This window comes from Variovorax sp. 22077 (assembly GCF_052044195.1).
Classification (GTDB): Bacteria; Pseudomonadota; Gammaproteobacteria; order Burkholderiales; family Burkholderiaceae_C; genus Variovorax; species Variovorax atrisoli.
Window position 1 is genome coordinate 111,609 of sequence record NZ_JBQEQC010000010.1, and the last position, 57,671, is coordinate 169,279.

General features: G+C 65.1%; 41 protein-coding genes and 3 pseudogenes (2 of these 44 cut by a window edge). 21 read left to right on the forward strand and 23 right to left on the reverse strand.

Translation table 11 applies throughout. The features are described 5' to 3' along the window. Positions 1-523, reverse strand: the 5' portion of a protein-coding gene (locus ACTJLF_RS16325) for a DMT family transporter (RefSeq protein WP_440883478.1). It extends 341 nt beyond the left edge of the window; the window shows 523 of its 864 coding nt (coding positions 1-523); its start codon is at positions 521-523; its stop codon lies off the left edge, out of view. Beyond that, positions 520-2,622 carry an aminodeoxychorismate synthase component I gene (gene pabB, locus ACTJLF_RS16330; RefSeq protein ID WP_440883479.1) on the reverse strand — a complete coding sequence of 701 codons (2,103 nt, stop codon included), beginning with the start codon at positions 2,620-2,622 and terminating at the stop codon, positions 520-522. The genes ACTJLF_RS16325 and pabB overlap by 4 nt, the downstream gene beginning before the upstream one ends. Positions 2,623-3,281: 659 nt before the next feature. Here pabB and ACTJLF_RS16335 point away from each other — a divergent pair. Further along, positions 3,282-4,010, forward strand: coding sequence for a tRNA-uridine aminocarboxypropyltransferase (locus ACTJLF_RS16335; protein WP_440883480.1), 729 nt, complete (start codon positions 3,282-3,284; stop codon positions 4,008-4,010). Between the two features lie 168 nt (positions 4,011-4,178). Here the strand turns inward: ACTJLF_RS16335 and ACTJLF_RS16340 are convergent, their stop codons facing one another. From ACTJLF_RS16340 to ACTJLF_RS16395, 12 genes are all read right to left on the reverse strand, one after another. Next, positions 4,179-7,298: an error-prone DNA polymerase gene (locus tag ACTJLF_RS16340; RefSeq protein ID WP_440883481.1), complete on the reverse strand. Its 3,120-nt coding sequence runs from the start codon at positions 7,296-7,298 to the stop codon at positions 4,179-4,181. Positions 7,299-7,322: 24 nt separating this feature from the next. Beyond that, complete coding sequence (locus ACTJLF_RS16345; protein WP_440883482.1) at positions 7,323-8,660, reverse strand: Y-family DNA polymerase; 1,338 nt, start codon at positions 8,658-8,660, stop codon at positions 7,323-7,325. After that, positions 8,602-9,468, reverse strand: a complete 867-nt coding sequence (imuA, locus tag ACTJLF_RS16350) for a translesion DNA synthesis-associated protein ImuA (protein WP_440883483.1) — start codon at positions 9,466-9,468, stop codon at positions 8,602-8,604. The genes ACTJLF_RS16345 and imuA overlap by 59 nt, the downstream gene beginning before the upstream one ends. A 115-nt stretch (positions 9,469-9,583) precedes the next feature. Next, a complete protein-coding gene (locus ACTJLF_RS16355; protein ID WP_440883484.1) occupies positions 9,584-10,309 on the reverse strand; it encodes a DUF4336 domain-containing protein in 726 nt (241 codons plus the stop codon). Between the two features lie 493 nt (positions 10,310-10,802). Next, positions 10,803-12,053 carry a hypothetical protein gene (locus ACTJLF_RS16360; RefSeq protein ID WP_440883485.1) on the reverse strand — a complete coding sequence of 417 codons (1,251 nt, stop codon included), beginning with the start codon at positions 12,051-12,053 and terminating at the stop codon, positions 10,803-10,805. 2 nt (positions 12,054-12,055) lie between these two features. Then, positions 12,056-15,748, reverse strand: a complete 3,693-nt coding sequence (locus tag ACTJLF_RS16365) for an SbcC/MukB-like Walker B domain-containing protein (protein ID WP_440883486.1) — start codon at positions 15,746-15,748, stop codon at positions 12,056-12,058. Further along, positions 15,745-16,434 carry a DUF4194 domain-containing protein gene (locus ACTJLF_RS16370; RefSeq protein WP_440883487.1) on the reverse strand — a complete coding sequence of 230 codons (690 nt, stop codon included), beginning with the start codon at positions 16,432-16,434 and terminating at the stop codon, positions 15,745-15,747. Before ACTJLF_RS16370 ends, ACTJLF_RS16365 begins: the two co-directional genes overlap by 4 nt. 7 nt (positions 16,435-16,441) lie before the next feature. After that, positions 16,442-17,893, reverse strand: coding sequence for a Wadjet anti-phage system protein JetA family protein (locus ACTJLF_RS16375; RefSeq protein WP_440883488.1), 1,452 nt, complete (start codon positions 17,891-17,893; stop codon positions 16,442-16,444). A gap of 17 nt (positions 17,894-17,910) precedes the next feature. Then, entirely contained in the window at positions 17,911-18,834 is a 924-nt protein-coding gene (locus ACTJLF_RS16380) for an HNH endonuclease (protein WP_440883489.1), read from the reverse strand. 196 nt (positions 18,835-19,030) lie between these two features. Then, the gene (locus ACTJLF_RS16385) at positions 19,031-20,050 is read right to left on the reverse strand and encodes a hypothetical protein (RefSeq protein ID WP_440883490.1); all 1,020 of its coding nucleotides are present in this window, start codon (positions 20,048-20,050) and stop codon (positions 19,031-19,033) included. Further along, on the reverse strand, positions 20,040-21,707 hold the full coding sequence (locus ACTJLF_RS16390) for an N-6 DNA methylase (RefSeq protein WP_440883491.1): 1,668 nt from the start codon (positions 21,705-21,707) through the stop codon (positions 20,040-20,042). Before ACTJLF_RS16390 ends, ACTJLF_RS16385 begins: the two co-directional genes overlap by 11 nt. 218 nt (positions 21,708-21,925) lie before the next feature. Continuing rightward, positions 21,926-22,174: a hypothetical protein gene (locus tag ACTJLF_RS16395; RefSeq protein ID WP_440883492.1), complete on the reverse strand. Its 249-nt coding sequence runs from the start codon at positions 22,172-22,174 to the stop codon at positions 21,926-21,928. A gap of 217 nt (positions 22,175-22,391) precedes the next feature. Between ACTJLF_RS16395 and ACTJLF_RS16400 the strand changes: the two genes are divergently transcribed. From ACTJLF_RS16400 to brxL, 10 genes are all read left to right on the forward strand, one after another. Continuing rightward, entirely contained in the window at positions 22,392-24,212 is a 1,821-nt protein-coding gene (locus ACTJLF_RS16400; RefSeq protein ID WP_440883555.1) for a 3'-5' exonuclease, read from the forward strand. A 201-nt stretch (positions 24,213-24,413) separates the two neighbouring features. Continuing rightward, positions 24,414-24,623, forward strand: a complete 210-nt coding sequence (locus tag ACTJLF_RS16405; RefSeq protein ID WP_440883493.1) for a hypothetical protein — start codon at positions 24,414-24,416, stop codon at positions 24,621-24,623. Then, entirely contained in the window at positions 24,620-25,420 is an 801-nt protein-coding gene (locus ACTJLF_RS16410; protein ID WP_440883494.1) for a hypothetical protein, read from the forward strand. Before ACTJLF_RS16405 ends, ACTJLF_RS16410 begins: the two co-directional genes overlap by 4 nt. Further along, positions 25,410-25,973 (forward strand): BREX protein BrxB domain-containing protein, encoded by a 564-nt coding sequence (locus ACTJLF_RS16415; protein WP_440883495.1) that lies wholly within the window; start codon positions 25,410-25,412, stop codon positions 25,971-25,973. Before ACTJLF_RS16410 ends, ACTJLF_RS16415 begins: the two co-directional genes overlap by 11 nt. A gap of 38 nt (positions 25,974-26,011) precedes the next feature. Next, positions 26,012-29,473, forward strand: coding sequence for a BREX system P-loop protein BrxC (brxC, locus tag ACTJLF_RS16420; protein ID WP_440883496.1), 3,462 nt, complete (start codon positions 26,012-26,014; stop codon positions 29,471-29,473). Between the two features lie 82 nt (positions 29,474-29,555). Then, the gene (locus ACTJLF_RS16425; protein ID WP_440883497.1) at positions 29,556-32,966 is read left to right on the forward strand and encodes an Eco57I restriction-modification methylase domain-containing protein; all 3,411 of its coding nucleotides are present in this window, start codon (positions 29,556-29,558) and stop codon (positions 32,964-32,966) included. Further along, complete coding sequence (locus tag ACTJLF_RS16430; RefSeq protein ID WP_440883498.1) at positions 32,966-34,696, forward strand: ATP-dependent nuclease; 1,731 nt, start codon at positions 32,966-32,968, stop codon at positions 34,694-34,696. Before ACTJLF_RS16425 ends, ACTJLF_RS16430 begins: the two co-directional genes overlap by 1 nt. Further along, positions 34,693-36,600 (forward strand): ATP-dependent helicase, encoded by a 1,908-nt coding sequence (locus tag ACTJLF_RS16435; protein ID WP_440883499.1) that lies wholly within the window; start codon positions 34,693-34,695, stop codon positions 36,598-36,600. Before ACTJLF_RS16430 ends, ACTJLF_RS16435 begins: the two co-directional genes overlap by 4 nt. 26 nt (positions 36,601-36,626) lie before the next feature. Next, the gene (gene pglZ, locus ACTJLF_RS16440) at positions 36,627-38,954 is read left to right on the forward strand and encodes a BREX-1 system phosphatase PglZ type B (protein WP_440883500.1); all 2,328 of its coding nucleotides are present in this window, start codon (positions 36,627-36,629) and stop codon (positions 38,952-38,954) included. Positions 38,955-38,956: 2 nt separating this feature from the next. Next, complete coding sequence (gene brxL, locus ACTJLF_RS16445) at positions 38,957-41,002, forward strand: protease Lon-related BREX system protein BrxL (protein WP_440883501.1); 2,046 nt, start codon at positions 38,957-38,959, stop codon at positions 41,000-41,002. A gap of 742 nt (positions 41,003-41,744) precedes the next feature. On the opposite strand, the gene ACTJLF_RS16450 is transcribed toward brxL, so the two are convergent. Both ACTJLF_RS16450 and ACTJLF_RS16455 read right to left on the reverse strand, forming a co-directional pair. Continuing rightward, positions 41,745-42,830: a hypothetical protein gene (locus ACTJLF_RS16450; protein ID WP_440883502.1), complete on the reverse strand. Its 1,086-nt coding sequence runs from the start codon at positions 42,828-42,830 to the stop codon at positions 41,745-41,747. Positions 42,831-44,060: 1,230 nt separating this feature from the next. Then, positions 44,061-44,699 (reverse strand): site-specific integrase, encoded by a 639-nt coding sequence (locus ACTJLF_RS16455; RefSeq protein WP_440883503.1) that lies wholly within the window; start codon positions 44,697-44,699, stop codon positions 44,061-44,063. 19 nt (positions 44,700-44,718) lie between these two features. Between ACTJLF_RS16455 and ACTJLF_RS16460 the strand changes: the two are divergent. Next, positions 44,719-45,075 (forward strand): annotated as a pseudogene (locus ACTJLF_RS16460) (transposase); the annotation flags it as partial. Between the two features lie 179 nt (positions 45,076-45,254). Here the strand turns inward: ACTJLF_RS16460 and ACTJLF_RS16465 are convergent. Next, positions 45,255-45,647, reverse strand: coding sequence for a helix-turn-helix domain-containing protein (locus ACTJLF_RS16465; RefSeq protein WP_440883504.1), 393 nt, complete (start codon positions 45,645-45,647; stop codon positions 45,255-45,257). 124 nt (positions 45,648-45,771) lie between these two features. On the opposite strand from ACTJLF_RS16465, the gene ACTJLF_RS16470 reads away from it, so the two are divergent. Together ACTJLF_RS16470 and ACTJLF_RS16475 are read left to right on the forward strand one after the other, a co-directional pair. Continuing rightward, positions 45,772-46,344 carry a helix-turn-helix domain-containing protein gene (locus ACTJLF_RS16470; RefSeq protein ID WP_440883556.1) on the forward strand — a complete coding sequence of 191 codons (573 nt, stop codon included), beginning with the start codon at positions 45,772-45,774 and terminating at the stop codon, positions 46,342-46,344. 200 nt (positions 46,345-46,544) lie between these two features. Beyond that, positions 46,545-46,739, forward strand: a complete 195-nt coding sequence (locus ACTJLF_RS16475) for a YqaE/Pmp3 family membrane protein (RefSeq protein ID WP_093206199.1) — start codon at positions 46,545-46,547, stop codon at positions 46,737-46,739. Positions 46,740-46,996: 257 nt separating this feature from the next. Here ACTJLF_RS16475 and ACTJLF_RS16480 read toward each other — a convergent pair whose 3' ends face one another. After that, positions 46,997-47,269: a helix-turn-helix domain-containing protein gene (locus ACTJLF_RS16480; RefSeq protein ID WP_440883505.1), complete on the reverse strand. Its 273-nt coding sequence runs from the start codon at positions 47,267-47,269 to the stop codon at positions 46,997-46,999. A gap of 271 nt (positions 47,270-47,540) precedes the next feature. Here ACTJLF_RS16480 and ACTJLF_RS16485 point away from each other — a divergent pair, with 271 nt between their 5' ends. The 4 genes and pseudogenes from ACTJLF_RS16485 to ACTJLF_RS16500 all read left to right on the forward strand — a co-directional run. Further along, positions 47,541-48,098 (forward strand): helix-turn-helix domain-containing protein, encoded by a 558-nt coding sequence (locus tag ACTJLF_RS16485; protein ID WP_440883506.1) that lies wholly within the window; start codon positions 47,541-47,543, stop codon positions 48,096-48,098. A 28-nt stretch (positions 48,099-48,126) separates the two neighbouring features. Then, positions 48,127-48,387, forward strand: a complete 261-nt coding sequence (locus ACTJLF_RS16490) for a hypothetical protein (RefSeq protein WP_440883507.1) — start codon at positions 48,127-48,129, stop codon at positions 48,385-48,387. Positions 48,388-48,460: 73 nt separating this feature from the next. After that, positions 48,461-48,787: pseudogene (locus tag ACTJLF_RS16495) on the forward strand (efflux RND transporter periplasmic adaptor subunit); the annotation flags it as partial. Beyond that, a pseudogene (locus ACTJLF_RS16500) lies at positions 48,780-49,432 on the forward strand (TolC family protein); the annotation flags it as partial. The pseudogenes ACTJLF_RS16495 and ACTJLF_RS16500, both read left to right, overlap by 8 nt. A gap of 287 nt (positions 49,433-49,719) precedes the next feature. On the opposite strand, the gene ACTJLF_RS16505 reads toward ACTJLF_RS16500, so the two are convergent. From ACTJLF_RS16505 to ACTJLF_RS16515, 3 genes are all read right to left on the reverse strand, one after another. Further along, positions 49,720-50,274 (reverse strand): Bug family tripartite tricarboxylate transporter substrate binding protein, encoded by a 555-nt coding sequence (locus ACTJLF_RS16505; RefSeq protein WP_440883508.1) that lies wholly within the window; start codon positions 50,272-50,274, stop codon positions 49,720-49,722. Further along, positions 50,228-50,530, reverse strand: a complete 303-nt coding sequence (locus ACTJLF_RS16510; RefSeq protein WP_440883509.1) for a hypothetical protein — start codon at positions 50,528-50,530, stop codon at positions 50,228-50,230. The genes ACTJLF_RS16505 and ACTJLF_RS16510 overlap by 47 nt, the downstream gene beginning before the upstream one ends. A gap of 245 nt (positions 50,531-50,775) precedes the next feature. Next, on the reverse strand, positions 50,776-52,875 hold the full coding sequence (locus ACTJLF_RS16515) for a sensor histidine kinase (RefSeq protein ID WP_440883510.1): 2,100 nt from the start codon (positions 52,873-52,875) through the stop codon (positions 50,776-50,778). Positions 52,876-52,960: 85 nt separating this feature from the next. Here ACTJLF_RS16515 and ACTJLF_RS16520 point away from each other — a divergent pair, with 85 nt between their 5' ends. From ACTJLF_RS16520 to ACTJLF_RS16530, 3 genes are all read left to right on the forward strand, one after another. Next, the gene (locus ACTJLF_RS16520) at positions 52,961-53,680 is read left to right on the forward strand and encodes a response regulator (protein ID WP_309937665.1); all 720 of its coding nucleotides are present in this window, start codon (positions 52,961-52,963) and stop codon (positions 53,678-53,680) included. Between the two features lie 90 nt (positions 53,681-53,770). Next, positions 53,771-54,751 carry a response regulator transcription factor gene (locus ACTJLF_RS16525; RefSeq protein WP_354412842.1) on the forward strand — a complete coding sequence of 327 codons (981 nt, stop codon included), beginning with the start codon at positions 53,771-53,773 and terminating at the stop codon, positions 54,749-54,751. Between the two features lie 61 nt (positions 54,752-54,812). Further along, positions 54,813-55,199 carry a VOC family protein gene (locus tag ACTJLF_RS16530; protein ID WP_019658201.1) on the forward strand — a complete coding sequence of 129 codons (387 nt, stop codon included), beginning with the start codon at positions 54,813-54,815 and terminating at the stop codon, positions 55,197-55,199. 51 nt (positions 55,200-55,250) lie between these two features. Here the strand turns inward: ACTJLF_RS16530 and ACTJLF_RS16535 are convergent, their stop codons facing one another. Continuing rightward, positions 55,251-56,579 (reverse strand): four-carbon acid sugar kinase family protein, encoded by a 1,329-nt coding sequence (locus tag ACTJLF_RS16535; protein WP_019658200.1) that lies wholly within the window; start codon positions 56,577-56,579, stop codon positions 55,251-55,253. Continuing rightward, positions 56,576-57,671, reverse strand: the 3' portion of a protein-coding gene (locus ACTJLF_RS16540; protein ID WP_186475897.1) for a ribulose-bisphosphate carboxylase large subunit family protein. The gene runs 173 nt beyond the window's last position; the window shows 1,096 of its 1,269 coding nt (coding positions 174-1,269); the start codon falls outside the window, past its right edge; it ends in the stop codon at positions 56,576-56,578. The genes ACTJLF_RS16535 and ACTJLF_RS16540 overlap by 4 nt, the downstream gene beginning before the upstream one ends.

A 57,671-nucleotide genomic window follows, 5' to 3' on the forward strand; every position in this document is an offset into this window, starting at 1 on the left:
CCAGCGGGATGCGGCGCGTCACCAGATCGCGCGCGGCCAGCGAAGCGGCGCACAGCAACGCACAGAGGTGCCCGGCGGCCGAAATGTCCGGTCGCGCCGTCGGCCGGATCACCAGCAGGACGCCGGCGAAGCCGATGCCGACCACGAGCAGGCGCGCGCCTTGCCAGGGCTCCCAGCGCAGCGCCATCGCCGCCAGCGCAATCATCAGCGGCGCGGTCATCATCAGGGTGCTGACGGTGGCCAACGAGGCCAGCGACAGCGCCAGCACAGAGGTGAAGGCGGTGCAGACCTCCAGGCCGCAGCGCGCGAGCACCTTGGGTTCAAGCGCGCCGCGCCAGTTGCCTCGCGCTCCCCACGCGAGCGGCAGGATGAACAGGCAGGCAAAGGCGCCACGCACGGCCAGAACCTGTCCCGGCGGCAGGTCCCGTGCGCACAGCTTGACGAGGGCATCGTTGAGCGCGTAGCAGCCCATGGCCGCCAGCATGAGGGCGATGCCCCTGCGATGGGCACGCGCCGAACTCATGGCGCGGGCGAGGAGGGGGGCGGCATGCCTGGCCCCGCGCCCAACCGGGCGCCGCATTGCCTGAGCACGTCCCACAGGGCCTGGGCCTTGAGGACGATCTCCGCGACTTCGTCGTCGGGGTCGGACATTGCGACGATGGCGCCCCCCGCGCCGATGGAGACCCGGCCGTTGGCTGCCACCAGGGTGCGGATCACGATGTTGAGCTGCGTCGTGCCGTTGAGTGACAGATAGCCGATGCTGCCGGAGTAGATGCCGCGGGCAGCACCTTCGATCTCGTCCAGGATCTTCATCGTGCGCACCTTGGGCGCTCCGGTCATGGAGCCGCCGGGAAACGCGGCCCGCACACAGTCCACCGCGCTGAGGTCGGCGCGCAACCGGCCCCGGATGGTGCTGACGAGCTGATGCACGGTGGCGTAGGCTTCCACGGCGAACAGGCTCGGGACATGGACGCTGTCGATCTCGCAGACCCGATTGAGGTCGTTGCGCAGCAGGTCGACGATCATCAGGTTCTCCGCGCGGGTCTTCTCGTCGGCGGTCATCGCCTCGGCGATCGCAAGGTCCTCCTCGGGCGTTGCGCCGCGCGCGGCGGTCCCCTTGATCGGTTTGGACTCCACCGCGCGGTCGCCGGAGATGCGCAGGAAGAGTTCGGGGGAGGCGCACAGCACAGCGCAGCCGCCGATGCGCAGATAGGCGGCATAAGGTGCCGGGTTGTGCCGGCGCAGGACCCGGTAGATGTCCAGCGCACCGATGCGCCCCTCGCCCACCAGCTGATTCGTGAGGCAGACCTCGTAGGTCTCACCCTGCAGGATCTCATGCTGGCATCGAAGGATGAGGTCCCGGTAGGTCTGCAGGTCCAGGCGCCATGCCAGCGGCTGCAGGTCGCGGGCTGCGTCGTTGCTGGAGAGGGCGGCTTTCGGTACGCTGGCGAGGCACTCGCGCATGGCCTGCATCCAGCGGCGGTTCTCATCGCCCGGCGTGGCCTCGTCCAGGCAGGCGATCCAGACCTGTTGCTCCGCATGGTCGAACGCGAGAAAGCGATCGGCGAGGATCCATGCGGCGTCCGGTGTGTCCGCGTCGTGCGCGCGAGAGCCGTCCAGCTCCCGCTTGAGCTCGTAGCCGAAGTAACCCACGAAGCCGCCGGTGAAATCGAACGGAAGCCCGGGGGATTGGAGCGGCACGTCGGGGATGTGCGTGCGCAGGTAGTCGAAGATGCTTTCGTCGCGTACCTGGAGGACACCACCGTGGCGCACCTGCAGCTCGCGCGGCGCCGTGCAGTAGGTCAGCACCTGCGCGCGCGGTCCGCTGGCGTCGCCCATGAACGAAAAACGTGCCCGGCCGGCTTCGGCAAGGCTGCTGTCGAGCCAGAACGCGCAGTCGCTGTGCCCGAAGGCGCTCACGAACACGTCCTCCGCGTCGGCCGCCGTATCGATGCACTCGGCGTGCAGCGAGAGTGCATGGGGCCCTTCGAACCGGAGGGAGGCGCCGGGGCCGTCGCGCAGCTCTCGCCGCCTCGCCTGCGCGTACCACTCCTGCGTCAACTCCCGGAAGTTGCGCAGCAGCCTCGCGCCGAACTCCGTGCAGATCGACTCCGGATGAAACTGCACGCCCCACCAGGGGCGTGCGACGTGGCGCAAGGCCATCAGCGTGCCGTCAGACGTCCAGGCCAGCGGTTCCAGGGACGGGGGCAGCTGGGTGACCGCCAGGGAGTGGTACCGCACCGCCTCGAACCGGTCGGGAATGCCACGAAAGAGGTTGCGCTGCGAATGGGAGATGCGGTCCAGGCGTCCGTGCATGGGCCGCATCGCGAGGTCGACCTTCGCGCCGCAATGGTGGGCGATCGCCTGATGGCCCAGGCAAACGCCGAGGACGGGCTTGTGGGAGTGCTGCAGCGCGTCCGCCGAGATTCCCAGGTCTGCGGCGTGTTGCGGTCGCCCGGGTCCCGGCGAGATCACGATGTTGTCGAAAGCCAGGCGTTCCGCTTCCGCCCAGGGCTTCTCGTCGTTGCGCAGGACGATCGGAGGCTGTCCGTTGCAGGCGGCCAGATACTGGTAGAGGTTGTAGGTGAACGAATCGTGGTTGTCGATCAAGAGGGTGCGCATAAGAGGCTCCTGAAGGGGTGGGAGGCCTCTGCATCGTTGGGGAATCGCACGACTGGCACAACTGCGCAATCTGCCAGTTTCCAAGAAGGGCGCCGAGGCATCCGTGCCGAACAGGCGCCGAGGCAACCCCGCGTTCATTGGGTGCGCGATGCCTATGACCTGGTGTCCGGCCCCGTCAGGACGTGGACGAAGGGCGGGTTCGACACCCGGTACTTCGTCGGCGCGGAACTCTTGTTCGGCAAAAACCTGGTGCAGGAAGCCAAGGCACTCGTGGACGGTCGCCCATTCTTGAATCACCCGGTCGCAGTCCTCATGTTCGTACCCGGGAACTTCAGCTCATTGCCTCTCGCAGAAGTCAGCCGTCCGCACCTAGCTCACCATCGCAGGCCATGGACGCCATGCAGGCCTGTGGCACCAGCCGATCCTTGCGCCATCCTGGCGCTGCCATGTGTTGGAGAACGTTTGGGGAGCACTGGCCGTGAAGCATGTAGCGCCGCTAGCTCCGGCCGCTCATTCCATCTGCCTTCAACCAGACTGGCGTGGCATCGGGCCCGAGGCGGTCTTGCGTCTTGGTCCAGAACTGCCGGTCGTCGCGCCCAAGCTCAGAGACATCCATTTCCACGCATCGTCTGGCCGTGCACGCCGCATAAGATCTCGCCATGTCCGCCGCATCATTCGTACGCCCTCGGTGCACCGCGTGCGCGCGCCCGCTCAGCGCCTGCATCTGCTGCTGGGTTGCGCCTACGGCGCACGCTGTGGAGGTACTGGTGCTGCAGCACCCGCTGGAGGTACACCAAGCCAAAGGCAGTGCCCGCCTGCTCCACCTCAGCTTGGCGCACTGCCGCTTGGTCGTCGGTGAGGCCTTTGCGACGCCGGTCTGGCCGGCGGACGGCAAGCACACGGTGCTGCTGTACCCGGACAGCCTGCAAGAAACCGCCACGCATCCGCGCGCCCCATCCCCACTCGCGCCATCGCCCGCATGGTTGCAAACCCCATCGCGCCTGCGCCTGATCGTCCTCGACGGTACTTGGCGCAAAAGCCGCAAGATGCTCTGCCAAAGCCCGCCGCTGCAACAGTTGCCACGCCTGGCTCTGCGCAATGTTCCGCCTTCGCGCTACCGTGTCCGCAAAGCCCATGGGGCTGACCAACTGTCCACGCTGGAAGCGACCTGTTTGGCCTTGTGCCAGCTGGAAGGCGATGCGGCGCGGTTCCAGCCCTTGTTGAATGCCTTCGACGGATTTGTCGAGCACTTGGGGCGGGCGGGCGGGCAGCGGAACGCACAAGCCGCTGCGATCTCACCTCCAACGAAGGTCACGGGGCTTGTGGAAGAGAACGCTCGCATGGCCGGTGCCTGCCTGCATTCCGCCGAAGAGCGACTGGTCCAATGAGTCAAGGTGCTCGCGGTTTCAAGCGTTGGTCTGTTTGTCTGCTGACTGGAGTGCCCCCCTGCGGCGGGACTGCTGATTTCCATGCGATCCTGACCCCCAGGGGGTGCGGATGGAAACCTGGACTGGGTTTGGACCGCAAATCCAGCTTCTTTCGGCACCACCGATTGATCATCGGAAATCCCTGCTGCTCGTCGATCCCGCCAGTCGCCCCAACAATGGCGTGAGATCCTCGAGCCTCGATGCGATCAGGTTCTTCACGATGCCTTCGCGCTGCCAGGTGCCGTGCACGACCATGAGCCGCGCTCCCAGCAGCTCTTGCCGCTGCACCTCCCGCAGGCTCTTCCACACGATCACCTGCACGACGCCGGTCTCGTCCTCCAACGACACGAAGATCGTGCCCTTCGCGGTTTCCGGCTGCTGGCGCAGTGTCACGATCCCGCAGTGACTGACCTGCTCGCCGTTCTCGATCTCCTCCAGGTCCTGCGCTGTCATCAGTCCGCGCAGCGTGAGCCGCTCGCGCAGCAAAGCCATCGGGTGGCGGCGCAACGTCAGTCCGGTCGATGCATAGTCGAACACGATCTCCTCGCCTTCCGGCGCTTCGTCGAGTGCCAGGAAGTCTTCGTTGACAGGGGCTTCGCGCAGCAGTCCCGGCGCCGCACGCAATCCTGCCGCGTCCCAGACCTGCTGGCGCCGGTGACCCGACAGACTCATCAACGCATCGGCTGCCGCCAGCAGCTTCATCTCGTGCAGTTCGAGCGCAGCGCGCAGCGCCAGGTCCTCAGCGCCGTCGAAGACACGCAGTGCACGCGCCTCGACGATCCGATCCGCCGACGCCGACTTCAGCCCGCCGATCATGCGCAATCCCAGGCGCACCGCGGGTTGGTGGTCCAGGTCTTCCAGCGTGCAGTCGACGTCGCTGTACATCACGTCCACGGGCCGCACGTCGACGCCATGCCGCCGCGCGTCCTGCACGAGCTGTGACGGCGAATAGAACCCCAGTGGCTGCGAATTGAGCATGGCCGCCAGGAATTCCGCCGGGTGGTGGCACTTGATCCAGCAGCTCGCGTAGACCAGCAAGGCGAAGGACGCCGCATGGCTCTCGGGGAATCCGTACTCGCTGAAGCCCTTGATCTGCTCGAAGATCGCCTTGGCGAAGCTTTCCTCGTAGCCACGCGCCGTCATGCCATCGACGATGCGCGAGTGATAGTGCTCCAGGCCGCCCTTTCGCCTCCAGGCCGCCATCGAACGCCGCAGCCCGTCGGCCTCGCCGGGCGTGAAGCCCGCGGCCAGGATCGAGATCTGCATCACCTGCTCCTGGAACACCGGCACGCCCAGCGTGCGTCCCAGCGCCTCCTTCAGCGCTTCGCTCGGGTAGGCCACCGGCTCCTTGCCCTGGCGCCGGTTCAGGTATGGATGCACCATGCCGCCCTGGATCGGACCGGGCCGCACGATGGCCACCTCGATGACCAGATCGTAGAAGCAGCGCGGCTTCAGACGCGGCAGCATGCTCATCTGCGCACGGCTCTCGATCTGGAAGACGCCGACCGTGTCGGCCTTGCAGATCATGTCGTAGGTGGTGCTGTCCTCGGCGGGGATATCCTGCATGCCGAAAACGCAGCCCCTGCGCAGGCCGATGAAGTCCAGCGCCTTGCGGATGGCCGTGAGCATCCCCAGTGCCAGGCAGTCCACCTTCAGGAGGCCCAACGCGTCGAGATCGTCCTTGTCCCATTCGATCACCGTGCGCTCGGGCATCGACGCATTCTCGATCGGCACCATGCGACACAGCGGCCCCTTGGTCAACACGAAGCCGCCCGTGTGCTGGCTCAGGTGGCGAGGAAAGCCGATCAGCTGACCCGACAGATGCATGAGCTGCTGGACCTGCAGCGAGTCCATCGACAAGCCGACCTCCTGCAGCCGCTCCGGCCGAACCTCGCGCCCGTCCCACCACTGATGCCCTTTGGCGATCGCATCGACCGTCTCCAGTGACATGCCCAGTGCCTTGCCCACGTCCCGGATCGCGCTCTTGGGCCGGTAGCTGATCACCACCCCGGTGATGGCGGCGCGATCCCGCCCGTACTTCGCGTAGAGATACTGGAGCACCTCCTCGCGCCGTTCGTGCTCGAAATCGATGTCGATGTCCGGTGGCTCGTTGCGTTCCTTGGAGATGAAACGCTCGAACAGCACGCTCATGCGCGCGGGGTCGACCTCGGTGACGCCCGTGCAGTAGCAGACCACGCTGTTCGCCGCACTGCCGCGGCCCTGGCAGAGGATATGCCGAGAGCGCGCGAACATCACGATGTCGGCGACGGTCAGGAAGTAGTGCTCGTACCTGAGCTCGGCGATCAGCGCGAGTTCATGCTCGATTTGCGTCTGAACCTTGGCCGGAATGCCGTCAGGCCATCGTCGCCCCGCTCCTTCGTAGGTGATGCGTCGCAGGTAGCCGGCCGGCGTCTCGCCCTCGGGCACGACTTCGTCGGGGTACTGGTAGCGCAGCTCCTCGAGGCTGAAGCGGCAGCGCGCCGCGACCTTGAGGGTCTGCGCGAGCAGGTCGGGCGCGTAGGTCTGTGCAAGCCGAAGCCGGGTGCGCAGATGGCGCTCCGCGTTGGGCTGCAGGTCGAGGCCGCATTCGGTCAGCGGCTTGCCCAGTCGCGTGGCCGTCATCACGTCCTGCAGCGGTTTGCGTGAGCGCACATGGAAGTGCACGTCGCCGGCGGCGACCAGCGGGATCCCGGTCTCCTTGCTGGCTTCGCTCAGCCGGTGCAGCCACATCTCGTCGTCGAGCAGGCGCAGCTTCTCCACCGCGAACCAGCAACGGCCCCTGAACTCGCGGTACAGCCAGCGGCCGAGCCATTCGAGCTGCGCAGGTGTGGCCCCGCGTTTCGCAGACGCCAGCACGACACAGCCCTCCAGTTCGGCGCCGCCGATCTCTCCGAGCGGCAGCCGGTACGTTCCCTTTTCGGAGACGCGCCGCAGCTTGGTGATGAACTCGGACAGGTTGCCATAGCCTTCGAGGTGGCAGGCCAGCACGGTCAGCGTAAACGCTGGAGCGTTTGCCTCTGAGGCGTCGGCATCGACCTGGAACTGGCTGCCGATCAGGAGCTTCAACTGGTGTTCCTTGGCGGCGACGTGTGCGCGCACGACGCCGGCCAAGCTGCACTCATCGGTGATCGCCAGTGCGGTGTAGCCCAGCTGCTTCGCGCGCTCGACCAGCTCTTCTGGCTGGCTCGCCCCGCGCAGGAAGCTGAAGTTGCTCACGCAGCGCAGCTCGGCGTAGTCGGGCAGCCCCATCAGGTCGGATCCCTCTGCCGCCGCTCAAGCAAAGGTGCCGTGCAGGAACCAGGCGGTCTCTTCCTCAGCCAGGCGCATCTGGAAGATCCACAGCACGCCCGCGTGCTCACTGACGGCGACCCAGTAGTCACGGGCGATCTGGCGCGTCGTCTCCCGCTGGCTGTCATCCACCTTGGTCGTGCGATCCCACCAGCCGCCCTCGACACGGTGCGGACCCACGAGGAGCTGCAGCACGCCCTGGTACAGCGGCCGGTTGTTCTCGGTCGCCAGCCGCAGCGGTTTCGGCAGGATGAAGGTGGGCTGCGGCACGTCGACCGCGCGAGACTTCGCACGCGGTGCCGGCTCCGGTGCGGGGCGCCAGCGGCACATCCATTCCATGCGGTGGTCTTCGAGGATGACGGGACGCAGCACGCGGTCCGGACCGAGGCGCGCGGCGATGCGCTCCAGCACGAGCGCCAGGCTCTCGCCGGACTGCCGGGCCTCAGGCAGCATCGAGAAGCTCTTCTCCTCCAGCGCCTGCACCTCGGTGGCCAGCAACTCCAGGTCGCCCACGGGGGCGAGCAGCTCGACCTTGCCGAGGTGCTCGGCCAGCAGCCGGATCAAATGCTCCGTGTCGCGCGTGGCCTGGGCCGTGCGCACCGTCAGTTCACCACCGTCGCCGGCGGACTTCGCGCGCATCGCGTCGTGGCACCAACGCAGCGTGAAGGCGGTGACGCCCGAGCGCCGCGCCATCAGCCAGCCGGCCATCTGCAGCATCAGGCGTCGAGCGCCGAAGAGCAGGGCCGGTGCATGTTCGACGCGCGCCATGAGCTCTAGCCTGGCATGGAACGTTTCCGGCAGCTGGGCCCACGGGTAGGTCTCCGGGCGCAGACCGTAGGCCTGGTCCAGGGTGGCGAGCAGTTGCGCGTCGAAGCGGCGGCTCAGACCACCTCGGGGCAGCGCGCGGACTTGGCCCAGGGTCCGACAGCCCAGGCGGGCCAACGTGGCCTGGTGAGCGGCGACCGGGGTCAGGGTTTCCAGTGGCAGGGCATCGAGCAGCTGGGCGAGCGGCTTGGCGAAGCCGTTCGACAGGCCCGATCGTGCGAGGGCCAGTGCGGCCAGGCTGGTCGGGGCCCAGCCCAGCTGCCGCACCCCGAGGCTCGCGCAGTCGTCGCGCACCCGCTCCACCAGGCGGCGCTTGCCGCCGAAGAGCCGCACGCTCTGCTCCAGCTCCATCACGACAGCGGGGCATGCCAGCAACGCCTCGAGGACGGCCACGCGTGGCGTGAACTGCAGGCACCACGTCGCCAGTCCGTCGAGCGCGTCAGTGCGCGGCTGCGGATCGTCCGGAAGGCGGTCGGGGAGAAGGGCTGCCCATAGCATGGGAAAACTCTGGGGAAATGTCCTGCGCGAGACCCTGGCGCTTTCGCGCGGCGATCAGTCGACTGGGGTGGCGAAGGCGCGGGGTTAGGATGGCCTCCAGCCCTCCGGGCACCGAGGGCAAGGTCAGCCCACCCGCGTGTGGCGGTCCCTTGCGCTTGAGCAGGTGGATGTGCAGCTCCCAGTCAACGCCCAGGCGCACCTGCAGGCGCAGCGGCGCGGCCGAGGCCTCGTGCTCGGCGGCCGCAGGCCGGCAGAGAATCACCGGGGCGTCACAGCGCTGTGCGCACACCTGCAGCCGCCGGATCTGTTCCTGGCGCGCCTGCGGCAACCAGCTCACGAGCATGCCGGCGGCGTTGGCCTTGATGAGCTGTTCGGTCGCCCAGAGACGCTCGACGGGCCTGTCGGCCTGGATCCAGACCAGATGCCGCTCGTCAAGGCCCAGATGCTTCAGGCCTGGCAGGTGCGGCGGCTTCGGCGACCCGACGATCACGATCTGCTTGCCCTGTCCCACCAGCGTGCGCATCGCGGGGGCGAGCAGTCGCCATTCGAGCACCGAGGCCTGGACCTGCAGGACTTCCGTCAGCGACTGGCACGGCCAGCCGTTGCCCGGAAGTTCCGCGTCCAACGCATCGAAGCCGGTGCTGATGGTCGTGGTGACCGACGTGCCGAGAGCGTCGCCGCGCCAGATGGCCGACTCGACGGCGTGCGGAAGCGGGATGGGCCTGAGCGCCGCACCGGTTGTCCGGGAGGAGGGCGCAGGGGCCCCTGGCATGTTGTCGCCATCGGCCCATGACAGGGAGATGGCCATTCGCGGCTCCGATTACTGTATGGACATACAGTATCCAGGAAGCCTCAACGGTTGAGCAAGAAGGTTTACAAATTTTCTCGGCCATTGCCCTGGCAGGCGGGCGGGGCCAACGGGCTCAGCCCGCCACGTCGGCAGCGATACGCGTCAGCGTCTCGCGCGGTGCGGCTGTGATCACATCCCCGTGGCTCACGACAATGCGCGTGAGCTGAGGCTCCTGCGCCCACGCGCGCAAGGCGGCGGCGGTGGCCGCCGGGTCCTTGACGAACAGCTTCTCGCCGAGCCAGGGCATCTGCGGCTCCTTGACCCCGAAGCCCAACAGGCGCGCCATCACCTGCGCGCCCAGCCCGTTGGGATGCTGCACGTTGGCGATGATGTCGTTGACCACGAGCGTGGTGCCGCCGGCGCGGCGCACCCACAGCGCAGCTTCCTTGTCCTCCATGCCCGGCACGGCCTGGAAATCGACCGTCGGGTCATCGAACACGTTGGTGGTGGCATCCACCGGCACGGCCTGGCTGACGGCCTCCTGTGCGCCGGGCGCGCACACCACGCGCGCGGCCGGGTAGCGCCGCTTCCAGGGGCGCAAGTCCAGCCTGTGCGCCACGCCGGGCACGACCAGGAAAGCCACGTCGCCCAGGGCCTCCAACTGCGCCATTGCAGCGTCGCGCATCGGGATGGCACTCCATACCAGCAGGCGTGCGCCTTCCAGCACCACCACCGTCATGCGCCGCGGGAAATGGCCCAGCGGCATCGAGATCTCCCCGGCCACCGTCCAGACCCCGTCCCCGAGGTGCTCCAAGGGGCCGTGCGCATCGACCTTCCATTCGTCGTGAAGTCGGGACATCGCAAACCTCCAGATTGAATGCGCACGCACCATCGCGCGGGCAGCGAACGCACGATGCCAGCCGTCGTCGCGAATGTTTGCAGGACGCTGCCGATCTCGTCCAGCGGTGGACCCGAGGGTGGCTCCATCACGTGCCGCTCTCGCACGCCCCGGCATCGGCCTGCCTTCCCGGCGGCAAAGGTGGCCCTCAGCCCGGCAGCGACCCGAGCCAGCAAAAGCAGTGCTTCGGCGGGCATCGGTTGTTGATAATTCTGGATATCGTCGACGTGGGCCATCATCACCCCCCCGGTGGCTCAGTTCTGCTTCGGCGTGGGCAGCCAGATCGCTTCGGCCAGTTGCTCGAACGCATTCGCGACAGCGCCCTTGCATTTGCGCTCGCCGTGACGCGAGAGTTAGCCATCCAGGAATGCGCTGGCTGCACAGTCTGAGGCCGTTTCGACAGGCGGGCCCTGTACTTGCGTGGCGGTGAACACCGCGGCGCAGCAAGGGCTGATCATCGGGCCAGCCCATCGACGTGGTCGAGATCGACAGCCTCTTGATCGATGAAGCGCCCATGGCTGCGCAGCAGTGGAAGCAACGCATCGTCTGCATAGGCGCAGCCTGTGCGCCCTGGATCCGTTTGTTGAGCCTTTGCAGCCAACTCTGGCAGGTGTCCTGCACCGGCTGCCAGCAAGCTTGCCAACTGCATGTAGCCTGGACGCCAGGCGCTGGCGTCAGGAAACACTTCGCGCAGGCTGGCAAGGATCTGCATGCCCGCGTGATCCAGGTCCCCGAAAAAGTACACAGGCGGTACCGGCACGCCACTGCGCTCGTCCACCAGCGGCTCGAACAGCCAGCTTTCGATGGCTGGCAATGACGCGGCGGACGCCGGAGTGCGCAAGTACAGGCGGCAACCGGCGCGGGAGCGCAACCTGCGGGCGCTGCCTCGGAAACCCGCTGCATAGACCAGCAGGCTGCCCATCCATGCGGAGGTACGTACATCGGCCATGTGCTCGAACGTGACCAGATTCTCAACGAACAGCACGTCATTGAAGGCGCTGGCCCTGCCATCATGAGTGGCTGAAGACGGCGGTGCCAACAACAACTGGATGGGCGCCTCGGTGAACTGGCCCGGCACGCAGCCTAGGAGCCTCAGCAGTTCCTCGCGATGGTCCAGCAATTTGGATCGACCCTGGAAGGCGCGCGCGGAGGCTTCGCGCACGGCGATCGGTCGACCCGATCTGCACAATGCCGTCAAGGTCGAGAGGCTACGGGTGGCCTCTTCCAGCGGGAGTCCCTCCATCGGGACCAGTGGGCTGCGGGCCAGGTGGTCAAGCACGGCTGCCGGATCGACGGGTGCTTCCTCCGGATGCGCGGCCCAGTGCGCCGCCAGGTGCGTCCGCCATTGCTGTCGCCAGCGCTGGGCTTGCGGGGTGTAACCGGCCCAGGCCGCCAGGGCGTCGAAATCGCACAGTTCCAACCGGGGCTTACGGTCGCTGAAGCTGGCGAATGCCCGAGGTGCCTCGAGCAGCAAGGCCACCCAGCCCGTGGCGCACAGGTCATCGAGCTGCATGCGCAGCAACTGGATCTCGTCGGCATCCACGGCATCGTGCAGCTCGGGGGCGGCCTTGCGATCCAGCGGCAGGCGCACCGGTCCCTGCGCTGTGCTGCGCTCGGCCTTGGCAAGCAGCAGCCGGGCCAAGTGCAGCAGGAATGGATGCCGCGACGGCACGGCGGATATCGATCGCGATGCAGGCGTGTCCATGATCAAGGCGGCGGACTGCCATCGGCCGGCGGGCGTTGGGTTCGCATTGCCTGTTGCTCTGTCTGCCATTGGGCGCGTGCGGCCTCGCGGGCCTGCTCGGCGTGTGCGCTCCACAGCCGGGCCAGGGCCGGGCGGTTGAGCGTCTTCTCCTGCGCTTCGCTGATGAACAGCTCCTGGAAGCCTTGCCCGCTCGGCCTGCGTGCCATCACCTTCGAGAACGTGAACTCCTTGTCGAATTCAGGCTTGACCGCGCCCGACTTGGAGGTGGGCATTGCCACGACAAGCTGCAGTCCGAGCGTCTGCGACAGGAACTGCAGCACGTTGCGCGAGCGCGTTTCGTCCATTTTGGAGAAGGCCTCATCGCTGAGCATCAGCCGCAGCGCCGGCGCTTCGCGACGGTCGCGGCCGAAATGCCCGAGCGCATGGGCCAGGACGGCCGAGCGCACGACATAGAACGGCGTTTCCAGCTCGCCCCCAGATCCTGTACCCCAGGTGGACAGCCGGGTCGTGCCCACCGGGCTGGTACGCAGGATGTCGTAGCGTCGGTAGTTGCGGTAGTCGGCAAGTTCGCGCAGCGCACGTTCGCTGGCACCTTGGTCGTTGGCCAGCAGCAGGCGGTGGATCTCTTCTGCGGTGGCACGTTGTTCGTCGGTGAGCCGGGGCGAAGTGAAGATGGAGCCGCGATCATGCTCCAGCCCTTCGACCGCACCTTCCACAGCCTCGAAGAACTCCTGCACCTTCTGCATGCGTGGTACCCAGTCCCATTCCAGCCTGAAGGTGTCGCTACCGAAGCGGATGTCCTGTAGATGGCGGTTGAGTCGCTGCAGCGTCAGTGCGCCCTGTTTGACGTCGTCGCGCACCTTGAAACAGAAGCTGCTCGTGAAGACATGGTTGAACTGGCCTTCTGCATCGCGCAGCGCGCGTGCGTTATCCGCCAGGCCAATGGCGCGTTGGCGCTGTGCCTGTTCGGCAATAGCGGCGCGGGTGTGCTCGACCAGGGGAAGCAGCTCTTGCATGCGGTCTACGCTGCGCGGCGGGTCGGTCCAGGCGAAGCGCTCGCTGTCGTCACGCGCCCCGGACAGGTAGGCGCCTACGGCCTGGGCCAGTTCGCGCAAGGTGCGGGGCAAGCCTTCACGCAGGCTCTGTATGCGATGGCGCAGCGCGTCCAGACTGGTCTGCGGCTCGGCCGACAGCGCCAGGGACTCGTCCAGCAGCTGGGTCTCGGTGGCCAGGGTAGGCACGGCGCCCGCAAAACGCGACGCCCAGACCGTGGCGTTGGTGCAGGCGATGTCGAGATCGGGCAGGCGCTCGATCAGGGCCTTCTCGCGGCGGCGCAGTTCCGCGAGCTCCTTGTCCGTGGCGCCGACCTGCTTCAGCTCGTCGTCGCGCTGTCCGGTGACGCTGCCTATACGAGCCTTCAGATCCTTCTGCTCGGCCAGCAACGCGTCGATGGCCGAGAGGTCCAGCGTCTTGAGCGCCTGCTCGGCGTAGGCATGCTGGGCCTGGCTCTCCAGCACTGCGAGTACCAGCGGTGCCAGTGGCGTGAACACCGGGCCGTTGAACATGCGGGTGATCGCCAGCAGCGACTGGCGCAAGGCTTCCAGGGCACGAGTCTCAGACACCAGCCGCTTCAATTCATCCTCGCACCACTGCCGGCGCCTGTGGCGCGCGGCTTCGCCGAAGGCCAGTTCGCTGTCGGGTGCGCGACAGGCGAACATGCCGTAGCCCCGGCTGCCGAGGCCTTCCTCCATCAGGCCCTGCGGGGTGCGCGCCAGCTCCTCCTCGCTATCCACCTTGCGTACGCGGCCGTACTGCGCCATCAGGAAGGCTTGGGCCACCGGGTGCCGGCAGACCAGTTCATGCATCACGGCACGGGCTTCCAGCTGGCGGCCCTCGGTGTCTTCCATCGCCTTGCGGCCTTGCACGACCTTGGGCGAGCGCACGCGGTAGTGCTGCTTGACCAGCCGAGCACACCGCGCTTCCATCCCGGCCTCGACGATGATGGCGAAGCGATCACCACCCATATAGCCTTCGATGGCGCTCTGCCAGCGTGTGCCGGGACGGGGCTCCACCAGTTGCGCCAGCAGGTGGGGACGGGCCGAGGGAATCTCGCGCTCGATCAGTGCCACCGCGTCATGTGCATCCTTCGGGCCCTGGGTTCGGCCGGATTGCAGGCGGCGAAGTTCTGCGTCGCGCTGCTCGGTGTCGTCTTTCAACTGGTTCAGCCGCACGCCTACGTCGGTCAAGGCTTGCAGTACCGCTCCTTGCACCGAGCCCTCGCCGTCATGGATACCCTGGCGCAAGGTGGTCAACTGCGCGTCGAAAGCCTCCAGCTCGAAGGCGGGCAACTCCGCATCGAGCACGCCATCGCGTGCGTAGGCCTGCGCCATTGCGGGCCACGGCTTGAGAACTTGCGCCGCTGGAGGGCGCAGAGCCTGCACTGCAGCAGCCAGAGCCGGCACAGCAGACAGGTCCAGCGCCAGCAGTTGTTCGAGCTGCGCGGCCATCCCGCCGATGCCGTGCGCGGCCTCCTGGACCCGGCTCCAGTGCAGGCGGAACTGGTCAGCTTGCAGGCGGATCTGGTTCTCTAATGCATGCTTTTCGCGTGCAACGTCGCTATCGTCCAGCCGCTTGTCCACTCCCCGCAGTTGTTCGCGCAATTGAGCTTCCTGCGCTTCGAGGGAGGCGAGCTTCTCTTGCAGCTGCGTCTGCTTCCTGTCCTGCACGGCGATCTGGCGCTGCACCGATGCCAATTCATCCTGTGCTTCGCTGCGCGTGCGCAGTGCATGGGCGATGGTGGTGGTGACAAAGCGCCGCGCCTCGCCCAGCACCTGGTCCGCGCTGGCCTGGGCGGTGTCCAGCCGCTCCAGATTCAGCGCCAGGCGCTCGGCTTCCAGTTTCAGGCTGGCGATGGCGCGCATGAGCTCGCGCATCTTGTCGAGGTCTTTGCTGAAGTCGTGCGGCTCCAGGATCTCGTCGCGCACCAGGTCGTTGACGTTGCCCAATTCCTTGTAGGCCATGGCCTTGACGAGCGACTTGGCCGCCCGCGTGGCGTCGTGCTCGCCCACCGCCGTCTTGCCCATCAGCGCGCCGTACAGATGCTGCAGGTAACCGCCCTTGTCGGGGAAGCGTTGCACCACCGTGGCAGCCTTGTCGGCATTGGCGTGCAGGCGGTGCTGGAGCTGTACGTACAGCTCCTTGAGAGGCAGGGGCGATGCGGTGGTCACTTCGCCAGCTCGACGTGCCAGATGGTCCAGCGAAAGGACTCGGCGCACGATGAAGAACTGCGGCGCGCCCTGCAGAACGGCGCGCCGGCCATCCTCGAAGGCCTCGACGCCCACCAGCGCGGTGAAGGGCTCGGCCTGCTCGCCCGACTGCTCGGAGGCTTCGAACACAATGCCGGCGTAGCTGGTCGAGCGGGTGCGCAGGAACACGCCGTCCGCCTGTTGTCCCAGGGCATAAGCCGCCAACGTGCGCGGCTCCTTGCCGCCACGGCGGCTCTGCGTGGATTCGTCCTGGCCGATGTTGAACTGCACCACATGCTGGTGCGCAGCCGTCAGCACGGTCTGGATGGCGTCGAGCAGCGTGGACTTGCCCGACCCCGATTCTCCCGTCAGCAGCACGGCGTCGGCGAAGGGCCATTCACGATCCTCCAGCGAGCCCCAGTGCCAGGTGAGCAGCTTGGAGATCTTCACGATTCGACCCCGCTCGATGGTTCGACGGCGGGCGCAGGCGTAGTCTGGCGTCCCACCATTCGCAAGGCCTCGTCCAGGGCCTCGTCGCTGACGAAGCTCATCACCGGCCGCAGCACGGCCAAGCCCATCTGCATGTCGCCGGCGTCATCGCCTTCGACGAAATGCAGCACGCGATGCTTGCGCAGCTCGCGCAACAGGCTCATCCGTTCGCTGGCCGCATTGGGCAGCTTGTGCGCCAGAAGCGAGACCACCGCCTGTGACAGTTCCTCCAGGCTGATGGCCAGGCGTTCGTCCACCAGTGGACGGCGTCCGGTTAGCGCCTCTGTGTAGAGAAAGCGCAGGGCGATCACGGCTGCCACGAAATCACGCGACAGGCGGGCGCGCAGACGGCGCACACCGTCTTCCTCGTCCTCGCCACCGCCTTCGCCAGGGGGGTACAGCCGCAGCAGGAGAGCATCGCTGTCGTGGACCAGCACGAAGCCGATGCACGCGAACCATTCGCGCAGCAGTTGCTCGCACTGGATGGCATCGTCGTACAGCGCGGCTTCGGGCCGGGAATGCTCTCGCCACACCACACCGCTGGCAAGCAGTCGCCCCGCCAGTTCGGCAAAGCGTGCGGGCTTTATGTCGGCGGTACCTTCGGTTGCCAACCGTTGTTCAACGTATTGAGCCAAGGATTGCAGCATGGTGTGTTCAGTGCTCCCTGCGGGCCTGGCCGGATGTCACGTCCATCCCTTCCATCGGTTCGACGCGCAGCTCGTAGTCATCTGCCAGGAAGTAGGGCGTGCTGACCTGGCCCGACGTCTTTCGAGCCTGTAATAGGCGTCTCCCCTCGGTCGAACGCGCGGCGCCCACGGCGTGCAGCAGGCGGACCGCGTCCTCTGCGGTGTCCACCGGCAGGGCCGTCAGCGTGATCGGTCCACCCTGCAGGTGGGGTAACAGGCCTTGCAGCACCTGTTGATCGCTGAAGGCGAATGCCTCGGCTTCGGCTCGGCGCAGCAGCGCATTCAGGCGGCTGGCCTCGTCCACGACCAGCGGAGCCTGCGCCACGCTCTCCGATTCGCGGTCACGCACCGTCCAGCGCAGCACGCCGCCTGGCAGGCGGATCTCGGTGGTGGCCAGGCGGCGGGTCAGGGTGTCGAGCAGCCTTTCGCGGGCGGACTCCGGCTGCTCCTTCAGCCAGGCCATGGTGCGGCCCAGGGGGGATTCGGCACCATAGTCCAGGGACAGCGCTTGTCGCAGCAGGCTGGTGAAGCGGCGCACGTAGTTGCTCATCTCCGAGCGCAGCATCGGCAGCTTCAGGCCGCAGGCGGCCTCTACCATGCTCTCGATGCGGTCCGCGAGCCATAGCATGGGGCTACGGCCCTGTGTTGTCTGCTCCAGCCAGGGCGCGCGCTGCAGCAGGTGGGCGTCCACCAAGGTGCGTTGCTCATCGTCGAGTGCGCGCACATCTTCCAATGCCTCGTTGATATGACCGCGATGGCGTTCGGCCGAGTCGGCAACCAGGCGCACGGCGTATTCGCGTGCAAATCGCTTCTCGATGAAATCATTGAACTCGTTCCAGGCCACCTTCTGCGCCAAGGCCTCGCGCGTCAGGCTCTGGATCAGGTGACGGAAGTATTCGATGTCGTCCTGCAGATCCTGCACCACGCGGCTGGCGAACTCGTGTGCATCCAGCAGCTCATCGACGTCTCGGGTGGCAATGAAGGCCGCCAGCGCCTTTCGGGCCGAGCGCATGTTGCGCTGGCGGGTCTTGGCGCGGGAATCATCAAGATTGGCAAAGGTCTCGCTGAAGGCTTTGCCCGCGCGGCTGAGCTTGAGCGTGGGTTTGAGATCGATGGGGTCGCGGTAGTCCTCCAGCCAGCCATGTTCCTTGAGCTTGCGCAGCAAGTCGCTGGCGTAGGTGCGCTCTTCTTCGGCCCGCGCTGTCGCCCCGACCTCGAAGGCCAGGCAACGCAACGCGGGATCGTTCAGCGCATGCCGGATCACCTCCAGCACCAGCTCGCGTGTCAGCACCTCCGCGTAGTCGGCATTCGCACCATGGACCCGTTCGTGCAAGGCACGCAGGACGGCGGCGCACAGTTCGCGGTTGTCGTGCGTGAGAGGCCGGAAGAAGTGCTCGCGCGGTGGGCTGAAGAATGGCATGGCTTGTGTATCGACCGCTAGCCCAAAAACCGATTCTCGTTGTGCCAGCGAAGGTAGGCCTCGCCGGGCCGGTGATCCGGATGCTCTGGCAGTCGAGGCAGCGGCTGTCCGTGCAGACGGTAGTAAGCCTTGCCGTTGAACCACTCTTCGCGAATGCGGGGGCTGACCTCAATGCGGTGATCCGGCGTGACAGTCACCAGCCCGATGTCGAACAGCTTGTGAAAGTCAGAGCGCAACAACAGTCCGTTGGCGGGATCGTGCGGACCGCTTTCCGAATAGGGCTGGATGTGCGCCGCCTCCAGCACGGGCAAGGTGGATTCACCTGTCAGCGCGCAGCGGCGCTGGTAGGCATCGGTGACCAGCACGCGGAAAGCGCCTTGGCCGAGCCTGGGGCGCACCGGTAGGGGGGCGCCATATCGCTCCGGCCGAGCAGGCTCGCCGGCCCGTGGTGACGCGTTGAGCGGCGCCGTCAGCCTCGACTGCACGCTGGCCCAGAGTTGAGCCCCTGGTGGCTCGGCCGTATCGTAGTACCTTCCGCGGACGATGGCAGTGGCGAAGTCGATCGGGTCGGAAATCCAGCTGTCGCGCGGCCAGAAGAACGGTTGTGCAAGTACTGTGCAGCCGATCTCTGGATCCCTCACCGTGGGGTCTGTCAACAGGCCACGGACCAACTTCTCAAAACCGGCACGATGCGCAGCGCCGTTCTTTGGCCCAAAGGCCTCCCAGGCGATGGACAGTGGCAGCGATGTGGACTTCACGAAATAGCCGCCGCCGGCGATGTGGTGATAGGGGCGTTTGAGCTTGAATAGAAATGGCGTGCCCGGCTCCAGCGCCGCATAGGTGGCGGCGCCTCGCGGTTGCCAGAAGTTGACCTCATCGGGAGCCGATTGGCTCAGGAAGTTGAACCAGGCGTTGTCCGTTACCCCTGCCCAGAACCTCATACTTCGTTCCTGGTTTCGCGTTCGACGTCCCGTTGAACCGCATGCGGTGGTGTCGCAGTTGGCTTGCGTGCTCGGAGGCCGGGCAACGCAGCTGCATGGATTCTGTCAGGCCGAGCAACTCACCATCTTTGGTGGAGATCGCTGGTGAGAATAGCATCCAACCAGCCTCGTCAGCCAAGAGGAGGGGGACCGGGCCCTATCGCAACGCAGGCGAAGCGCGCCGCGTTCGTGCTTCCTTGTGCATGTTGACCGGGGTGGCGCCGAGGACCCGCGTGACCATCGCCGCGAGGAAGCGGGCAGGCGCCAACTCTTGCGGGATCTGCTCGGTGAGGATCTTCACCTTGGGCAGTTGCGCGATGTCCTGGTCGACGATGGCATCGAGGGCGGGGGCTGGCGCGTTTTCCTCCTCGACCTCGCGCCCAGGTTCCGGCAGGGCCGTCACGGCAGGCTCCTCGCCGGTCTCGGGGATCGCTTCGTCGTGGCCGTATTCCATCAGGACGAGGCAGGTGGCATGGTAGGCGTCGTCCTCGCGACCGAGCTTGGCGAGCAGGTCGAACAGCCACTCGGCGGTCGCCGGTTCCTTCTGGAGAATGTCGGAGCGCAGGCCGAAGACGAAGCCCAGCGCAGCGAGGGGGTGCCGCAGCCGCAGGTTCTTCGCGTCGCCATAGGATTCCTCGATGCGGTTGGGCGCATTCTTGCCATAGGAAGAGTCCATGCGCTTGGTCGAGATCAGCAGTTCCGGACCCGTCACCCAGTCCGACATCACGACATCCACCTGCTTGAGGTAGTTCTTGCCGAGGATGATCCCGCTGGAGGAGGTCGCGCCGGTGATCGCACCGTCCCTCTCGATACGCTCCCTGACGGCCTGGCGGGTCGTGGCAGGCAATGCCTTCAGCAGGTTGGCAATGGGCGCCGGCAGGATGCGCGGGTGAACCGGCCGCGGCCACACCTGGTCGGTGTTGAAGCCCGCGCGTCGCAACTCGTAGCTGAGCCAGACGTCCAGCGCCAGCGCCGGCACGCCGGACTGCGTCCCGGCCTTCAGGTAAAGGGGAACGCCCAGCAGCTGGGCCAGGGTGCCGAAATCGGGCTCGAAGCGCAACTGTCCGTCCGCGCTTCGGATCCAGGGATTGCTGTGGACGTTGTCGGGGGCAGCGCGTGCAACGATCCGATCAAAGATGACCCAGGCTTTGGCCTTGGCGCTCGGTTCAGTGGCCACTGGCCCCCCTCAAGGTTCGACGACGCGCGAATTCTGCCCGTGCCTGCCGGATATGGGCGAGCTGTTTGGTCGACAGGTCACCGAGGTCCGCCAGGAGCGCCTGATCCACAAGCGCGACCGCGTCGAGCAGCCGGCCATCCGCGAGCAGGCTGGCGACTTGCTGCTTGATGCTGCGGAGTGCATCTGCCCGCGCCAAGATCAACCCCGGCGACGGCATGGCCCAGACATCGGCTTCCTTCGGCTCGATCTTCAGGATGCCGCCCCCATAGGCGCGCCCCACCATCTCCGCATGCAGCAGCGTGACCGAATTCAGGCTGGCCAGCGGCAGGAGCTCGCAGCCGAGTTCCCGGTGCTTGGCGTCGAAGTAGACGCCGTGCACCGAATTGAGGTGTCGGGCCTTCGCATCATTGGCCGTGAGCCTGGGCGTGTCTGCGTTCATGCAGGTCAGCAGCAGGTCCGCCGCAGGGACCAGCGGCACCTGGTACCAGGTCTTGCGCACGCGGCATTTGTAGGCGGTATCGACACCGGTGCGATGGCCGTCGGCGATGTACGCGGCGGCCGCGGCCGAAGGCGGGTTGCCCGGATAGAAGAGAAGGGTGGCCTGTCCGTCTCGCCCCAGCTTCGCGAGCATGTCCTCGGAAAGCGAGAGGCCTCGCAGGTGCGAGCTCCCGGGGGGCGAGAGGCGCAGCAGTTCCTTGCTGCGCAGGCCGAGCTCCTTGGCGCGCTGGGGCGAGAGCGTGAAGTACCTGTTGTTGCCCGTGACGATGCCCAGGGTGGTGTCCCCCCATGTCTCCAGGTGGGTGAAATGGCCTTCTTTCAGCAGCTGGTGCAGCGGCTCGACGGCCTCGGGGTCGGCGAGGCTGGCCGTCCACTTGGCAGCCGGGTCCGTGGGTGTCCAGGTCTGTCCGACGCCCAGCGAGGCGAGCTCTGCCGCGTTCCTCGCTTGCCGGATGGTGGCATGGTGGGCCGGGCCCTCCTGGTACCCATCGGCCAGCAGCAGCACGACATCCGCCTCGGCTTCGGGAAACACCTGTTCGGCAAAAAGCACGAGCTGTACCTCGCGAAAGCGCTCGAAGAGAAAGCGGCGCACGGGCGCCGCGTAGTTCACCGAGAGCAGCTCGGCCGGGAGCACCAGCCCGAGGCGCCCGCCTTTCCCCAGGAAGAGGGCGGAGTGGATGGTGAAAGCGGCCCAGCTGGAGGCGAGGCCGGTGAGCGACACACCGCCGCGGAGTGCCGCTTCGCGCGAGCGCGCGCGGGACTCGCCCGAGAAATCCTGGTAGCGGATGTACGGTGGGTTGCCGATGACCGTGTCGTAGACCGGCTCGGGCTCGATCGCGAAGAAGTCGCTGTGCCTCACGTTGGCCTTGCCACCCGCTTCAAGCACACGCTGGCGGGCGACCTTCGCACTGTGGGCATGGATCTCGACACCGTCCACGACGGGTGGCGCGTCGGAGTCCGGTGCGAGTTCGCGAAGGCGAGCCACGGCCGCCACGAGGAAGGCGGCGTCACCGGCCGACGGCTCCATCACGAGGTCGTCGGCCCTTCGTATGGCCCAGTGGGCGATGAACCGGGTGATCTCGTCGGGGGTGAAGAACGCCCCTCGCTCCTTGCGCAGGGCAGGGGTGTCGTCGGGATGGATGGAGTGCGCGAGAGTCACCGGAGGCATTCTATTTTGGAGAGGGCGTGTACCCGACTGGCATGTCTGTCAGGTCGCGGCTTGGGGGCTTGGAGGTGGATCGGCGGCGAATGCGGTCATGAGGCCCGACCATGGTTCGTCCGATCAGATCCCATCCGGTGGCAGTTCACACCATGCAGGCGCATGCATGCCATAGCGTCCGTGCGCCGCGGAGGGCGCGCGGGACCGCGGGCGACGGGCTAACGCGTCTTGTTCGACTGAGACACCACGCTGCCGGCAAGCGTCTTGGTCACCTTCGACGCGTGAGGGTTGTCCAGTGCGCGCGAGGCTCGGTCTTCCGTCGGGGTACCGGTCTGCGCGGGGCGGCCGCTTTGCCGCAGCGCCGAACCGGCAAGTGAGCGCTGGATGCCGCTGGCCGAAGCGCTTCCGAGTGTCCTGCCCGCGACGGAAGCGACGGCTGGGGATGTTTGCTTGGTGTTCTTGGACATGCCTGTTCCTTTTCCTCCACGCAGACGGGATCGCAGGGCGCGGTGGAGGCTGGCGCCTGGATACTGCAATTTTATACATAACTGTGTATTTGAACAGTCCTCGGATCTCAGGGCTTCCCACATCGGTTGATAGACACTGCAATTGACCGTATCCGCTTGTTACTGTAGGTTGCGTTTCACCTCTTTGTTCGAGCCGTCCGAAGCGATGGCACCTTCCATGGCTGTCCTGATTCCTGCGTTGAGCACCTGCGTCTCCCGGATGACCTCGGGCGAGCGGCGCCTGGCGGAACGCCTGCAGCAGAAGCTCGATGAAGACTACCTGCTGTGGTACGACGTCCCGATCGGCCCCAGGCAGTGCCACCCCGACTTCGTGGTGCTGCATCCCAGCCGGGGTCTGCTGATCCTGGAGACCAAGGACTGGCGCCTGGACACCATCCAGCAGGCCAGTCGCGGCGACTGGTCGATCGCGCCCGACGGTGTTCCAAAGAATGTTCCCAACCCGATCGAGCAAGCCCGCCATCAGGCGCTGCAGGTCGTCGACGCGCTCAAGCGCGACCCTCAGCTGATTCAGCACGAGGGCAAGTGGAAAGGCATGCTCACCTTTCCATGGAGCTACGGCGTCGTCTTCACCCGGATCACGCGAAAGCAGTTCGAGGCTGCGGGGCTCGGCGGTGCGATCGAACCCCACCGCGTGGTCTGCTCCGACGAGATGCTGGAGGACGTCGAGCCGGAGGCACTACAGAGCCGGCTCTGGGACATGTTCCCGGTGCTGATGCGCGGCACGCTGTCGCTGCCGCAGATCGACCGGGTGCGGTGGAACCTGTTTCCCGAGGTGCGGGTGCCGCAGCAGGGAGCGCTTTTCGACGATGCCGACGAGCAGGCGACGATTCCCGACCTCCTGCGCGTGATGGACCTGCAGCAGGAGCAGCTCGCGCGCAGCCTCGGGGACGGTCACCGGGTCATCCACGGTGTCGCGGGGTCGGGCAAGACCATGATCCTGGGATACCGCGCCGAGTACCTGGCCAAGGCCGCGGCCGATGTGCACAAGCCCGTGCTCGTGCTTTGCTACAACGAGCCGCTGGCGGTCAAGCTGCAGGCGACGATGCAGGCCAAGGGACTGGCCGAGCGCGTCCAGGTGCGGCATTTCCATAAATGGTGCCGCGACCAACTCGTGGCGTTCGGCCAGCCGCTGCCGCCCAACGACCTTCCGGTGGGCGCCAAGATGGAACAGATGGTGCACAACGTCATCGACGGCGTGGGCCGCAAGATGATTCCGTCGGGCCAGTACCTCGCGGTGCTGGTCGACGAAGGCCATGACTTCGCGCCCGAGTGGCTCAAGCTGGTCACCCAGATGGTCGACCCTGCGACCAACAGCCTGCTGTTGCTGTACGACGATGCCCAGAGCATCTACGACAAGCGCAGCGGCAAGCCTTTCAGCTTTAAGAGCGTGGGCGTGCAGGCGCAGGGCCGCACGACGATCCTGAGGATCAACTACCGCAACACGCGCCAGATCCTGCAGACGGCGAGTGCGATGGCGACCGAGCTCCTGCGGCCCCAGGAGAAGGATGACGATGGCGTCCCGCTCGTGCAACCGGTGAGCTGCGGCAGGGAAGGGCCCGAGCCGATCGTCATCGACCTGCCGACCACCCGGGCGCAGGCCGACCGGATCGCCGAACTCATGGCCAGCGCGCACAACGAAGGCCATGCCTGGGGCGACATGGCGGTGCTGTGTCGGAGCTGGGCGCTGATGGACGAATGTGCCCGGGCGCTGGAGCGTCGCCGCCTGCCGCACAAGGTGCGCAAGGGCACGCGTGATTTCGATCCGGGGGCGGACACCATCAAGGTGATGACCCTGCATGCAAGCAAGGGACTGGAGTTTCCGGTGGTTGCGGTGATGGGGGCGCGTCAGGGTGTCGTGGGACAGGATGTGGGGATCACGAAGGACGATCATGATCCTTTGGAAGAGATGCGGCTGTTCTACGTGGGTGCGACACGCGCGACTTCGCGGCTCTTGATCGCCAACGCCGTCCGGCAATGAGCAAGACCTATCTGATCATCGAGTTGGCCGTTGCTCAATGGTTGGCGCCGACACGGTGTAGGGGCGCGTGCAGTCACGCTGACGCACCGGGGCGGCTCTGAAGTAGAAGATTTCCCGGCTGGATATGGCTCTCGCTGCAGGTGACTCAGAAATGTGCAGTAAGCTAGCATTCCGATAGCGGTTTACTTACAGGAGCCATCCATGGCAACCGGCAAATCTGAGGTCGTCAGCATTCGCGTGGAGCCGCACATCAAGGCTGCTCTGCAGTCGGCCGCCGAGCGTGAAATGCGCAGCCTCGCCAACATGGTGGAAGTCATGGTGGTCGCCTACTGCCGGGCGCAGGGCCATCCGCTCGAGGGTGTACCCGACGAGACGCTACCCAATACCAACCTGCGAGGTAGCGCTGCGTGAGTGAGCGACGCCAGGCCCTCCTGACCCAACTGGGCTTCCGTTTCGGTCTGAACGGTCCGCATGCCGCGCGGACCATGATGCTGGACGACCTGCGCCTGCTGATGGCCCACACGGCAGCCGATGCCGAACGGGCGGATTACGTCTCGGCCGTGGTCGACGCCAACGTTCTTGGCAAGGCCACCCGCAAGGCGCGCGAACTCGCGCTGCGGCATCTGGCGACCCTGTACGCGCTCGACGCGGCCAACCCCATCTTCCGTGCGCTGCGGCGCCTGTGGGAGCTCAACGAGGCCGCCCAGCCGCTGCTTGCCCTCGCTGTTGCGCTGGCCCGTGACCCGCTATTGCGAGGCTCCCAGCCCTTCATCCTGTCGCTTGCTCCTGGGGCAGCCGTGCCCCGTGATGTGGTGGAGGCCCACCTGAGCGCCGCCGACCCGGACCGGTTCAGCCCCGCCTCTCTGAAGTCCTTCGCCCAGAACGTGGCAGGCACCTGGACGGCATCCGGCCACCTGCACGGTCGGGTGCGCAAGACCCGGGCCGTCGTCCAGGCACAGCCGGAATCCATCACGCTGCTGTTGTTCTTGAGCTACCTGGAGGGCCGCACCGGGCAGCGTCTGTTCTCCTCCGATTGGATGAACTTGGTCAGTGGCTCTCCGGATGAGCTAGAAGCACTTGCAAACTCGGCGTCACATCGGGGCCTGCTCGTCTTCATGAACGCCGGGGGCGTCAAGGAGGTGCGCTTTCCCGGCTACCTCGCGCCCGAAGAAGAACGAATCCGCCAGGAGGTCTCCCATGTCATCTAAGGTCGCCAAGCTGGTGTCCGCGTACCGTCAGCACCTCACCGTGCCGTGGCAGGCGGGGCTCGCGGCCATCCAGCGGGTCATCTTCGCGGTCTACGACAAGGCAGACGAGCTTCGGTTGCGCGCGAACGTCGAGGAGTTCGCCTTGGCCACCCAGCAGGCCGGCAAGCGCTGGCTGCTGCTGGACCTGACCAACGCCTTCCCCGAGTGGATGGCTGCTCAGGAGTACCGCGACGCGTACTTCGAGTCTCCGGAAGACCTGGCGGGCTACCAGGCCGGCGAGCTGACGGAATTCGTCGCCGACCTCAACGCCAAGCTCAAGACCCGCATCGAAACCGAGGCGGGCCCTGACACCGTGGTGGCGCTGCTGGGTGTCGGCACGCTGTTCGGGCTGGCGCGGGTCTCGTCTGTTGTCGAAGGCATCAAGGAGGCCGTCGACGGCCGGCTGTTGGTCTTCTTCCCTGGCGAGCACCACCCCGAGAACCACACCTACCGCCTGCTCGATGCGCGAGACGGCTGGAACTACCTGGCCGTACCGCTGCTGGCCCAGGACTGACCGAACACGACACACGAAAAACCAAAGCAAAGACCACCATGCTGAACCGGGACATCTACAACAAGGCACCGAAAGAAAACAGGCTCGTCAACAACGGCGTTGCTGAAGTCTCGGAAGACCACACCGAAGCTGCTCAAGCCATCCTGCGCTACGAGCTCGAGAGCTTCGTCTGCGACGGCCAGTACGAGAAGGGCCTGGAAACCATCCTCGACAAGTTTTTGGTCAATCTCGACGCCGGCACCGAGCAACCGGGTGTCTGGATTTCTGGCTTCTACGGCAGCGGTAAGTCGCACCTTGCAAAGATGCTGCGCACGCTGTGGACTGACTACCAGTTCACCGACGGCGCCACCGCCCGCAGTCTGGCCAAGCTGCCCACCGGCGTGTTCGAGCACCTGAAGGAGCTCAGCACCCAGGGCAAGCGACACGGCACGCTACACGCGGCCGCGGGCAAGCTCGGTGCCGGCGCCGGTGACAAGGTCCGTCTTGCGTTGCTGGGCATCGTGTTCAAGTCCAAGGGCCTGCCCGAGCAATACAACCAGGCGCAGCTCGTGCTGTGGATGAGCCGCGAAGGCCTCCTGCCCACTGTCGAGGCCGAGCTGAAGGCCGCTGGCCGCTTGCTGGCCCAAGAGCTGCCACACATGTACGTGTCCGGGCACTTGGCGAAGGCGCTGCTGAAGGCTCGTCCGGACCTGGCCCACACCGAAGCCGACGCCCGCAAGCTGCTCAAGGAGCAGTTCCCCCAGGTCACCGACGTCACCAGCGAGCAGATGACGACTGCCATCGAGGCGGCGCTCGCCGTGGATGGCAAGTTCCCGTTGACGCTGGTGGTGCTCGACGAGGTGCAGCAGTACATCGGCGCTGACGCCGAAAAGGCCTTCCAGGTGCAAGAGGTCACCGAGACCCTGTCCAAGCACTTCAACGGCAAGCTGCTGTTCGTGGGCACCGGTCAGTCAGCCCTTTCAGGGATGCCCAACCTGCAGCGCCTGATGGGTCGCTTCCCGGTGCAGGTGATGCTGGGCGATTGGGACGTCGAGAACGTCACCCGCCAAATCATCCTGGCCAAGAAGCCATCGGCGCAGCCGGAGGTGGAGCATGTTTGGCGCGCCAATCTCGGCGAAATCTCGCGTCACCTGCGCGGCACCAAGCTTGAACACGTCACCGACGACGAGGACGTGATGACGTCCGACTACCCGCTGCTGCCGGTGCGCCGCCGCTTCTGGGAACGTGTTCTTCGGACCATCGACACCACCGGCACCGTCTCCCAGCTGCGCAGCCAACTGCGCGTGGTGCATGAGGCGGTGCTGGCCACGGCGGATGCGCCGCTGGGCCATGTTGTCTCCGGCGACTTCCTGTACGACCAGATTGCCGCGAACCTGGTCTCCACGGCGCAGTTGCCCAAGGAAGTGTTCGAAAACGTCCAGCGCTTCGCGGCCGGCGACGCGCACGCCCAGCTCAAGGGCAAGCTGCTCAAACTCATCTACCTCATTAACAAGCTGCCTGCTGATGCCGCAATGGACATCGGCCTGAAGGCGACTGAAGAGGCCCTGGCCGACCTGCTGGTGACCGACCTGTCCGCCGGTTCGTCCGAACTGCGCAAGCAGTTGCCCGCGCTGTTGGACGAACTGCAGAATAAAGACCGCCTAGTTATGGCCCTGGCCGGAGGCAGCGGCACCGAGTTCCGCCTGCAGACTCGCGAGTCCAGTGCTTGGTACGACGAGTTCCGTGCGCAGGAAGCCGAGCTGAAGGCTGCCCCACAGCGGGTCGAGCAGAAGCGAGCCGACCTGCTCAAGGGCCGCTTCGGTGAAGCGCTGAAGAAGGTCCGCGTCGTCCAGGGCAAGGACAACGTTGAACGCCGTCTCACGCCCACCTACGACGACAGCCTGCCCAAGGACTACGACAAGAGCCTGTACCTGTGGATTCAGGACGGCTGGCAGACGGAAGAGAAGTCCGTAATCGCCGAAGCCAAGGCCAAGAGCGCCGACAACCCCACGCTCTTCGCCTTCCTCCCGGCTCAGCACAAGACCGAGCTGACCAACGCTATCGTGGCGCTGGAGGCGGCGCGCACCACACTGCAGAAGAAGGGCAGTCCATCCACCGAGGAAGGCCGCGATGCCCAGCGCTCGATGGAGAGCCGCCAGCGCACCGCTGAGAAGGAGGTGGCCGAGTTGCTGGAACAACTGCTGGCCGGTGTGCGCGTGTTTCAGGCCGGCGGTCAGGAAACGCAGGACGGCAACGACCTGGCTGACCGCATCAACCGCGCTGCCAAGTCCTCGGCCATCCGCCTCTACAGCCAGTTCGACGCCGCAGACCACGACCTGTGGAGCAAGGTGCTCGACGAGGCTCGCAAGGGCAACCTCGAGGCCATGAAGTTCGTCGGCCACACTCAGGAGGCGGACAAGCACCCGGTCTGCCAGAAGCTGCTGGCCTACATCGGCCCCGGCAAAAAGGGCGCCGAGATTCGCGACAACTTCGAGGCGCCTCCTTTTGGCTGGCCGCGCGACGCCATCGACGGCGCACTGTACGCCCTACTAGCCACCGGCCACATCAAGGCGACCGATGCGGCGTCGAAGGCCGTCGACGCCAAGAGTCTGGACCGCGCCAAGCTAACGCAAACGAGCTTCCAGCGCGAGAGCGTCAACATCACCCCGCCGCAGCTCATCAAGATTCGCTCTTTGTTCAGTGCCGTGGGTGTGCCTTGCCAGCCCAAGGAAGAGCTGACCAAGGTGCCCGCCCTCTTGGTCAAGCTGCGCGACCAGGCGAGCAAGGCCGGTGGTCCCGCGCCCGCCCCCGAGGCCCCGAAGCTGGGCGCGCTGGAAGCCATTGAGGCCCAGACCGGCAATGCGCAGCTGCTGGAGCTGTTCACCCGCTATGACGAACTGGTGGGCCTGTCCAAGACCTGGACCAAGACGGCCGACGACATCGCCAAACGCCTGCCCGTATGGCGAAAGCTCAATGACCTGCTGCGCCACGTCAAGGCGCTGGGGCCCTACGTCACGCTGAAGGCCGAGGTGGATGCCATCGCGGCGCAGCGCAGCCTGCTGGTCGACCCAAACCCCGTGCGCCCCTTGCTGGACAAAACAGTGGACCTGCTGCGTCAGGCGCTGAACGCCAAGCTCGACGGCTTCCAAGAGACCTTCGCGCTGCAGCAGGCCCAGCTTCAGTCTGACGCAGACTGGAAGAAGCTCAATAACGCGCAACGGGCGGACCTGTGCGCCCAGCACCACCTATCGGCACCCGGTGCGCTGCAGCTTGGCACGCCCGAGCAATTGCAGGACGCCCTGGATGACTGCGACCTGGAGCACTGGGTTTCCAAGACCCAGGCGCTGCCCAGCCGCTTTGAGGCCGCGCGCCATGCCGCCGTGCAGCTGCTGAAGCCCAACGTCGTCCACGTCACTCTGCCCAAGCGCACGCTGAACGACCAAGCCGAGCTGAAAGCCTGGCTGGCCGAAGTGGAGGCCTTGCTGGACGCCAAGCTGAAGCAAGGTCCCGTGGCGCTCTAAGCGAAAACAAGAGGAGGCCAGGTCACACCGGTACCAGTTACCCCGTTACCTGAGTTACGTCGAAAACAAGACACAGAACACCATGTCGACCCACAGCATCAACAACCAGCCCCTGGCCAAGCCTCTGCGCAGCCAGCTCGAAGCCACCGTCAAGTCCGCCCGTGAAGTCGCTGAGAAGGGTGCCCACGCAGCCCTGAGCCAACTGGCTGTCGGAGAAGCCAGCGCCCCCGGCTACCTGACCGACGACCTCAAGGCCCTACGCCGTCGCCTGCGCGCCCACGGCCGCGCCCTCGGCGACAAGAAGGCGAACGACGACACCCAGGCCCTGCAGCACCTGGTCTGGGAAGTGGCCTACGAGCATTGGCACCGCATGCTGTTCGCCCGCTTCTTGGCAGAGAACGGCCTGCTGCTGTGGGAGCCCGGCGCGGCGGTGTCGCTGGACGACTGCGAAGCCCTGGCGCAAGAAGCCGACCCGGTGATGAACCTGGGCGCAAAGACCAAGTGGGAACTGGCCGGCCAGCTGGCCGGCCGCATGCTGCCCCAGGTGTTCAAGCCGCAAAGCCCGGTGTTCGAGCTGGCCTTCGCGCCCGAGCATCAGCGCGAGCTGGAGCGCCTGCTGGCCGCGCTGCCGCCCGAGGTGTTCAAGGCCAGCGACAGCCTGGGCTGGGTCTATCAGTTCTGGCAGGCCAAGCGCAAGGACGAGGTCAACGCCTCGGAAGTCAAGATTGGCGCCGACGAACTGCCCGCCGTCACCCAGCTCTTCACCGAGCCTTACATGGTGGACTTCCTGCTCCACAACTCGCTGGGTGCCTGGTGGGTAACTCGCCACCCTGACCAGACCTGCCCCGTGCCGTTGACCTACCTGCGCACGCTGGACGATGGCACGCCGGCGGCCGGCAAGTTCGAAGGCTGGCCCGACCGGCTGGACGAGTTCAAGCTGCTGGACCCTTGCTGCGGCTCGGGTCACTTCCTGGTGGCGGCCTTCCTGCTGCTGGTGCCCATGCGCATGGCGACCGAGGGCCTGAGTGCGATGGACGCGGTGGATGCCGTGCTGGCCGACAACCTGCACGGCCTGGAGCTGGACGCCCGCTGCGTGGAAATCGCCGTCTTCGCGCTGGCCTTGGCCGCCTGGCGCTTCCCGGACGAAAACGGTGACCCGCTGGGCGTGCGCGCCGACATGCCGGCGCCGCAGGTGGCGTGCTGTGGCCTGAAGGTAGCGGCCAAGCCCGAGGACTGGATGGCCCTGGTGCCGGACGACGCCGCCAACGCCGCCTACCTGCGGCAGGAACTGCGCCTGCTGCACGCCAGCTTCGCCCAGGCACCGCTTCTGGGCAGCCTGTTGGACCCGGCGCGCAGCCTGAAAGACGACTTGGCCACGTCTAGCTTCGACACCCTGCGCGACCTGCTGGCGCGTGCGCTGGCCACCGAGCGCCCAGCCACGCTGTGGGGGCAGGCCAGTGAGCTGCAGGACGACAGCTGGGACTTGACGCTCACTGCCAAGGGCCTGTTGGATGCGGCCCGACTGCTGGATGGGCGTTACAACCTGGTGGTGACGAACGTGCCTTACCTCGCGCGCGGTAAGCAACACCCTGCATTGAAGGACTACTGCGAGGACCACTATCCTGAGGCGAAAAGCGATTTGGCGAACGTCTTCTTGGAGCGCTGCCAAGAGCTGGCGCAGAGTGGTCAGCATGGAGTCGTGCAAGCAGTGATGCCGCAGGGCTGGCTGTATTTGTCCAGCTACAAAAAGCAGCGGCAGACCTTGCTTCGTTCAACTACTTGGAACCTTCTATCTCGACTCGGTTCAGGAGCATTCGAGGGAATTGGAGGCGAGGTCGTCAGCGTGGTCCTGTTCACCTTGACACGGGGCTGTGCGACAGGGAACTCATCTGTCGCAATGATTGATGCAAGCGAAACGCGGTCCGCACCCGAGAAAGCACGGCTGCTTCGTGACAGTCCTCTTGCCCTCGCGACGCACGAGGTCCTACTTGCAGCTGCTGACGCAATCGTGTCGTTCCAGGTAAGCGCCGCAGGCGTTCGGACACTGGTGGGCGAGCATGCGAAGCCAGGAACAGGCATGCAGACGTTTGATCTGCCCCGGTTTGTGTGCCAGTTCTGGGAAGTCGCGTCGTTCGACGATATCTGGGAGTACTCGCAATCCACTGTGGAAACGACTCGCCACTTCGGAGGCTGCGAAGACATTGTTCGGTGGGAGGGTGGAACCGGTTCGCTGTACATGCAGATGGAGGCGCTCAGGGCTCAGGGCTACACCAGTGGCATATGGAGAGCCGGTTCGCAGTTCTGGGGTCGCAAGGGTGTGGTTGTGAGCCTAATGGGGGACTTGCCGTGTTCCATCTACTTGGGCTTTCCGTTCAACCAAAACACGGGGGTTCTAATGCCGAACTCTCAAGACGACCTGCCAGCCCTGTGGGCGTTTGCGAGGTCCGGAGAACTTTCTAAAGCCGTCCGAGCAATCGACCAGTCACTCAAGGTGACTAACGGCACTGTAGCTAAGGTTCCGTTTGATATCTCGCATTGGCGGCTGAGAGCAGAGTCTGAGTATCCAGATGGCCTGCCAAAGGCCGAGTCGGACGACCCCACCCAGTGGTTGTTCCACGGCCACCCGCATTCCGCCACGGACCCGCTGCAAGTCGCCGTCGCCCGCCTGGCCGGCTACCGCTGGCCGGCCGAGACCGACACGGCAATGGAACTGGCCGACGAGGCCCGCGCCTGGATTGCCCGCTGCGACAAGCTGGCCGAACACACCGACGACGACGGCATCGTCTGCCTGCCCTCGGTGCGCGGCGAGGCGCCAGCGCATGACCGCCTGCTCAAGCTGCTGATTGCTGCCTGGGAGACCGTGCAGCCCGGCAGCTGGAAGCCCGCCGTGCTCGACAAGCTGCTGGTTGATGCCGACTGCGCCGGCAAGGGCCTGGATGTCTGGCTGCGCGAGAAGTTCTTCGAGCAGCACGCGAAGCGCTTCCACCACCGCCCCTTCATCTGGCATGTGTGGGACGGACTGAAGGAAGGCTTCGCCGCGCTGGTTAACTACCACCAGCTCGACCACAAGAAGCTGGAACGCCTCATCCACACCTACCTGGGCGACTGGATTCGCCAGCAGGAGGCCGGCGTGCGCGACCGCATCGACGGCGCGCAGCAGCGCCTGGCCGCAGCCCAGGACCTGAAGCGCCGCCTGGAACTCATTTTCGAAGGCGAGCCGCCCTACGACATCTTCGTGCGATGGAAGTCATTGGCCGACCAGCCCATCGGCTGGAACCCCGACCTCAACGACGGTGTGCGCCTGAACATCCGGCCCTTCATGACCGCCGAGGTGCTGCGCCACAACAAGAAGCCCAAGCTCAACATCACCTGGGACAAGGACCGCGGCAAGGATGTGGAGAGTGCGCCGTGGTTCAAGACCTTTGGCGGCGACCGCATCAACGACCACCACCTGACGGTGGCGGAGAAGCAACGGGCCAGGGGGGCTGCCTGATGCTGTTGACTCGTCTGAAGATTGAACACTACCGAGGCATCAAGGCCCTTGAGCTCGCGCTCGGCCCTACGACCGTCTTGGTCGGGGAGAACAACTGCGGCAAGACCACGGTGCTGCACGCGCTGCGAGCCTGCCTATATACCCTACGTTCGGCTGGGCGAGCTTCACCATTCGAAGAATTCGACCTGCACTTTGAGAGCAAGGCCGCAGACCCCACCACCGCGCCGCCCATCGTCATCACACTGACCTTTGAAGAGGCGAAAGCTGGTGAGTGGTCGGATGAGGTCGAGCAGCGGCTTGGCGGCGACGGTGGTGTGATTGCTCTGATGCCCCCCGACGACCGAAGCCGGGTCCAACTGCGTGTCACGGCTCAGTATTCGTCAGCGACCCAGGAAATCGAGACTGTCTTTGAGTTTCTCGATGCTGCCGGCAATCCTCTGCCCGCAAAGAACCGCAGCCGACTGACGGGCCTGCAGCAGTTGCGCCCGCTGTTCTACCTGTCCGCCTTGCGCGACGCCGGCAAAGAGTTCTCGCGGACTTCACAGTTCTGGTCTCCCTTCGTCAAGAACTCCCAAATCGACGACGCGACCAAAGCTGCCATCGAAACGCAGCTCGAGGACATCAACGCCCAAATCATCGAGGCCCATGGCACCTTCAAAGGGGTACGCGAGCATCTGGCCAAGGTTCAAGAGTTGGTCGCGCTCGGCGGGCAGGACGTCGTCAGTGTGGACGCCGTGCCGGCACGGGTGTTCGACATGCTGAATCGCACGCAGGTCAGCATCGCGTCATCCACTGGTGCGCGACTGCCTATCGGGCGGCATGGCGAGGGCACGCAGAGCTTGACCGTGCTGATGCTGTTCGACGCATTCCTGAAGTCGGAGCTGGCCCGGAAGCAAGGCGTCAAGGAGTCGAAGCCCATCGTCGCGCTGGAAGAGCCCGAGGCTCACCTGCATCCGAACGCGGTCAGGGCGCTTTGGAAGACCATCGACGACATTGATGGCCAAAAGCTGGTCGCAACACATTCAGGCGACCTACTTTCCGAGGTCGATGTCCATTCAATTCGCCGGCTGTACAAGAAGGACGGAAAAGTTCAAGTAGGCGCGCTACCTCGCGGACTCTTGGATGAGCGACAGTCGCAGAAGTTTGACTATTTCGTCCGCAGGACTCGTGGAGAACTCTTTTTTGCCAGGACCTGGCTTCTGGTTGAAGGGGAAACGGACGTAATCATCCTTAGTGGCGCCGCTCGAGTGCTCGGTATTGAGTTGGAGCAAGCGGCTGTACGTATCGTCGACTACGCGCAAAGTGACCTGTCTATTTTCATTTCCGCCGCCGATGTGCTTGGCATCCAGTGGCACGTTTTCTCAGATGGCGACCCGGCAGGACTCAAAAACATTAGGAAGGCACGGGATGCACTTGCTGGCCGACATGAAAGTGCCCACATATCCCTTCTTCCAAACAACGAGCCCATTGAGCCGTTCCTGTGTCGGCGAGGCTTCATGGACATCTACGAAGAGCATGCCAGCGCACAGAATAGACCACGTTACATCACGGTAGACAAGACGGACGATGCATATCCCGGCCAGCTCTACCAATGTCTCCCCAACAACGGCAAGCCGTCTGCAGCCCACGCTGTAGTGGCGGCGATGGTCGTCGCAGGAAGCGCGTCTGTCCCAATAGAAATCGCTGAATGCCTAAAGGCGGCTGTTCAACTTTCGAAGGGCGACCAGTGAAATACCTTGAAAAGCTCAACCCCAATCAACGGGCCGCTGCTCAGTGGAACGAGGGCCCCTTGCTGGTGCTTGCGGGGCCAGGGTCCGGCAAGACCGCGACCTTGACTGCCCGTGTCGGGCGGCTGGTTGAGCAGAGTCGCGACGAAGCCTTCCGGATTTTGTGCTTGACCTTCACGAGGAAGGCGGCAGCTGAGATGAGGGAGCGGCTGCAGAAGCTGGTACCAGACGCGAAAGAGCGAGTGCTGCTGACGACGTTTCACTCGTTCGCCACCGACATTCTTCGGCAACACGGAAGTCACTTTGGGCTGAGCCCGGATTTCGAGATTCTTGAGGAATCAGAGAGAGTCGGCCTCATCAAGTCGGTACTTGCGGAGAAGGCAGACGAACTCACAAAGTTCGTCTCTGCCGAGCGGGCATTGACTGCAGTTGAATTCCTGCTTCGGAATGTAACGCCCGATGCAAGGGTTCCAACTCTGCTCAAGGACCCTGAGGCAGGCCAACAACTCCAGGTGCTGTTCGCCCGCTACAAGGAGCTCTTGAAGCAGCAGAACTGCTTGGACTATGGAGCCATCCTGTACTTTTGCGAAGAGTTGCTCCGAGAGCGGCCTCGCGTCAGCAAGCAACTGCGCACGGTTTATCGCTTCGTCTGCGTCGACGAGTTTCAGGACACCAATGTCGCCCAGTACCGCGTACTGCGTGCCCTGGCGCCTGAGAAGTCCGCCAACGTCTTCATCGTGGGGGACGATGACCAAGTCATCTATCAGTGGAACGGGGCCAGTCCAAGCAGGGTGCGAGAGCTTGAGCAGCACTACGACCTGACGACCATCCAGCTGCCCGAGAACTACAGATGTCCGCCGGAGGTGGTGGCATTGGCCAACGCGCTCATCGTCCACAACGGTGAACGTTCTGCAGACAAGAAGCCTCTGCTCTCCATGAAGGCTGACTCGGGAGCGGACCCCATCGAGCTCTTGGCCTTCGAAGATGACCAGCAGGAGGCCCGAGGCATCGCCGAACGCATCAAGGCAAGGCTTGCAGCCGGGGCTCGCCCTGCCGATGTGGTGGTGTTGGCCCGTGCGACCAAGCTGCTGGAGCGTGTTCAGAAGGCTCTGGGCGAGGTTTCAGTTCCAAGCCACGTGCAGCGGCGGAAGTCTCAGTTCGAAAGCGCACCTCTCCGATTCATAGCGTCGGCTTTGAAACTGGCGTTGGTGCGGTCAGATGATGATTTGGCCGCAACAGTCACGAAAGCGCTGTCGGACTGTGTCGAGCAAGACTCGAGCGAGGAAGACTTGGCCGGCTTCTCCGCTCAACTCAATGGCGACCAACTGGAAGCACTTGGAGCGCTCGTTACAGACAGTGCAGCAGTCCCTCGACCGCTGCAGCAAGCCGTCTCCGCCCTAGTCCGCGGCCACTACGCGAAATTCATCCAAGAAGCGCTGGCCTATTTCGACTCCGTCGAGAGCGAAAGCCGAGACAGCGGTGACGAGCAGTACGCCGAGTACCCGTCGGAACGGGCGGTGTGGCAGAGCATCATTCGCGAGATTGGAGGCGAGGAAGATGCCTATGCGCTATCGCTGGGCCAGTTTCTTCAAGAACTTGCGCTGGCCAATAAGACACCGGAAGCACCAGCCAACTCAGTGCGCTGCCTGACCGTCCACAGCTCCAAGGGCCTAGAGTTTCGGCACGTTTACCTTGTTGGCATGTCCGAGGACCAGCTGCCATCGTTCCAAAGCAAGAAGTCTGGCGATGACAGTCGCGAAATGCAGGAAGAGCGTCGCAACTGCTTTGTCGCCATCACAAGAACCATTGAAACGCTGACCATGAGCTACGGAGAAAAGTACAACGGATGGCGCAAGGCGCCGTCACGGTTTCTCTTCGAGATGGGTTTGCTGGGAGCGGAGAAGTGAGCGCTTCTGCGGACCAGGCCACGTCCATGACCTTGCTGCGCAACGCTCTCGCAGCGGCTGTCGTGTCCGCGGCGAAGGGCAATTCGCACACGGCGGTCAGTGCCAGCGCAGTGCTTTGGCCCGACAAGGACCGTCAGTGGGAGTCAGCCATTGGGCCGTTGCGGCAGGCCATGCCCAACCTGCTGACATTGGGCGACTACGACCTTGAGAGCCGCTCTGGCCCGGCCATCTGGCTGAAGTGCGCGATGGCTGGGCTGGTGCCGGAGGTACCAATGAACGGCGTGCCGGTGCTCTACCTGTCGGGCGTCAGCCGGGCAGAGCTCCGCGCGATCGAGAGCTGCCCGAGAGACCTGCAGCCGCTGGCTGAACTTCAGTACCGCGGCGTAGTCTGGAGCCAGGCGTCCGCAAAGGACTGGACGGTCAGCGCCTTCCTCGCTTCCAAGAACGGGGGCCTTGGGTTGGACGTTGCTCAAGACAGGCAGACGCTGGAAGCGCTGGGTCAGGCTTTGCAGTCCGGCGTGTTGCTGGAGCGACCGGTGGCCGAGCTCCAAGGGCGCGCCATCAACGCGGAGTGGCTGCTGAGCCTGCTGGCGCCAAACCCTACCCGGGACCTCTTGCAGTGGATGAACGCGCCCGACACGACACGCCAGCAATGGGGCGACGTGCTGTGGGATGTGTTCACGAAGCGCTGCAAGTCCGACTTCGGCTTCGACCCGGTGGCCGATGGGGTGCTGGCGGCCGCCGAGCGTCTGGCCAAGGGGGAAGGCAAATGGTCTGCAGTCGCCGTGCTGTACCGCGACTCGTTCGCCAGCTTCCCGAACGTGTACCCGCTGCTGGCGAAGGTCCAGCCGCCGCAGATGGGCTTGTTCCCAGACCAGGAACTGCTGGCCGGCTATCCGCAAGCCAACGAGGAAAGCGAAAACGCCCTGCGCTACGCCTTGGCAGCGTGCGCGAGCATGGACGCGGCCCAGGCGCGTACAGCGGTTGCTACCGCAGAGAAGGAACACGGTCAGCGTCGAGGCTGGCTGTGGTCGCGCATGGGGCGCTCGCCGTTGGCCGCCACACTTGAGCATTTGGCGGAAGTTGCCCAGCGAAGCGCGGCTCTCCCAATCGGACAGACACCAGCAGAGCTGGCGGCCAGCTACCAGCAGTCGGGATGGCAGGTCGACCAAGCGGCGCTGAATGCACTCGGTTGCGTCCAGGCAAAGAGCGATGCTGAAGCCGTTGGCGCGGCCTTGCGTGCGATGTACCTGCCCTGGCTCGAGGAATCCGCCAGGAGGCTGCAAGAAACGGTCAAAGGCGCTGGTGGCTTGAAGGCGCTGTCGACTCAGGACAACGGAACGCTCCCGGAGGGAACATGCACGGTCTTCGTCGACGGCCTGCGGTATGACGTCGCCCGACTGCTGGAACAGCGCCTTTCGCCGCTTGGCAAAACCAGCATTGAGGCCAACTGGACCAGCATGCCCTCGGTCACAGCATCCGGAAAGGCGTGGTGCTCGCCGGTGGCAGGCTTCATCGCCGGCACAGCAGACGATGTTGACTTCGAGCCCAGGGTGGCCGCCGACGGCAAGCCGCTCTCAGCTCATAACTTTCGGAAACTGCTGAGCGAACAAGGTGTCTCGCCCCTTGAGAAGCACGAGACCGGGGACCCGCAGGGTCGAGCATGGACCGAAGCCGGCGACCTCGACCACTACGGGCACGAGCACGGCGTACGCCTGGCTCGCGACATGACGACCCAACTGGACCAGGTCGTCGAGCGCATCACCGAATTTGTCGACGCCGGCTGGAAGCGCATCCGCGTCGTCACGGACCACGGTTGGTTGTTGGTCCCGGGGGGGCTTCCGAAGTCCGAATTGGCGAAGCACCAGGCCGAGACCCGCTGGGGGCGATGTGCTGTCCTCAAGGACAGCGCCCATGGCACGCCGCTGACCTTCGGCTGGGACTGGTGCAAGGATGTGCAGGTGGCCTACGCCCCTGGGGTGACCAACTTCATGGCCGGCGCAGACTACGCGCACGGCGGTATCAGCTTGCAAGAATGCCTCGTCCCCGTCTTGCAGCTGGAATGCGCCGGCATGGCTTCACCAGGTGCTGCCGTGAAGATTCAGTCAGTCACATGGAAGGGCCTGCGGTGCACAGTGGTGGTGGCCGGTGCCTCGGTAGGCCAGCGAGTGGACATCCGTACCAAGGCGGCTTTGGCTTCCAGTTCGCTTGCGGCGAGCAAGCCCCTTGATGGTGGCAAGGCCAGCCTGGCGGTGGCTGATGATGAGCAAATGGGCGCAGCAGCCGTGGTGGTGGTGCTTGGGGCCGACGGCGAACTCCTGCAGAAGCAGGCGACCACGGTGGGAGAAAAGTGACGATGCAACTCGACGAATTGGACCGAAAGGCTACGGCCGCTTACGAGGGCTACGTGGTTCGCAAGGACTTGGTGCGCACGTTCAGCCGCCAGTTTCCGGTGCCGACCTATGTGGTCGAGTTCCTGCTCGGCCGCTACTGCGCCACGACGGACGAAGCCGAAATCCAGGAGGGCCTGGACATCGTGCAGCGGCAGTTGGGCTCTCGCACCGTGAAGGCCGGCGAGGAAGAGCTATTCAAGGCCCGGGCCCGGGAATCGGGCTCCGTGAAAATCATCGACATCATCACGGCCAGGCTTGACTCCAAGACGGACTCCTACGTCGCCACCTTGCCCAGCCTGCGGCTGAACGAGGTTCGGCTGACGCCGGAGATGGTCAAGGACAACGAGCGCATGCTGACCGGCGGCTTCTATGCCGAGGTCACATTGGGCTACGACGCTTCCATCGCACAAGAGAAAGGAGGCCGCCCCTTCGGCGTCGATGCGTTGCGTGCCATCCAGCTGTCCAAGCGCGAAGTCCTGGACGCCCTGGCCAAGGGGCGCGTACAGTTCACCACAGCCGAGTGGCGCGACCTACTGCTGCGCAGCGTCGGCTTCGAACCTGAAACGCTGCGCGAGCGGGCCAAGGACGCCCTGCTGCTGCGCATGGTGCCGTTCGTCGAGCGCAACTACAACCTGGTCGAGCTGGGGCCACGCGGTACCGGCAAGTCTCACCTGTTCCAACAGGTGTCGCCGTACGCGCACCTCATCTCCGGCGGCAAGGCCACCGTGGCCCGCATGTTCGTCAACAACGCCAGCGGCCAGCGGGGCCTGGTATGCCAGTACGACGTGGTGTGCTTCGACGAGGTATCGGGCGTTTCCTTCGACCAAAAGGATGGCGTCAACATCATGAAGGGCTACATGGAGAGCGGTGAGTTCTCCCGTGGCAAGGAAAGTATCCGCGCCGACGGCTCCATCGTCTTGGTGGGCAACTTCGACGTGGACGTGGAGCACCAGCAGCGTATCGGCCATCTGTTTGGCCCACTGCCGCCCGAGATGCGTGACGACACGGCCTTCATGGACCGCATCCACTGCTTCCTGCCGGGCTGGGATGTCCCCAAGCTGAACCCGGGGCTGTTCACCGAGCACTTCGGCTTGGTCAGCGACTTCCTGTCCGAGTGCTTCACCCAGCTGCGCAACCAGAGTCGGGTGTCCACCCTGCAAGGGCGCGTCTACTGGGGCGGCGCACTCTCTGGCCGAGACCTCAACGGCGTCAACAAGACCGTCAGCGGGCTCCTGAAGCTGTTGTACCCGAACGCAGAGACGGCGGTCAGCGACGAGGACCTGGAATGGGCCGTTCGCCTGGCGCTGGAAGTGCGGCGGCGGGTCAAAGAACAGCAGAAGCGAATCGGCGCGGCCGAGTTCCGCAACACGCACTTCAGCTACACGATGGGCGCGGAGGGCGTAGAGAAATTCGTCAGTACACCCGAGCTGCAGAGCCAGGGCGGCATCGGCGACGAGCCATTGGAATGCGGCCAGATTTGGACGCTGAGCCCAGGCGGACAGGACGAGCACACCGGGCTGTTCCGCCTTGAGGCCACAGAGGGCCCCGGCAGCGGCGTGCGGGTGCTCAACAACCCGGTTCCGGCGCCGTTCAAAGAATCGATTCGCTGCGCCGAGCAGAACCTCTACGCCCGCTCCCAACAATTGGTCGGTGACCGGGACCCGCGGTCCCATGAGTTTTCGGTGCAGCTTCGTGGTTTCGACGCGGCCAAGTCCGGAGCCAAGACCGGTGTGGCAGCCCTCATCGCGCTGTCCAGCGCGCTTCTCAAGAAGTCGGTGCGTGGCGGCCTAGTCGTGGCCGGCGAGGTGACGCTTGGGGGCACCATCGAGCCCATTCACAACGCGGTGACCTTAGCTGAAATCGCGGTTGAGAAGGGTGCCAAGTCCCTGCTCCTTCCGGTCTCATGCCGTCGGCAATTGTTCGACCTATCCGACGAGATGGCGACCAAGCTCGACATCGAGTTCTATCAGGACGGGCGCGATGCGTTGCTGAAGGCGCTGGCAGACTAACGCTGCTTGCTTTTCCGGCTTGCCGCCTTCAATGCTCACTGACTTCGCCATCGCCGATTCCACAACCCTCCAGTGTCTGCGAGGTGGTAGTGAAGTTGTAATTGGTGGCGACGCCCTTTCACTTGGTCCGCTGGTCGAGACGTTGATGTTTCGGCGAAGGAGTATCCGTCCAGGTCTTCGCCTAAAGATTTCCATCCCACAAGAAATTGGGAGTGCGCTTCGACAACTTCCGGAAGGCCGAACCTGGAGCTTTGGGCGGGGTGGCGCAGTCGGTGTTTTGCGGGCTCAACACGGGAAGCCCTCTGAGGAGGACGAACTGGAATCTCAGAGGTTCCTGCTTGCACTTCTTCGCTCCGCCACCTCTGCAGGCATGCCCAGACCAGCGGCCCAGGCCATCGCCGGTGCCGCGGGTGAGCTATTGGACAACATCGCGCAACATGCGGGCCCAGGAGAAGATGCCCTTGCGGCCTTCAGTGCTGAGGCCGGCTCGCTTTGGCTTTCTGTCGGTGACGCCGGGCAGGGCATGCTGCCCACGTATTCCCAGTACCCCGCAGTCACCACAGCGAAAGAGGCGCTGCACATGGCCGTCGTGGAACACCGTTCATCCACCGGCGAACCTCAGCGAGGGCAAGGGTTCCGAGACTTGCTGCGCGCGCTCGGTTCGCTTGATGCGTCGTTGCGGGTCCGAACTGGAGACGCGAGCCTAGAGTGCGAAGGCCCTGCCAGCGCTAGGCCGTGGGTATCACGTGAACAGGTGCAACTGCTGGGCTGCGTTGTTAGCGCGCACCTGCGGTGGTAAGGGCGGCAGCCTCAAGTCGAGCACGTGTTGAGGCGAAGGCGTCAGGTTCAGGCTTGATGAGTGGTATCGCCTCTCGGCGGCACAGACAAGCCTTTTGAAGAGTGCGCCAATGGGTGCCTCCGGATTTCCACCTCGGGGTCGATACCGTAGTACCTCATCTACTCCGAACGTCGGCTCTTGGCGATGCATCGCCTTAAAGTAAGGCGTTGCATCCAGCCATAGGACTTGCTCGAACGATTTCTCCAGCCGTCGGGCATATTCCGCCGCACCCCTCACGGCGATGAGAAGCGGCCTTCCTACGCTGGCCCGGAGCTTCTCCAAGCGGGCAATGTAGCGGTCGGCATCCACGCCGAGCTTTGCGCCTGTCAGGAACTCGAATGCGATGGATGTCACTTCCGGCCGAGCCGCGATGAAGTCAGCCCAACGCTCGAAGTCGAAGTCCGTTCGGCCGTTGATGTGCAGGGCGGTTGGAAGTCCGGCCTCGTTCATCGAGTACCACATCCAGGCAATTCGCTTCATCGCATGCAAGTTGTCCTGCCGCGGTGAGTCGAGGTAGAGACTGTAGTTCGGGGAGGTCGCGAAAATTGCTCCAGCCTCCTTCATGGCCTTGAAGGTCTCTCTAAGACCTGACAGGCCCCACGACCGTTCAACGTAGCGGTCGTCCTCGATGCCAGTGAGCACCCAGCCAGTTTTGGCGACTACACCGTGGTCACGCTTCAACTCTGCTGCTGTCTTCGCCCTTGTCTTGCGACCTCGTCCTGTGAGGGCTCGAGTCAGCGGGATGGCCGCGAACTCCAGTTCGACCGGACGGCGCTGTGCGACCTGCCCTTCGAGGATGGTCACCATCGACGGCAACTTCGGAAGTTCCGGTGTCGTCTTCCGGGGGATGTTCTCGAGACCGAAGCCGCGGACTTCTCTGAAGCGCCGGACGAATGTTTCGGGCCTTTTGGGGCAGACCAAGTCGCAAGTGGCGGCGTCATCACACTTACAGTGGTCCATACAAGTGAGAAGCGCGGTGCCGTTCGGCAAGTGCAATCCACCACAAGTGGGTTGGTCAGCACAGCCTTGGCAGCCGAGTAATGGTTGCGCCGAACCAATGTCCTTGAGGAGCCACGCTCCATCGTGAGCTTCGCGCGGCAACATCGGTCACACCTCGTACTCGATGTCGGTGACTCCGACTGCATCGAAGTTCTGGTAGACCCTCCCGGGCATGACCCCCTCATGCTGGTCCAGAACATTAAGTAAGCCGGGTGATGGAGCTTCCACTGTCGCCACCTGACTAATGTCCCTGGTGATGGCAACACCGCCATCCATCATCCTTCGTACGAGAACTTTGTCGCCAGGTCGAAGCACGTGGCCAGCCGCGGTTGTCGCTCGAAATACCTCTCGCGCCGTGCCTCCTGAGCCAGCATACAAGTCCATGGTGCGGCCGAAAAACTGGCGGCTCCAAGCCTTCGTGTGCTGCAAGCGTTTGCTGCGGATGAAATCAACCCCCATACGCGAGACCCCCGATGACAGGTGAGTACAGCTTGCGTTTGCCTACCTTGCGTTCGCGAAGTAGGCCCATTGTGTGGAGTGAGACCAGGCGATTGTTCCACGCCGTCACTACACCAACCTCGTTAGCTAGCTGGCTGACGGCTTGGGCGTCAGCCTCCCCGGCTTGCAGTACCAAGCGCAAGGTCTTGGCGACTTTCTCGTCCAACTGGCCGCGGACTACAGGGCAGATGAGTTGGTCACCCGCGAGTGCGCCTGAAACGTATGGCAGGCGCATGGCCTCGGCCACCAGGTCAGCCTCCGCCAAGGCGTCTTCGGTCAGATTCGCGAGAACAAAAGCTGAGCCTTGGCAAGACGCGAGCGCTTGAAGGCCTTGGATGAGCCGTCGAAGCGCACTTCCGCCGAGTGCTTCAACTTCCACGAAGTCAAGGATGACCGGCTCACCCGGGACGTGGTCCAGAAGAAGTCCCTTTACGGCATCTAGACAGCGGTCGCCACCTGACACTCCAGTCAAGATGGGGCGCCCCGTCAGGGACTTGAGTTTAAGGGGATACATCTTTCACTCATTCATGTGAATGAATGAAATATACGCCTTTTGCGTTCGGAGTCAAGTGCTTGGAGGAGGGACACCTGTGCCGCCGAATGTGGCAATGGTTCCGCAGACGCGTCAGCAGTCATTGGCGGGACGATGCGCTCACCCAAAAAATCGGGCTGTGCTTGGCTAGTCTTCAGCAGCCCGATTTTTGGCACACCGGGTGGGAAGGCCTAGGACTGCGATGCCGAACGGAATGCCCGGAAAACCACCACATTGCTCGGCAACGCTGCCTCGTCGGCAGGGGGCGCGTCTAGGACCGATGGGGATACGCGAACGGTGTCCGCTGCGCCGCCCAGATTCGAGAGCGCCGACTGCTTCAGCCGGAGCCGGCCGTTGTGCTCCATCTTCTCCAAGCGGACCGCCTCGGCTTGGTCCGCGCGAATCGCCAACGCTGTCGTGCACATATGGGTGTAGCGGGACAGGCTGCGCAGGTCCCGGTGCCCGCTGAACGCCTGCAAGTCCAGGATGGTCGGAAACAGCCCTGACTCCGCAGCGCAGCGGATGCCTTCGTGTCGCAAGTCGTGGATTCGAAGGTCCTCGATACCCGCCGCTTTGCAGATGCGCCGCCAAACCTCGAGCAAGGTCCTGAGGAGGATGTCAAAGACGAGATCGCTCGTCCTTGGCAACTGCTTCAACAGCACCACTGCTTCAGTGCGCAGTGCGAGTTTGCGGGGGCGCCCGATCTTCGACGTAGGCATCTTTGCCTGCCGTCCGTACCTGTCGATTTGGTCCCAGAACAGCCCCAGGGTTTCGCTACGACGTGGGGCCGCAGCCACCTGCAACGTCACGAAGGCTTCCATCCTCGGCACGTGCGGAAATCCTTCGGCGATGCCAGATATGCTGCACGGCGATGAGATCAAGGTGTATGGCGACAGCGCCTATGCTGGCCAGCAGGAGCTCATCGAGAGCAAAGTGCCGTTGGCCGAAGACTGCACGAATCAGCGTGTGCGCAAGATCAACGGCGTGCCCGATGAACTCGAGCGCACGCATAATCGCAAGAAGTCCAAGGGATGGGCCCGCGCGAAGCATGTGTTCGCGATCATCAAGCGGCAGTGGGGCTTCGCCAAAGTGCGCTACCGTGGGCTGCATAAGAACGCCACGCGCGCGTTTACCGCCCTTGCCCTAGCCATATCTACGTGTGCCGAGGGCTGTCGCTGGTACGGGTGCGTCCGTAAATGTGAATAGGGGTCGCAAGGCCTCTCGAATCGACGAAGAGCAAGCCCCATTCGATCCCTAACAGCCATGGAACCTTCAGCTTGTCGAAAATCGGCAGCTACTTCAGCGTAGCCTTAGAGACCCGGGCGCCGTATTAAAATCAGCTAGACCCGGCGGTTCAGGCCCGAGGGCTTCCTCCCGATCAACACTCAATCGGTAGCCTTGAGCCGGCTGGCATATTCGAGGAGTAACTTTCGCTGCTTCATACCCAACTGACCGAACCAAAGGATCAGCTTGGCCAGGTCGTCATCGGTTGAATAGAAATAAGCAAGTGGGACACGAAGCTCCTCTGCAAGGCGATTCGCAAATGCAACGTTGGGTTCGTGTATTCCGCTCTCGTACCGAGAGATGCGAGCGCTTGCGGTTCCTTCGTCCAGTCCTGCCTTGACGCCGAGTTTGTCTTGCGGCAGCCCGGCCGCCAGTCTGGCAAGTCGCAACCGAGCGCCGAAGACCGAACGAGATCGAGAAGGGCTGATTTTCACCCTACGATACTCGTAATGCCGGCCGCCAAAGTCTCTACGTTTATCGTAGAATCGATGCATATCGGATCGCGCCAGGCTGCTACTCGTGACCAATCGAACGCTTGCATCCCCTCTGCCGACGGCCCGACCGCTGCGCTTACCGGTCTCGATGACGCGCGCGCGGTCTCGGCCGATTGCCCCTGTTGTGCGGAGCCTGTCTGCTGCACGCATCGGTGCGCAGGTAAGGGCGCTGCGCATGGCCTCAGGACGGTCTGCGGGCCAGCTCGCGCTGGCGTCGGATATCTCGGCCTCGATGCTTTCGCGCATCGAGCGTGGGCTGGTTTCACCTTCGGTGGAGACCTTGGAGCGGCTCGCGCAGGGCTTGCATGTGCCGGTGTCTCGCTTCTTCGGGGACCAAGCCCGGCGCGCGGATTTCTGCCATGTGAGAGCAGGGCAGGGGCTGGTGGTCGACCGCATCGGGGCCGTGGAGGGCTACCGGTACGAGCTGCTGGGGCATTCGTTGTCGGGCAACCTGTTCGTGGAGCCCTACCTTGTGACGTTGCCTCCGGAGGCGGGGCCGTACGTGACCTTCCAGCATCCGGGGCTCAAGTTCCTGCACTTCCTGTCTGGGGCGGTGATCTACCGGTACGGTGCGAAATCGGCAGAGGTCGGGGCAGGGGACACGCTGCTGTTCGATGCAACGGCGCTGCATGGCATCGAGGCGATCCTTTCGGGGCCGGTGTCGTACCTCTCGGTGGTTTTCACGCTGCGCGAGTGACCCCAAAGTTGGCGCAACCTCTACATTGATTCTCATCAATGTGGTGAGATCGTGCTTCTGGCCCGCCGGCCTTAGTTTGGATGAACAGGTCTATCGTTGCTCGAAATTTCCCGGGCAGGATGGCTTGGCGTCGAACTGGCCGATGCGGGGCTTCGAGTTCCAGCGGATCGAATGACCGCTCAACGATCTGGAGAGAAAAAGTGCGCTTGCTGATTGCTTTGATCCTGCCCTGGCTGACGTTCTTCACCATCGGCAGGCCGATTGCCGGGGTCATTTGCCTCGTTCTCCAGGTCACGATCATTGGCTGGTTGCCGGCGACCATTTGGGCCGTGTACGGGTTGGGCCAGTACAAGACCGACAGGAAGATTGAAAAGGCGCTCAGCCAAAGGACGTGAAGGCGGTTGGCGCAGGAACCAAACCGTACTTGCTGGCCGTGCGCACGAATGGAAGTAGTTCGGCAGCCTGAGCTGGTCTGGAAGAAGGCGGGCGTCCTCCTCCAATGCTATTGCGCGCGGCCTGTCGATGGCTTCCCCTTGGATCCGCCCTGCGGTGGATCCTCTCCTATCATTTCTGATGTTCGGCGCGCCGAACGACGGGCAACTGTGCGCGGGAATCCGCGTCCGCCTGTCGAAGATCGCAGCTTTCTGAAGAGCTATCCGGATGCCGCATTGGCTCGGAGCTCCTTCTTGTAGCGCTTCATGAGGGATTGCATGAGCTCTGCGGGATCTGCTTCGAGCCCGTTGCACAGGAGGACGAGGCTGGTTAGCGAGGGACTCGAGGTGCCCGTCTCGAGCTTGGCGATGAAGGTGCGATTGAGTCCCGATGCAAATCCAAGCTCCTCCTGATTGAAGCCGCGCACCGCTCGCCGAGCTTTGAGCTCGGCTGCAAAGGCCTTCAGCAGTGCGGGATCCTGCGTCGATCGCATGCGATGACTTTCATCGCATGGTCTTCTTTATGCACCCGCTTCTATGGTACAAAACGTCAGCTGCGACGTCCTCGTATCGAATTTGGATCGAGGGTGGCGCCGGAGAACTCGGCCAGAACTCTTCGATTCAGGCCTTCCTTGCGGGCACGAAATCCAGATGACGCGTCGCCAACTCGCCTCGCCCCTTCCTACGGCACGACCGCTGCGTCTGCCGACCTCGGTCACGCGTGTCCGGCCGAAGCGGCCGGCGCCTGCGCCACGCAATCCATCCATGTCGCGCATCGGCATGCAGGTGAAGGGATTGCGCATGGCCGCCGGGCTATCGGCCGGGCAACTCGCCTTTGCGTCGGAAATCTCGGCGTCGATGCTCTCGCGGATCGAGCGGGGGCTCGTGTCACCCTCGGTGGAGACCTTGGAGCGGCTGGCGCAGGGGCTGCACGTGCCGGTGTCACGCTTTTTCGGGGACCAGGCCCGGCGCACGGATTTCTGCCATGTGAGGGCGGGGCAGGGGCTGGTGGTCGACCGCATTGGCGCTGTGGAGGGTTACCGCTATGAGCTATTGGGGCATTCTTTGTCGGGCAACCTGTTCGTGGAGCCCTATCTGGTGACGCTTTTGCCGGAGGCCGGACCGTACGTGACCTTCCAGCACCCGGGGCTCAAGTTCCTGCACTTCCTGTCGGGGGCGGTAACCTACCGGTACGGCGCGAAAGCGGTGGAGGTCGGGGCAGGGGACACGCTGCTGTTCGATGCGACGGCGCTGCATGGCATCGAGGCGATCCATTCGGGGCCGGTGTCGTACCTCTCGGTGGTTTTCACGCTGCGCGATTGAACGGCTCGCCGCGACACCGTCAGGCCTGTTGATCGAGCCGGTTGCCGATTCGGCTCGCCGCTCGGGCGTTCGCCCCTGCCTGTTCTTTTTACTTCTCCTGGCTTCGTTGTTCGGCATGTCGAACACCGAAGGGGCTTTGACCAGCGGTTGGAAATGGGCGCTCCCGGTCGATGAAAAGGGCGACGGCGGCTTGGACACCGGTGAGGTCCCGGCCGCGGCGGGCATGGTCGGCTTGCGGCGAACCTTGGTCCTGAATTTCTCCATCGAATCTCGACACAGGCTCATCTGAGCCCCAACGCTGTCCTTGAACAATCGTCTTTTGTTGCTGCTCCCGTAGGTCCGACAGCTTCTCGAAGACACTCATGCAGATCGATTTTGTGCTCCGCCAGGGCGGCATGTTCGCCGCGGCATCGGTCCTGATCGCTGGCTGCGGCGGCGCAGAGACCAAAACCAGGCTGGCTGCGGCGCCAGCGTCCATCGTCCCAGTCATGACGGTGCGTGCCGCCCGGCTGGCGCTGACGCAGGACCTGCCGGGTCGCGCGGCGGCCGTGCGTGTCGCCAAAATCCGTCCCCAGGTCAGCGGCATCGTCCAGCGTCGGCGGTTCGAGCAGGGCACGGAGGTGCGCGCAGGCCAGGGATTGTTCCAGATCAATCCGGCTGTGTTCAAGGCGGAGGTCGAAACGGCGGCCGGACATCCAGCAGGCTGAGCAGGTGATCATCGCGGCGAACGCGGACATCGGCGCTGCAAGGGCGGCCTTCTTCCCGTGGCTCTCGCTGACGGCATCCCTCGGCTACACCAGTCCGGCGATGGGCAGTCCGTTCGATGGCGCGCAGCGTGCGTGGCGCTTTGCGCCGCAGCTCTCCGTCCCGTTGATTTCGGCCGGCCGGCTGCGCTTCGAGCTGCGTCTGGCCGAGGTGCGCGAGTCCAGCGCTGTGGCGGCGTACGAGCGTGCGATCGAGACAGCCTTCCGAGAAGTGGCCGACGGTCGGGCGGGGGGCGAGACGTGCGCAATGCAGCTCGAAGCGCAGGCGCGCATGGTCGTGAGCGCCGAACGCCGTGCGGCGTTGTCCGGCCTGCGTTTTCGTGCGGGCCCTAGGGGCACCTCGAACTTCTCGATGCACAGCGCCAGCTCTGTGCAGCCAGGCAGGCACCGTTGGATCTGCGGCGCAGCGCGTTCGGTAATGCGGTGGCGCTGTACAAAGCCCTGGGCGGCGGCCTGATGGGCGCGGAGGACAAGCCCTGCCTTCGGGCGCCGCGCGGGGCGTCAGGATGGCAGCTGGCTCGATTCTTCTTCGCCGCCGACAGTCATGTGCTCAGCCAACCGAGCGGGTGACCAGCCCGAATGGAAGACCACGGCCAACTGGCGACCATTGGCCCTGACCCAGTGCGCCGGCGACCTCTGGCCGTGCCGTTCCAGCTGAGCGACAAGGGCTGCCTGCCAATGAACAAATGACTCGAGAAGGGTGTAACGCATGGCGTCTGGACTTTGCTTTGAAATTGGCCTGCCGTCTGTCGGACAGGATCCGGTCAAAGGCCCATCGGCGCAGGTCCTGAAGCGGCCTCGGTCCATCGGCTCTCGGCTTAAGCGGCTTGAAACGATGGCGCGCCAGCGCCGAACGGTCATCGGCGGGCATCACCACCGCACACGAGACCCGGTTGCGCGTCGGCACCGGCACTCTCTGGCGAAGACCTTGCATGGGCGACTCCCGGATCGCAACATGCCCTGTCCGAGGCACAGTTGGCCTTGATCTGGAAGCGCTGGAGGATGTGCCGGTACTGCTCCGACGCGTTCTTCATGCGTTGTGCGAAAGGCCCCGCAGGCATGGCGATCGGATCCGTGCCCAGAGCCTTCAGGCGCTCGCGCACAGCGGGCTGGGCCAGCGCCGCGGCCGCGGACTTCTGGAGGCGCTCCACCGCCTCAGCCGGCGCCTTGGCTGGCGTCAGCATGCCCTGCCAGGCGACGAAGACGACGTCTTGCATGAGTTCCAGTCCCACGGCTTCGCCGATCGTGGGCACCTCCGCCAGCAACGGAGAGCGCCGCGGCTGCGTCACGGCCAGCGCACGAATCTTTCCGGCCGTGATATGTGGAAGCAGCCGCGGCGTGACGACCAGCGCGAAAGCGATTTCATCACCCAGCAACGCGACGGTCGCGGGGCCAGCGTTCTTGCAGGGCACATGCGCGATGTCCCGGCGCGGATTGCGCGCGCAGGAGCTTCACTGCCACGCGCAGGGGCGAGCCATGGTCCCGCGTGCCCACGGTGATGCCGCCCGGGCGCCTCCTGGCGGCGGCGAGGGCCTCGCGCAAAGTGGCCGCACCGAGCGACGGCAGGCAGGCGATCACACCGGGCGATTGCGACACCAGTCCGATCGGCTTGAAGTCGATCAGCGGCTGGTAGCTCACCTCGGGTGAGAACTTGTTCGACTGGCTCATGGCTCCATGCTCTCAGCGTTTTGAGCCTCCTCAAAAACCGTGGCGATACAGTCCACTCTCCAGCCGACGACGCGGGCCGGTAGCGGGACCGTGACCTCATGGGGTTTCCGTTTCCGCTTCAGCGGGATCGCAATGCAGCCTGGAAGTGACACGGAAGGAGGGCACGCTCAAGGTCTCCAAGGGCGCTCTGTAAGGCATGCTGGCCACGCATGCAGACGTCATCAACCCCGACCTGCTCGCGTTCTTCAAGCGCTGAGCGGCAGCCGCAGCCTGAACACGGAGCCGGCCTCGGACGTTGCAACGAGCTCGACGTCGCCGCCGTGGAGCCGGGCGATGTCGCGCGACAGGTGCAAGCCGAGTCCGGTGCCCGGAACTCTGGACGCGCTCTCGGCGCGGAAGTACTTCTCGAAGATGCGCGGCGCATCATGCGGCGCAATGCCCTCGCCCTGATCCATCACGTCGATGTATACGCTGCCGGCGACCGTCTTCAGCGCGACGATGACCGGCCGATCGGCGGCGGAGTACTTCAGCGCGTTGTGGACCAGGTTGCGTAGCGCGATGTCGAGCAATGCGCGATCCGCACGGACCCAGACCTCGGCCGCAACGTGCAATTCCAGCCTGATGCGTGAAGGGCTCCGGAAGTGGAAGCTGTCGCACAGGCCTTGCGTCAATTCGACGATGTCGAGGGTGCCCAGCCGCATCGAGTGGCTGGCCGACTGCAGGCGGTCCGCGAGCATGACGTTCTCGATCAGCATCGTCAGGCGCTGCACGGCGCGCCGGATCCGCTCGGTGCGCGACCGCACGGCAGGCTGTGCGCCCAACCGCGAAATCTCGAGCGACTGGGCTGCGGCGTCGATGGCGGTCAGCGGCGTGCGGAACTCGTGCGAGACCATGGCCACGAACTCCCGCTGCTGCGCGATCGCCTCGCGCTCGACCTGCAGCGCCTGCGTCAGCTGGTTCTCCAGGCGCGCCCGCACCGCGATCTCCTCGTGCAGCATGGCATTGGCGCTGGCCAGTTCGGCCGTGCGCCGCACGACGGTCGATTCGAGCTGACGCTCGGCCTCCAGCCGCACCGACAGCACCTTGTCGCGCTCGACGCGCACGTCGATCTCCGCGCGTCGGGTGCGGTTGGCCACGGCGGCGTTCAACAGCACGAGATGCATCATGCTTCCGACCACGTACAACCGTTCGGGTTGCGCGCCCGGCAGCCAGTCGCCAAGCCACAGCTTCAGCAGGCCATAGATGCCGAGGATGGTGCCGACGGCGAACGCCGAAGCGGGCAACAGGTACTGCCACTGGCGGCGCACGATCAGCAGGTAGGCCACGAACACGCCGCCGAAGCTGGTGGACAACACGCTGCCTGCGCTCACCCAGGGTGCGGCGGCCGGGTGGTGGCTCGTCAGCGCGACGAAGCACGCCAGCAGGTTGAACGCAGCCACGACATCGAAGAAGATGGCCGCGGGTTTCCAGTGCTGCCGGAATCCGAAGATGCGCGCCATGAAGGTGGTCGCGACCACGTTGAAGAGGCAATTGACGACGAGAAGCGTCTGCGCCACCCGTTCCGGATGCGCATCGAGCAGCCACTGCGCCACGAAGCCCTGGCGGTTGAGCGTGAGCGCTGCAACCCCGACCACGTACAGTGCATAGTGGCCATAGAGCGAGTCCCTGAGCCACGCCATGAAGATCAGGTTCATGCACACGGACAGGATCGCCGCCCCCACCAGAAGGCCCACCACGGCGTAGTCCGTCGTGCGATGCTGCGCGAAACCAGTGGCCTGCCAGAGGTCGAGTTCGGCGCGCAGGGCAGGGCCGTCACTGCGCAGTTTCAGAAAGTAGTCCACCGGCTCGGTCGACAACTGCAGCGGGTAGACGAAGTTGTGGTCCGGAATCTCGCGCTGCGCGAACGGTTGGCGGTCGCCGATGTCGACCTGCGTGAAGCCCCCATGACCATCCGGCAAATACAGGACCGCTTCGCTGATCCGCGGTGGGCGCAGCCGCAGCAGCCAGCGCGAAGGCGCTTCGGGCGTGCGCGAAAGCGACAGCCGCAGCCACACGGTGTCGCGGGTGAAGCCTTCTTCGACCGCGCCGTTCAGGGGCGCGAACCCGCCGTGCCGCGCGCCTCCAGCTGCCACGTCGGCGATGGTCCATTGACCCGACGGGTCACGCTGTATTCCCACCCCGCTCGACAGTGCGCGAGGGCCCTGCGCGCCGTCCGACGCCGACACGACGAGCGCCTGGGCTTGCAGCGCGAGAGATCCCAGCGCGAGGCACAGCCACAGCCTCAGCAATTGCGTGAAAGTCAAAATTCGATGGGTACGACGGTTGCTCGAAAACGGGATGCCCATGGTCGCGCTGGGTGCCGGGTGCTGGGTGCAGAGAAGGAGCCGGGTGCGGGAGGCATGCGATCGGCGACTTTATACTTTGGCGCGCATGCCACCCCAGAGCGATACGCCCCAGCTTCGCGTCCATGTGATCGAGGACGATGACGACATCCGCGAAGAAGCGGTCTTCGCCCTGGGCGAACTGGGGTTCGCGGCCGCCGGCTTTGCCGATGCCCCCGCGTTCTACAGAAGCTTTGCCGTGGCGCCCTGCGACATCGCCGTGGTCGACATCGGCCTGCCCGGCGAGAGCGGGTTGTCCATCGTGGCGCACCTGCGCACCGTGCCGAGCGTGGGCGTGGTGCTCGTGACGGCCCGCAGCGCACTCGAAGACCGCCTGCTGGGTTTGCGCGAGGGCGCGGACGCCTACCTCGTGAAGCCGGTCAACATGCTGGAGTTGGCCGAGACGCTCAGGGCCGTGGGACGTCGACTGCAGCGCCCGCCGATCGACAACGCGGCAGTGCCTGAACGGCCGCAGCAGACCTCCTCCACGTGGACGCTGCTTGATGGCGGCTGGGTGCTCGGCGATCCGCAAGGCCGGCGCATGACGCTCACCAGCACGGAGCGCCTGTTCCTCGGTTGTCTGATCGAGCGCCGCAGCCTCACCGTGAGCCGCGACGAGCTGATCGTGGCGCTCGGAGGCGACGTGTTCGACTTCGACCAGCATCGCATCGACGCGATGGCCAGCCGGCTGCGCCGCAAGGCCGAAAAGCTCGGCATGCGCCTGCCGGTACGTTCTGTGCGCGGCACCGGCTACGTCTTCGCGACCTGACGCCGACCGCGTATCAGCTGCTGCCGCTCGCCTTCGCGTGCCGTCGCCCCCCGACGGTGAGGATCGGTGAGGAAGCGTCAGAAAACTGCAATGCTTCGAACGGGCACCCTGGGCACCATGCGGGTCAGCCAAGACCGACCCGACTGCCCCGCCTTGATGTTCCCGAGTTCACAGCATCGCCTCGCCGACGGATGGAGGCTCGCGCCTCACTTTCCTTCCAGGCGAAAGCCGCGCGCCTCGTCGCCCTCGCTGGCGGACCATCTGGAATGGCCCGGCGGCCCCGCCCAGATTCTGGTCGCGGTCGAAGACGCGCAGCAGGAGCCGATCCGGTCGGCACTGCGTTCGGCCGGGCACCGCGTGAGCATCTGCGAAGCCGACGCCCAGGCCTATCGCTGGGCGACGGCGCTCAAACCCGAGCTGATGCTTCTCGAGGTGGCACTCGGTACGCCGAACGGCCTGTCGACGGCGCGATTGCTGAAGGCCGATCCCTTGACCGCGCACATCCCGATGATCTTCGTCACGGTCGGCGCGACGCTTTCCGAGCAGCTCATGAGCCTGCGTGAAGGCGCCGTGGACTGCCTGCAGGCGCCGTTGGAGCACGAGGATGTGTTGATGCGGGTGGCAGTGCACCTGGCGCTCGCGCGCAGGGAGCGCGCAGTGCAGCACAACGTGGTCGAGTCCGCAGCCCGGGTCGAAGCGAACGACGAGACGCAGAGCACGGTAGCCGGCGCGGACGACGTGCTGGCGCAGGCCGTGCTCAAGATCGTCGAGGCCGATCTCTCGAACATACCGAATCTTCCAGCCCTGGCGGCGCAGGTGGGCACCCACGAGAAGCGGCTTTCGCGTGCGTTCCGCGCCTATACGGGAAAGGCGGTCTTCGAATTCGTGCGTGATGCGAGGCTTGCGCATGCGCGCCGGCTGCTGCTCGAGTCCGCATTGACGGTCTCGGAAGTGGCAATGGCCGTCGGCTATTCGAACGCCGCCAACTTCGCCACCTCGTTTCGCGCCCGCTTCGGGGCCACCCCCACTTCGCTGCGCGGCAAAGGCCGTGCGGACACAGACCCAAGCTGATGGCATGCGTGCCACGTGACGTGGCAACATCCGGCTGACACAACACAAGCGAGTGCTTCTCATGTTCGATCATGTCGGGATACGCGCCAGCAACGTCGAAGCCAGCGAACGCTTCTTCCTGCAGGCTCTGGCGCCGTTGGGCGTAGGCATCGCGATGAAGGGCCCCCACGGCGCGAGCCTGGGCAAGCACGGCAAACCTTCGCTGTGGATCTATCAGGCTGAAGGCGAAGGCGCGTCACCTACACCACTGCATTTGGCGTTTGCCGCGGACAGCCGCAGCCAGGTCGATGCGTTTCATCGTGCGGCGATCGAGGCAGGCGGCCAGGACAATGGGGCCCCGGGGCTGCGCGCGCACTACCATCCGCACTACTACGCGGCCTTCGTCATCGCCCCCGATGGCCACAACGTCGAGGCGGTGTGCCATCTGCCCCACGAGCAGAAGTCCTGAATGCATTGGCGCACCGCAATCTCCCTCGGACGCCCGTGAAGTCTCACTCTTCTAGGCGAAGCCGTGCACCAGACGCTCGAACACATCCTGCGCGCCCATCTGGCCGCCCTTGAGCATGATCTCCAGGCCGTCCAGCGCGGCGTCGTCGCTGTGCACGCGGCACAGCGAGGTGCCGGCGCCCATGTCGGCGACATAGGACAGTCCCCACGCGTCGAGCGCCTGCACGCCGTGGCTGGAGGTGTCGCCGCCGGCCACGCCGATGCGTCTGAGCGGCACGGCCGCCAGCACTTTGGCCAGCATGTCGCCGCCCGCGCGCGCCAGTGCCTGCGCGTCCAGGCTACCGTTCGATGGCGTTGCGCCGGGCGCGCGCGTGCAGGCCAGTACGTGGCGACCGCGCGCCAGGCTGCCGATGACCAGGTCGGCCTGCTCGGCCACGGCGGCTTCGCTGCGTTGCGCCAGTTTGTGCGCGTCAAGCCACACGATGTCGAACGATGTCGCGGCTGCCACCTGCCGCGCGGTGACGGGCGAGAGGCTGCCTGCAAGCACCAGCACCGGGCCTTGGGCGGGTGGCACGCCGGTACGCGCCATCGGTGGACTGCCGCTGTCCCGGCGTGGCGCGCCCATCGCCGTCGCCAGCGCATCCACCACGCTGCTCGGCCCCGCAGCCAGCAGCGTGGCGGCTTGCGCCCTAGCCCACAGCACTTGCCCGATGGCGCGCAACTGCACCGCATCGGCCACGTCGAACAGCACCGCGTCCGCCGGTGGCGAGTGCAGCGCCTGGCGCAAGGCGGCATCCAGCGCATCGCTGCCGCGCGACGCCGCGGTGAACGGCATGGAACGCACGTCCGCGAGCCCCTGTTTTGCCAGATGCAGCCGCAGATCCGGCTCGTCCATCGGCGTGACCGGATGGCGGCTCATCGTCGGATGCCGGTCGATGCGGTGCACCTGCGCGCCGCTTCCCGCGGCTGCGAACAGGTTGGCGAACAGGCAATAGCGCCCCAGATTCGGCTGCCCGCCGATGATGGCGCTCCATGGCTGCTCCACCGCCGCGCGCAACGCGCGCACGGCCGCGCCGATCGAGCCGATGTGCGGCGCGCTGTCGAAGGTGGAGCAGGTCTTGTAGTGCAGCACGCGCGCGTTCAGCGAGCGGAACAGGGCGGCCACCGGGCGAAGCTCCGTGCGCATTTCCTCGGGCGTCATGGCGCGCGCCGCGCCCGCGATGCCCAGGACGTCGAGCGGCCCCGTGCGGTCGAGGCGCGCCGCGTCGGGCACCTGGAGGAACAGCAGCGCGCGCAGCCCCGCGCGCGCCGCGGTGCCGAGCGTGTCGGTCGCGCCGGTGAAATCGTCGCCGTAGTAGACGATCGACGGACGCGGCCTCATGGCTTGCCGAAGAAGGCGAGGGCGCGGGCGAGCTCGGGCAGCTCCTTGGCGGCGTCCGCCAGCGGCACGCCTGCGCGCGCGGCCGACCATGCCTGGCGGATGCTCGTCACACCGGCCGCCGCGCCGTCGGGGTGCGCGAGGATGCCGCCGCCGGCCATGAAGAGAATGTCGTCACTGCCGATGGCCTTCCACGTCGCCGGTACGGTACCGGCCCATTGGCCCGAGGAAAAGGCCGGCATCACGCGATCGTCCGCCGCATGGGTCAGCGGGGTGAAGCAGTCCTGCGCCGAGGCGATGACTTCGCTGTCAGGCTGCGAGAACTTGCCCTGCAGCCCATGCACGTGCATGTGGTCCACCCCCGCCAGGCGCCACAGCGTCTGGTACGCCTGGAACGACATGCCCAGCAGCGGATGCCGCGACAGTGCGCCGTAGCCGTTGCGATGCCCATGCAGCGCGAGCCCCGTGTGACGCCGCAGCGTCTGGATGCCCGAGTGCCCGCACCAGTTCAGGCTGGCCATCACGCACGAGCCGCCTTCGCGTTCGACGAGGTCGGCATGCCGTTTCATCGCGTCGGTTTCGTCGGTGATGTTGAACGCCACCATCACATGCTTGCCGGTGCGCGCCTGATGCGCGCGCACGACGGCCATCACGGCCGGCACGCGCTCGGCCAGCGGCGCATGCGCGGGATCGGCGCACACCTCGTCATCCTTGATGAAATCGACGCCTGCGGCGCACAGACGGGCGACGAGCTCAGCCGTCTGCGCCGCGGAAAGGCCGACGTTCGGCTTGATGATGGTGCCGACCAGCGCGCCGCTGGCCACGCCGGTCGCACGCCGCGTGCCGGCGATGCCGGCGCGCGGCATCTCGAACCGTGCGCGGTAGCCCGTGGGTATCTGCAGCGATTCGAGCCGCAGCCCCGTCACCTCGCCCAGGTCATACAGGTTGCCCGCCACCGTCGCGGCCAGAGTGGGCAGGTTGGCGCCGATGTTGGCCACCGGAAATGAAAGGTCGACGTGCGCTCGCCGCCACGGCCCCCGCGCGCCGTGGCGCTCGAGCAGGGCGTTCGGCAGGCTCGGGGCCTCGGCCGGCGCC

Bases quoted from the DNA above. Each gene is read 5' to 3' on its own strand.
- pabB (WP_440883479.1), bottom strand. From the start codon at position 2,622: ATGCGCACCCTCTTGATCGACAACCACGATTCGTTCACCTACAACCTC.
- ACTJLF_RS16335 (WP_440883480.1), top strand. From the start codon at position 3,282: ATGTCCGCCGCATCATTCGTACGCCCTCGGTGCACCGCGTGCGCGCGC.
- ACTJLF_RS16340 (WP_440883481.1), bottom strand. From the start codon at position 7,298: ATGGGGCTGCCCGACTACGCCGAGCTGCGCTGCGTGAGCAACTTCAGC.
- ACTJLF_RS16345 (WP_440883482.1), bottom strand. From the start codon at position 8,660: ATGCTATGGGCAGCCCTTCTCCCCGACCGCCTTCCGGACGATCCGCAG.
- imuA (WP_440883483.1), bottom strand. From the start codon at position 9,468: ATGGCCATCTCCCTGTCATGGGCCGATGGCGACAACATGCCAGGGGCC.
- ACTJLF_RS16355 (WP_440883484.1), bottom strand. From the start codon at position 10,309: ATGTCCCGACTTCACGACGAATGGAAGGTCGATGCGCACGGCCCCTTG.
- ACTJLF_RS16360 (WP_440883485.1), bottom strand. From the start codon at position 12,053: ATGGACACGCCTGCATCGCGATCGATATCCGCCGTGCCGTCGCGGCAT.
- ACTJLF_RS16370 (WP_440883487.1), bottom strand. From the start codon at position 16,434: ATGCTGCAATCCTTGGCTCAATACGTTGAACAACGGTTGGCAACCGAA.
- ACTJLF_RS16375 (WP_440883488.1), bottom strand. From the start codon at position 17,893: ATGCCATTCTTCAGCCCACCGCGCGAGCACTTCTTCCGGCCTCTCACG.
- ACTJLF_RS16380 (WP_440883489.1), bottom strand. From the start codon at position 18,834: ATGAGGTTCTGGGCAGGGGTAACGGACAACGCCTGGTTCAACTTCCTG.
- ACTJLF_RS16395 (WP_440883492.1), bottom strand. From the start codon at position 22,174: ATGTCCAAGAACACCAAGCAAACATCCCCAGCCGTCGCTTCCGTCGCG.
- ACTJLF_RS16400 (WP_440883555.1), top strand. From the start codon at position 22,392: ATGGCTGTCCTGATTCCTGCGTTGAGCACCTGCGTCTCCCGGATGACC.
- ACTJLF_RS16405 (WP_440883493.1), top strand. From the start codon at position 24,414: ATGGCAACCGGCAAATCTGAGGTCGTCAGCATTCGCGTGGAGCCGCAC.
- ACTJLF_RS16415 (WP_440883495.1), top strand. From the start codon at position 25,410: ATGTCATCTAAGGTCGCCAAGCTGGTGTCCGCGTACCGTCAGCACCTC.
- brxC (WP_440883496.1), top strand. From the start codon at position 26,012: ATGCTGAACCGGGACATCTACAACAAGGCACCGAAAGAAAACAGGCTC.
- ACTJLF_RS16425 (WP_440883497.1), top strand. From the start codon at position 29,556: ATGTCGACCCACAGCATCAACAACCAGCCCCTGGCCAAGCCTCTGCGC.
- ACTJLF_RS16430 (WP_440883498.1), top strand. From the start codon at position 32,966: ATGCTGTTGACTCGTCTGAAGATTGAACACTACCGAGGCATCAAGGCC.
- pglZ (WP_440883500.1), top strand. From the start codon at position 36,627: ATGACCTTGCTGCGCAACGCTCTCGCAGCGGCTGTCGTGTCCGCGGCG.
- brxL (WP_440883501.1), top strand. From the start codon at position 38,957: ATGCAACTCGACGAATTGGACCGAAAGGCTACGGCCGCTTACGAGGGC.
- ACTJLF_RS16465 (WP_440883504.1), bottom strand. From the start codon at position 45,647: ATGCATCGATTCTACGATAAACGTAGAGACTTTGGCGGCCGGCATTAC.
- ACTJLF_RS16480 (WP_440883505.1), bottom strand. From the start codon at position 47,269: ATGCGATCGACGCAGGATCCCGCACTGCTGAAGGCCTTTGCAGCCGAG.
- ACTJLF_RS16485 (WP_440883506.1), top strand. From the start codon at position 47,541: ATGTCGCGCATCGGCATGCAGGTGAAGGGATTGCGCATGGCCGCCGGG.
- ACTJLF_RS16510 (WP_440883509.1), bottom strand. From the start codon at position 50,530: ATGAGCCAGTCGAACAAGTTCTCACCCGAGGTGAGCTACCAGCCGCTG.
- ACTJLF_RS16515 (WP_440883510.1), bottom strand. From the start codon at position 52,875: ATGGGCATCCCGTTTTCGAGCAACCGTCGTACCCATCGAATTTTGACT.
- ACTJLF_RS16520 (WP_309937665.1), top strand. From the start codon at position 52,961: ATGCCACCCCAGAGCGATACGCCCCAGCTTCGCGTCCATGTGATCGAG.
- ACTJLF_RS16525 (WP_354412842.1), top strand. From the start codon at position 53,771: ATGCTTCGAACGGGCACCCTGGGCACCATGCGGGTCAGCCAAGACCGA.
- ACTJLF_RS16530 (WP_019658201.1), top strand. From the start codon at position 54,813: ATGTTCGATCATGTCGGGATACGCGCCAGCAACGTCGAAGCCAGCGAA.
- ACTJLF_RS16535 (WP_019658200.1), bottom strand. From the start codon at position 56,579: ATGAGGCCGCGTCCGTCGATCGTCTACTACGGCGACGATTTCACCGGC.